Below are 57518 nucleotides of genomic sequence, written 5' to 3' on the forward strand. Positions count from 1 at the left end.
GAACATCTCACCGGAGAAAGCCAAAGCTCAAGCGCTACGCTACGGCAACGAAATCGCCTCGGACTACACCTACACTGCGATCCGTTTTATGGAAGTGGTGCTGAGCTGGTTCTGGAACAAGATCTACGACGGTATCAAGGTCAACCACATCGAAGGCGTGCAGAAGGTCGCCCAGGGTCACGAAGTGATCTACGTGCCGTGCCATCGCAGCCACATCGACTATCTTCTGCTGTCCTATCTATTGTTCCGCAACGGCCTGACCCCGCCGCACATTGCCGCGGGCATCAACCTGAACATGCCGGTGATCGGCGGCCTGCTGCGTCGCGGCGGTGCGTTCTTCATGCGCCGCACCTTCAAGGGCAACCCGCTGTACACCTCGGTGTTCAACGAATACCTGCATACCCTGTTCACCAAGGGTTTCCCGGTGGAGTATTTCGTCGAGGGTGGCCGTTCGCGCACCGGGCGCATGATGCAGCCGAAAACAGGGATGCTGGCGATCACCCTGCGCAGCTTCCTGCGCTCATCGCGCATGCCCATCGTCTTCGTGCCGGTGTACATCGGCTATGAGCGTGTGCTGGAAGGCCGGACCTACCTCGGCGAACTGCGCGGTGCGGCCAAGAAGAAAGAGTCGATCTTCGATATTTTCAAAGTGATTGGCGCACTCAAGCAGCGCTTCGGCCAGGTGGCGGTGAACTTCGGTGAGCCGATCAAACTGGCGGAATTCCTCGACAGCGAACAGCCGGACTGGCGCCAACAGGAACTCGGCCCGCAGTTCAGACCGGCCTGGCTCAACGAAACCACCAACCGCCTCGGCGAGAAAGTCGCACAACATCTCAACGAAGCGGCGGCGATCAACCCGGTCAACCTGGTGGCACTGGCGCTGCTGTCGACCACCCGACTGGCGCTGGATGACCGGGCCATGGCGCGTGTGCTGGATCTGTACCTGGCGCTGCTACGCAAGGTCCCCTATTCGCCACACACCACCTTGCCGGAAGGCGATGGCCGGGCGTTGATCGAGCATGTGAAGGACATGGACCTGCTGTCCGAGCAAAGCGATGCCCTGGGCAAGATTCTCTATCTGGACGAACAAAACGCCGTCCTGATGACCTACTACCGCAACAACGTACTGCACATCTTCGCACTGCCGGCGTTGCTGGCGAGCTTCTTCCAGAGCGCCTCGCGCATGAGTCGCGAACAGATCCTGCGCTACACCCGCGCGTTGTATCCCTACCTGCAAGCGGAGCTGTTCATTCGCTGGTCGCTGGACGAACTGGATGCGGTGATCGATCAATGGCTGGAGGCGTTCGTCGAGCAAGGCCTGCTGCGCTTCGAGAACGACGTGTACTTGCGCCCGGCGCCAAGCTCGCGGCATTTCGTGCTGCTGACCTTGCTGTCGAAAAGCATCGCCCAGACCTTGCAGCGCTTCTACATGACCGTGTCCTTGCTACTCAACAGTGGCCAGAACAGCATCAGCGCCGAAGAACTGGAAGACCTGTGCACGGTCATGGCCCAACGCCTGTCGATCCTGCATGGCCTGAACGCCCCGGAATTCTTCGACAAGAGCCTGTTCCGCCACTTCATCCAGACCATGCTCGACCTTGACGTGCTCAAGCGCGATGAAGCGGGCAAGCTGAGCTATCACGAACTGCTCGGTGAACTGGCCGAAGGCGCGGCCAAGCGCGTATTGCCGGCGGAGATCCGTTTGTCGATCCGTCAGGTGGCGTTGCATCGCAGTGAAGATGCCGCCGACGCCGCCACACCTTTGTAAACCGTCTAGATTGATCAGGGCGCCAGTCGGTTCTGGCGCCCTCGATACGGAGATTGACCGATGAAAAAACTCCCACTGATCGCAGCCGCCGTCCTGCTGACAGCCTGCCAGCACCCGACACCAGCGCCCAAGGCTTCCCTTGATGGAGAAGTCTTCTACCTGCAACGCATCGCCCTGCCACCGACGGCGGTCCTGAGCGTCAGCCTGCAGGACATTTCACTCGCCGATGCCCCGGCGAAGGTCATCGACGAACAGCGCGGCCAGATCAAAGGGCAGGTGCCGCTGGCCTTCCATCTCAGCTACGACCCGCTGAAGATAGAGCCCAACCACCGTTACTCGGTGAACGCGCGCATCGAAGTCGACGGCAAACTGATGTTCATCACCACCGAGAATCATGCCGTGCGCCTGGACGGCACCGATCCACAACCGCTGAAGGTCCGTGTCGACCCGGCCCGCTAAGTGTCTTTTTCGAAAAAGGAAGTTGCCATGTTCCGCCCTACCCTCCGCTTTGCCGGCCTGTGCGCAGGCTTGATGATCTGTGCCAACGCCCTGGCGCTATCCCTCACCGACCTGTCGCAGAAAGACGCCACCGGCGGCCTCAAGGACGCACTGACCCAAGGCGCGCAACTGGCCGTCAAACAACTCGGCACCCCGGGTGGTTTCAGCAACAATCCCGATGTGAAAATCGAACTGCCGGGCAAGCTGGGCAAAGTCGCGAGCAAGATGAAACAGTTCGGCATGGGTGACCAGGTCGATGAGCTGGAAGCCAGCATGAACAAAGCGGCAGAAACCGCCGTGACCCAGGCTCAGCCAATCCTCGTCGATGCCGTGAAGAAAATGACCGTGGAAGATGCCAAGGGCATCCTCAGCGGCGGCAACGACTCGGCCACCCAATACCTGAACAAGACCAGCCGCGAACAGATCCGCGCCAAATTCCTGCCCATCGTCAAGCAAGCCACCGACAAGGTTGGCCTGGCCCAGCAGTACAACTCGTTCGCCGGACAAGCGGCGACAATGGGCGTAGTGGATGCGAAAAACGCCAACGTCGAAAACTACGTCACCGAGCAGGCATTGAATGGCTTGTTCGAAATGATCGGCAAACAGGAAGAAACCATCCGCCAGAACCCGGCGGCGGCGGCGACCAGTTTGGCGAAGAAGGTGTTTGGTACGCTCTGAGCCGCGACACAAAACCTGTGGGAGCAGGCTTGCTCCCACAAAGGTTCAGGCCGCTGATACGGGTCTTAGAAAGAACACCCACTCGCGCCCCATCTTGCGTTTCTCGAACAACTTCAACGCGACCAGCCCATTTAACGTGGCTGATGCCGTGTTGTAAGAGCAACCCAGATTTTCCTTCACATTGACCGCCGTGAACTCCTTGGCCATTCCGCTCCTGGCTACCTGAAACAATGCCCGCTGTTTCTCGGTGAGCTGGTCGAGAAAACCACTTTCACGCAACCAGCAATCAAATTGCTCAGCATCGTCCAGACTTTTCCGATACGTCCCGGTAAAACTGCCCACAGCCCGCAACACCACCGAACACTGGAAATCGATGAAGTACGTCAGATCCAGCTCATCCGCTTCGGTATTCAAATACGACCGCCCGTACTTCAACGGCGCATTGCGCAACAAAACACTGATGGCGATGTAGCGAAACGTCGAGTAGTCATTTTTGAACATGAACCAGTAAAACAACGCACGCGCTACCCGGCCGTTGCCGTCGCGAAAAGGATGCTCGTAACCCAAGACAAAATGCAGCGCGATGGCTTTGATCAATGGATGAAGGTAGTTCGCTTGATGAGGGTTGTTGTGGGGTTGGTTGATCCAATTGGCCAGCAACTGCAAACGGGACACGAGCCCTGTTGCAGGCGGTGGCGAATGCACGGTGTTGCCCTCGCCATCCTGGACTACGACGTCATCGTTGATCCTGAAGACCCCAGGCGAATACTGCGAATCGTCGATACCCTCAACGCCAACTCGATGCATGGCTGCAATCAGCTCAACGCTCAGTGGCTCGTAACGCTGCTCCCAGGCGAAGTTCATCATCTTGAAGTTACCGATGACCATTCGCTCATCCGGCGTGCGCGGCGAGCGATGGCGCTTGAGCATGTCCTTGGCCACCCGCGTCGTGGTGGCCGCACCTTCAAGCTGGCTACTGCCGATGGCCTCGTCTTCGATCAGATCATTGAGCAAAAAGCTGAAATGAGCGCGCTCGCCAATCTGGCCGGTCATGTATTCCAGCACTGCGGTTGTCGTCTGACGATCCACTACGGAAATGGCTTTTTGCGCCTGCGGCGTCAGCATGAATTTCAGCCAGCACGCCGGCTCACCCAATGGTAAAAGGCTCGAATACTGTGCAGTCCGCGCTTTCTTGACCAAGGCCCAGCACAGGTTCGAATCCAGCCCGGGCGCCCAGCGGTAGCGCAATGAATCGAACGGCAGGTAACGCCCCTGATCGTCCAGGGGCTTGAGCAAGGCGAGGTACTCCGAAAGGCGTTCCTTGTGGGGCGATCGCAACAGCCGATCAAACACCGGATCGGACCGGCCTCTCAATGTGGGTGGATTTTTCATGGCGCTGTCTCAAACATGCGTGAAACGGGGTTCTGAGTACAACACCTGAGTTTTTCAGCCTCAATATCAGACGGGTCCGAGATAGATGTAGGAACAATGAGGGCCCGTTGGTTGGTACAGGTTCAGCGGGCTTCTTCCTTTGGCTATTGCTGCGGATCCAGCTGATCGAGGACCCGGTTCACTGATAGCTGCGCGAGGACGATCATCTGCTGAATGCCGAGCGCCAGATTGCAGGTTGGGCCGCTCAGGATGGACGACAGTTCGGTTGCCATTACATTCGCAGAGGCAAGAGTTTCGTAGGCATGGACTAGCAGAGTTTCGGAATCGACGCCTTGGCGGATGGTGAAAATTGGGCAAGGACGGTGTGACACTTGTTTTTCGGATTCAGAGGCAGAGGGATCTGGACTGTCTTTGATCATTGCGAAGCTCCCAAAGTAGGCGCCTAACATTTTGGCGGGCTTGCAGTCCCGATCACTGAATTGGCAGCGACAGGCAAAGGCTAGAGATCGTGCTTCCGACGGGCAAGCTGAAAGTCTTGTGGGAATGGTCTGAATGTTTGATTGGGCGATAAACACTTTTGACTGATAAGCCGTCATCGTGAGCAGGCTCGCTCCTACAATTGGATCGGGTACATCTGTGAGGGATTGGTTGGCTGGCAGGCCGTCTTCGCGGGCAAGCCCGCCCCCACAATTTGACCGAGTACATTCGGTAGAATCAGGTCGGCTGTCAGGCCGCTTTCGCGAGCAGGCTCGCTCCCACAATTGAGTCGGGTACATCTGTGAGGGATTGGTTGGCTGGCAGGCCGCCATCGCAGGCAAGCCAGCTCCCACAATTTGACCGAGTACATTCGGAAGAAACAGGTCGGCTGTCAGGCCGCCTTCGCGAGCAGGCTCGCTCCCACATTTTGAAATGAGCATGGCCGGGAAAATCAGGCCGGCCGGTAGGCCGTCTTCGCGGGCAAGCCCGCTCCCACAATTTGACCGAGTACATTCGGAAGAAACAGGTCGGCTGTCAGGCCGCCTTCGCGAGCAGGCAGCTCCCACAATGGGTCGGCGTACACCCACTGATTTTCACCACTCATCAGGTCGAGCGTTAGCTCGCCTGCAGCTTTTGATCTTGATCCACCCGCCCCCTCGGGAGGCTGAGTGGAGGTGTTCATCCGGGGATTGGCGCGCAGCGCCGTTCGACGCAGTCGAACTCATTGCATGTAGGTCGAAGCGAAGCCGACCGGAGGGCAATGCCCCCGGATGAATACCGCAGCGAAGGAACCCCGAGCCTAGGCGAGGGGCCGGACGTTCGGGGCGAGCGCTTTTGGTTACTTTTAAGGCGCTTGTTAAAAGTGACTCGCCGTAAGGGCGAAACCGCCAGCCGCCGTTACCGCAACAACGGATATGTACACAGTCAACAAAATACAGGTCGACTGTCAGGCCGCCATCGCGAGCAAGCTCGCTCCCACAGGGGATCGCATTCACCCGCAAAAGTCTGGTCGGCCCGAAGGCCGCCACGGTCAAACCATCAAACCGACTCTTTGCGAACCCGAAACCAGGCCGCATAAAGGGCAGGCAAAAACAAAAGCGTCAACGCCGTAGCAACAATCAACCCCCCCATGATCGCCACCGCCATCGGCCCAAAGAACACACTGCGCGACAACGGAATCATCGCCAACACCGCCGCCAGCGCCGTCAGCACAATCGGTCGGAACCGCCGCACCGTCGCCTCGATGATCGCCTGCCAAGGCTTGAGCCCCGCCGCAATATCCTGCTCGATCTGATCCACCAGAATCACCGAGTTACGCATGATCATCCCGGACAAGGCGATAGTCCCCAGCATGGCCACGAAACCAAAGGGCTGGCGGAACACCAACAGAAACAGCGTCACCCCGATCAACCCCAGCGGCGCCGTCAGGAACACCATCGCCGTGCGCGAAAAACTTCGCAGCTGCAGCATCAGCAAGGTCAACACCACCACGATGAACAACGGCACACCGGCCTTCACCGAGTTCTGTCCGCGCGCCGAGTCTTCCACCGTGCCGCCGACATCCAGCAAGTAACCATCCGGCAGTTCGGCGCGAATCGGATCGAGGGTCGGCATGATCTGCTGCACCAGCGTCGCCGGTTGCTCCTTGCCATAGATGTCGGCGCGAACCGTCACGTTAGGCAGGCGGTTGCGGTGCCAGATGATGCCCTCCTCGAAGCCGTATTCCAGGGTCGCGATCTGCGACAGCGCGACACTGCGACCGTTATCGGTCGGTACCGCCAGGCTCGGCAGCAACGACAACTCGGTGCGCTCATGCACGGTGCCGCGCAACAGGATCTCGATCAACTCGTTGTCTTCACGGTACTGGCTGACACTGGAACCGGTCAGGGAGCTTTGCAGGAACCTCGACAGGTTGGCCGTGCTCACGCCCAGCGCCCGCGCACGGTCCTGATCGATGTTCAGGTACACCACCTTGCTCGGCTCTTCCCAATCCAGGTGGACATTGACCACATGCGGATTCTCGCGAACCTTGGCCGCGACCTTGCGCGCCAGCGCCCGCACCTCCTCGATGTGCTCCCCGGTCACGCGGAACTGCACCGGATAGCCAACCGGCGGACCGTTTTCCAGGCGCGTGACCCGCGAGCGCAGAGCGGGAAATTGCTCGTTTAGGGTTGAGATCAACCAGGTGCGCAGGGCTTCCCGTTCTTCGATGGTTTTTGCCAGGACGACAAACTGGGCGAAGCTCGCCGCCGGCAGTTGCTGATCCAGCGGCAGGTAGAATCGTGGCGAACCGGTACCGACATAGGCCACGTAATTGTCGATCCCGGCCTTATCCTTGAGCAGTGCTTCGAGGCGTTTGACCTCGTCGGCGGTGTTGCTCAGCGAAGCGCCTTCGGCCAGTTTCAGATCGACCATCAGCTCCAGGCGACCCGATGCCGGGAAGAACTGCTGCGGCACAAACTTGAACAGTACGATGGAAGCGATGAACAACAGCACGGTCGCCAGGATCACCGTTTTGCGCCAGCGCACGCACCACTCCACCAGACGCCGGACGCGCTGATAAAATGGCGTGGCATAGGGATCGGGTTGGCCGGCACCGTGTTTGGCGGCATGAATCTTCGCCAGGTCCGGCAGGAGTTTTTCCCCGAGGTACGGCACGAAGACCACCGCGGCCACCCACGACGCCAACAGCGCGATGGTGACCACCTCGAAGATCGAGCGGGTGTATTCGCCAGTGCCCGATTGCGCCGTGGCAATCGGCAGGAAGCCGGCCGCGGTGATCAGCGTACCGGTGAGCATCGGGAACGCGGTACTGGTCCAGGCATAACTCGCCGCTTTGACCCGGTCGAAGCCCTGCTCCATTTTGATCGCCATCATTTCCACGGCGATGATCGCGTCGTCCACCAGCAAACCCAGGGCCAGTACCAGCGCGCCGAGGGAGATCTTGTGCAGGCCGATGCCCAGGTAATACATGCACGCGAACGTCATCGCCAGCACCAGCGGAATCGCCAGCGCCACCACCATGCCGGTGCGCACGCCAAGGGAGAAGAAGCTCACCAGCAACACAATGGCCAGCGCCTCGACCAACACTTGCACGAACTCACCAACACCGGTTTTCACCGCCGCCGGTTGGTCGGAGACTTTGCGCAACTCCATGCCGGCCGGGAGGTTTTTCTGTATGCGGGCGAACTCGATTTCCAGCGCCTTGCCCAGTACCAGGATGTCACCGCCGTTCTTCATTGCCACCGCCAGGCCGATGGCGTCTTGCGCCATGAAGCGCATGCGCGGTGCCGGTGGATCGTTGAAACCACGGCGCACGTCAGCCACGTCGGAGATGCGGAAGGTGCGATCACCGACCCGGATCGGGAAGTTCTTGATCTCGTCGACCGTTTGAAAATTCCCCGTCACCCGTAGCTGCAAGCGCTCGCTGCTGGTTTCGAAGAAACCTGCCGTCGACACCGCGTTCTGTTCTTCAAGGGCTTGCTGGACGACCGCCAACGGCAAGCCGAGGGTGGCGAGCTTGACGTTGGAGAGTTCGATCCAGATTTTCTCGTCCTGCAACCCCAGCAGCTCGACCTTGCCCACATCCTTGACCCGTTGCAGCTGGATCTGGATGCGGTCGGCGTAATCCTTGAGCACGGCGTAGTCGAAACCCTCGCCGCTCAGGGCGTAAATATTGCCGAAAGTGGTGCCGAATTCATCGTTGAAAAACGGTCCCTGAATCCCCGGCGGCAGGGTATGACGGATGTCGTTGATCTTCTTGCGCACCTGATACCAGAGCTCCGGGATCTCCACCGAGTGCATGGAGTCGCGCGCAATGAAGGTCACCTGGGATTCGCCGGGGCGGGAGAACGACACGATGCGTTCGTATTCGCCGGTTTCCATCAGTTTCTTTTCGATGCGTTCGGTGACCTGGCGCGAGACTTCCTCGGCGGTCGCCCCCGGCCAGTTGGTGCGAATCACCATGGCCTTGAAGGTGAACGGCGGGTCCTCACTCTGGCCGAGCTTGGTGTAGGAAAGTGCGCCGACGATGGCCAGCAACAGCATCAGGAACAGGACGATCTGGCGATTACGCAGCGCCCATTCGGAAACGTTGAAGCGCATCGGGGCTTACTCCTTGTCCGCCAGATTGACCACGCGATTGGAGCGATCCACCGGGCGCACCTGCTGCCCTTCGAGAAGCACATGAACACCGGCGGCCACCACCCAGTCGCTGGCGCTGAGCCCTTCAAGTACCGGTACGGTTTTCTCGCCGAAGGCACCGACCCGCACCGGGGTCCTTTGCAAGGTGTTGTTGGCGCGGACGACCCAGACATAAGTCACGCCGTTTTCCGCCGTCAGCGCAGACAGCGGAACGGACAGTGGAACCACGTCGGCGGCCTGCACGAACACTCGGGCGCTCTGGCCCAGTTCGACAGGCACAGTGCCGGTCTTGAAGGCGATACGCGCCGCGAAGGTACGCGACTTGGGGTCGGCTGAGGGCGACAATTCACGGATGCGCCCGGCGAGACGCTGGTCGGGCTGGGTCCAGAGTTCCACCGACACCGGTTCACCGACCTTGAAGCGGCCGAAATTCTGCTCCGGCAGGCTGATCAAGACCTCACGCTCGCCATCGGTGGCCAGTGTGAACACCGTTTGCCCGGCTGCCACGACTTGCCCGACTTCCACCAGGCGCTTGGCCACGACGCCGTCCTGCGGCGCACGCAACACGGCGTAGCTGGCCTGGTTATTGGAAACGTTGAATTCGGCTTTGATTTGCTTGAGGCGCGCTTCACCGGAACGATAGAGGTTTTCGGCGTTGTCGTATTGCGAACGACTGACCAGTTGACGCTCCATCAGGGTCTTGTAGCGATCACGCTCGGATCGCACCAGGTTCAGATTGGCTTCGGCGGCTGCGACCTGGGCGCGAGTGGCCTCCAGTTGCAGGCGCACGTCCTGGGGATCGAGCTCCGCCAAGGGTTGATCGGCCTTGACCCGCTGCCCCTCCTCGACCAGTCGTCGGCTGACTTTGCCGCCGATGCGGAACGCCAGATCCGGCTCATACCGCGCGCGAACTTCACCGGGATAGCTTTCCATGGCCTGTGCCGAAGGCTCTGGCTGGACCACCATGGCCGGGCGCACGCTGACTTGCGGCGCCTCTTCATGACCACACGCAGACAATAAAAAAGCCAGGGTGACTGGCAACGCGAGGGACAAGGCATAGCGGAACATGGTGAAGGACCTTTCGCTAATGGTGCTTTGAATAATTATACTGAGCAGTATGTTATTAATAGCAAACTCACCAGTCCAGTAATAAAAACGAATATGCCAAACAATCTTTCAGCACCCAATGGCCCAGGCAGACCCAAGGACCTGGTCAAGCGCCAGGCAATTCTCGATGCAGCGAAAGTGCTGTTTCTGAGTAAGGGTTATGCCAATACCAGCATGGATGCCGTCGCGGCCGAGGCCGGCGTGTCGAAGCTGACGGTCTATAGCCACTTCAACGACAAGGAGACGCTGTTCTCCTCCGCCGTGATGGCCAAGTGCGAGGAACAGTTGCCACCGCTGTTCTTCGAACTGCCGGAAGGCGTGGCCGTGGAAACCGTGCTGCTGAACATCGCGCGCGGTTTTCATCAACTGATCAACAGTGATGAATCAGTGAACCTGCACCGCTTGATGATGACCCTGGGCAGCCAGGATCCGAAACTCGCGCAAATCTTCTTCGAGGCCGGGCCGCAGCGCATGCTGCATGGCATGGAGCGCCTGCTGAGCAAGATCGACGAAAGTGGCGTGCTGCGTATCGACAAGCCGCACAACGCGGCCGAGCACTTCTTCTGCCTGCTCAAGGGCGCCGGAAATTTCCGTTTGCTGTATGGCTGCGGCGAGCCGCCGGTTGGCGAAGAGGCGGAGAGCCATGTGCGGGAGGTGGTGGGGTTGTTTATGCGGGCTTATCGGCCTGAGTGAGCCTGATGGATTGTTGGTGTCTGGACTGACGCCATCGCGAGCAAGCTCGCTCCCACAAGGTTTTCACCGTACCTGTGGGAGCGAGCTTGCTCGCGATTGGGGCGACTCGGTCCTACGGCTTGAGCGCCTTCTTCGGATAGATGTCATACCGACTGGACTTGCCATCCAGCGCATGACTCGGCTTCGGCCCTTCAATGCACGGTGCCTTGCGCGGACGCTTGACCACCACCCGGTGGCTGGCCAGGGCCAACGCGGCTTCGAGCAATGCCGGCGCATCCGGGTCATCGCCCACCAGCGGCCGGAACAGGCGCATTTCCTTCTTCACCAGCGCGGTTTTCTCGCGGTGCGGGAACATCGGGTCGAGGTAGATCACCTGGGGTGGTTCGCCCTCCCAGTTGCGCATGACCTCGATCGAATTGCCCTTGAGCAAGCGCATGCGCGCCACGATCGGCGCCACGTCGAAATCTTCCGCGCCACGGGCCAGGCCGTCTTCCAGCAAGGCACCGATCAGCGGCTGACGCTCGATCAGGCTCATCTCGCAACCGAGACTGGCCAGCACGAACGCATCCTTGCCCAGCCCCGCCGTGGCATCCAGCACCCGCGGGCGCACGCCTTGGGCGACGCCAACAGCCTTGGCGATCATCTGCCCGCTGCCGCCGCCGTACAGTCGGCGATGGGCCGCACCACCCTCGACGAAGTCCACCCGCACCGGCCCCGGCGCATCCGGCCCCAGCTGTTGCAGCTGCAAGCCCATGTCACCCACCTGCAAGGCAAATTCGCCGTCCGCTACTTGCATTGGCAGGCCCAGGCGCTCGGCCCATTGCTCGGCTTGTGGCTCGAAAGCCGCGTCGAGGGCCTGGACATGGATGCGGCAGGCCGCAGGTTGATCAATCATCGGAAAACACGCTCAAAAAATTAATGATCGGCAAAAACTGCCGATAACAAAACTATCGAGCATTTTGCCAGAGCTGAGCGTCTACCGAGAGAAATGTCAGACATTCAACCCACAATCACAGGTTTTATCTCGCCCTACGGCGACTACAACCTGCGAAACACCCAGGCACTGAGCGGCGTCAGCCACATCTGGCAGGATTTCTTTGCCCGAGCGCTGGCCGAACAGTCGGGTGAAGTGCTACCTGAGTCTCTGAATTTTCCACCGGTCGATCTCGAAAGTCCTGTTGAACCCACGGTCGGCAGCGACCTGCTGGCCCACATCGTGTCCCAGCGTGAATGCGACGTGAAGGACAACGTAATCCGCCCGCCCGAGCCGCTGTTCCTGCCGATTGCCGAATTCGAAATGGACCTGGCGGACAAGCCATTCCCACCGTTCCCGGCGGACGAAATCGTCGCCCAGCAAAAACAGCAGGACTTCGAAAGCGGCTGGGTTCGCCCGATCGTATTGAACGCCGGTCAACCGCTGCCAGAAACCGGCCCTGCCCCGCAACCGCGTCCGCTGCACCTGCCCATCGCCGAGTTCGAACTCGATCTGCTCGACAAGCCGTTCCCGCCGTTCTCGCCAGAAGAACGGGTGGAGCAGCAGAAACAACTCGATTTCGACAATGGTTGGGCGCGCCCGATCATCCTGCAGAACCTGCGCATCGCCGCCTGATCCTCAGCCGCGCCCTCTTCCCTCAACCTTTGAAAAACTGATTCGCCTTCTGATACGGCATCGACCGGGACGTGAAACCGAACGTGCCTGAGGACTGGATTTCTTCGGCGGCGCGGAAGAATTCGCCATAGGCCGCCAATGCCAGCGCCGAACCGACGCTGATACGTTTGACGCCCATTTCCCCCAACTGCGCGACCGTCAGCTTCAAGCCGCCCGACATCAACACATTCACCGGTTTTGGCGCCACGGCGCGCACCACCGCCAGCACATCCTCGGCACTGCGCAGGCCCGGTGCGTAGAGCACATCGGCACCGGCCTCGGCGAATGCCTGCAAACGGCGGATGGTGTCGGCCAGATCGGGATTGCCGTGCAGAAAGTTTTCCGCCCGGGCAGTCAATGTAAAGTCGAACGGCAGACTGCGAGCGGCAGCCACAGCGGCTTCGATGCGCGCCACGGCATGTTCGAAACAATAGATCGGGCCTTCTTCGCGGCCGGTGGCATCTTCGATCGAACCACCGACGGCGCCGGCCTCTGCCGCGCGCAAGATACTTTTGGCGCAATCAGCCGGGTTGTCGGCAAAGCCGTTTTCCAGGTCCACGGCAACCGGCAGGTCGGTGGCGGCGACAATCGCCTGAACGTTCATCAGGGTATCGTCGAGGGTCAATCCGCCATCGGCACGCCCCTGGGAAAAGGCATAACCGGCACTGGTAGTCGCCAGCGCCTCGAAGCCGAGGCTGGCAAGCATTTTTGCCGAACCGGCATCCCACGGATTGGGAATCACAAATGCCCCGGGGCGTTCGTGAAGGGCTTTGAACGCCTGGGCTCGAAGGGTTTGCGCATCCATTGGGCAGGCTCCTGAAGAGGGGAAAGAATCCGCCTCAGAGCAGGCCAAGTTGCTCGGCGACGGGTTCTCTGTATAGCTCAGGCAGCGCCGGCAAGCCAGGCAAACGCAGCATCAGCCGGGCGTGAAAACGCTGCGCCAGTTTCGCGGCCAGCAGGTTGTCGGCAGTGTGCAGGAAGATATACGGCGTGCGACCTTCTTCGATCCATAGCGCGATCTTCTCGACCCATGGTTCCAGGAACGTATCGTTGGCCTCGAGCGTCGGATGGCCGATAAAACGCACCTGCGGAAATTGCGTGAATGCCGCCGGCCGCGGTGGCACACGGGGTTTCTTCGACTGGGCGTGGAGCACCGAAGGCTCGGTCGAGGTGCAACTGAACAGCGCACGGGGATCGAGACAGATGCGTTCGACACCGCGATCCAGCAGCAGCCGGTTGAGCATTCGTTCGCTGTCACCCTTGGCGAAAAACTCGTCATGCCGCACTTCAACGGCCAGTGGTCGCTGCAGGGCATCGATAAATCCGGCCAGCTCAGGCAAACGTTGGGGCGTGAAGCTTTTCGACAACTGCAACCAAAGTGGCGACACCCGTTCACCCAGAGGGCTGAGCAATTGCAGGAAGGTTTCGGCGGCGGTCAGTTGCTCGCGCAGATCGCCACCGTGGCTGATCTCGCCGGGAAACTTGGCGGTGAAGCGAAAATGTTCGGGCATGGTTTCGGCCCAACGCTGCACGGTGCTGGCAGCCGGGCTCGCGTAGAAGGTCGTGTTGCCTTCCACTGCATTGAAAACCTGGCAATAGAGATCAAGAAAATCGGCGGGTTTAGCGTCGGGCGGATACAGGTAGTCGCGCCAGGCGTTCTCGCTCCAGGAGGGGCAACCGAGGTAATACGGCAGCACCATCAGATGTACAGGTCGAGACCCAGCACATCCGCTTCCCAATCGACGAAACCGGCGGTGCTCAGGTAGCTGGCCAGGGCTGTCGCTACGCTTTTGCTCATGGCACGGTGGTAAATCATGTCTTGCTGACGGGCGGGAAGATTGCTCAGTTTTTGCGCAGAGGCTTTGGCGGCGCGGGCAGCCAGTTGCTCTTCAGTCGGGAATTCCAGCTCGCCTTCGATATCAATGGCGTCGTCTTCCACCACGCGGCCTTTGCGGGGTTTGCGCTTGATGGGGTAGGACTGAGAGGAAACGCCGTCTATACGCATAAGTGCATACTCGGAATCAGTGATGGCAGTTTAGTGGCGCAAAATCCACTTCGCAAACCGCCGAGTGATAACTAGAACACATAAAAGGCAAAAGGTTTAAAAGCCGGATTAGAAAATGACGATTGGCTTGATTTGCTCTTGTGGCGAGGGGGCTTGCCCCCGTTGGGCTGCGAAGCGGCCCCTAAACCCGAGGCCCGAGTTTTATCCGACGTACCAATTTGAATGGATTTACGACTGCTGCGCAGCCGAACGGGGGCAAGCCCCCTCGCCACAGGAACAACGCTTACCGCGCCTTGGGCGTCGCCACTTTATCGCGCAGATACACCGGCTGCGCCTCATCGGCCACGATCGCCTCGCCGCGCGCCCAGGCAAATCGCGCCAGTGTCAGCAAGTCTTGCGCGTGGGGCAACATACCCGCGTCCTGCCCGCTCAGGCTGACGGCGATACGCTCGCCATAGCCCCAACCGGTGCCTGCGCCGAACCATTCGCCGCCGGCATCGGCCGGCAATGCAGCAGACTCCGGCGGCAGTACCGCTTCCGCCCCCACCAGGCGCATTTCCCCGGCCGTTTCGCGGTAGCAACCCCAATACACTTCATCCATGCGCGCATCGATGGCGGCGGCGACCTGCGTGGCGCCGTGTTCGCGCAGCGCACGTTGCGCCAGCACGGCCAGGTTCGACACCGGCAGCACCGGGCGATCCAGGGCAAACGCCAGGCCTTGCACCACGCCGATGGCGATACGCACACCGGTGAAGGCGCCCGGGCCACGGCCGAAGGCAATGGCATCGACCGCTTGCAGCGTGGTGCCTGCATCGGCCAGCAATTGCTTGATCATCGGCAACAGCTTCTGCGCGTGCAGGCGCGGGATCACCTCGTAATGGCTCGTGACCTTGCCGTCATGCAGCAAGGCAACGGAGCAAGCTTCAGTCGCGGTGTCCAGGGCCAGCAAGGTGCTCATCGATGTATCCACAAGAGAGATCGGAAAAAAGTGCGTCAGTATAAACAACTACGGCCCGCAAGCGGGCCGTGGATGATGCAGCGGGTCAGACTTTTCAGCTCAGGGCTGCAAGCACCTTGGCGGTGATCGCTTCAACCGAACCGACGCCTTCGATGTGGCTGTACTTCGGCTTGCCATTGGCAGCCGACAGCTTCTGGTAGAAGTCCACCAGCGGCTTGGTCTGGGAGTGGTAGACCGACAGGCGATGACGCACGGTTTCTTCGGTGTCGTCCTTGCGCTGCACCAGCTCTTCACCGGTGACGTCGTCAATGCCAGCCACTTTCGGCGGGTTGTAGACGATGTGGTACACGCGGCCGCTGGCCTCGTGAACACGGCGACCGGCGATACGCTGGACGATTTCTTCGTCTTCAACGGCGATTTCAACCACGGCATCGAGCTCGACGCCTGCAGTCACCAGGGCTTCAGCCTGGGGAATGGTGCGCGGGAAGCCATCGAACAGGAAACCGTTGGCGCAGTCGGACTGGGCGATGCGGTCCTTGACCAGTGCAATGATCAGGTCATCGGACACCAGGCCACCGGCATCCATGATGCTCTTGGCCTTGATGCCCAGCTCGGTGCCGGCCTTGACCGCTGCACGCAACATGTCGCCGGTGGAGATTTGCGGAATGCCGAATTTTTCGGTGATGAACTGTGCCTGAGTACCTTTACCGGCCCCGGGAGCTCCCAGCAGAATGACGCGCATCGATGTGCTCCTCAATTTTTTATATGGATAACGTCAGATTCGCCTCGTGGGGCCAATCTCAAAAATAGGGTCGTGACCGCCCAAACGGTCAAAGGCTGATCAAGATACACAGCAGGCTGCGCCCACACAAGACGCCAAAAGTCGGAGAAACCGCTGCCTCCTGCGACCATTGCGCACAGTTTCCCAAGTCGCAACCCCGTCATTAACTGTCGCCTGGCAGCACTTTTGCACCCGTCAAACGGCGGCATCCGGCTCACCTGCCGGATGCCTGACCCCATGGCAAAGACCTTAGCCGGTGTTGCGCAAACCGGCGGCAATCCCCGCCACAGACACCAGCAAGGCCTGTTCTACCGGGCTGCCCTGCGCCACGTCCTGCACTCTTGAACGGGCCAGCAACTCGGCCTGCAATAGATGAAGCGGGTCGAGGTAGGTGTTGCGCAAGCGGATGAACTCAAGGGTCGCTGGGCTATGTGCCAGCAGCTGCGACTGCCCGGTCAGGCCGAGAACGATGGTGCACGCCTGCGACAATAGGTCGCGTAAGTGCGCACCCAATGGCAACAGATTCGGCTCTACCAGACGCTCATCGTAGGACCGTGCAATGTCGGCATCGGCCTTGGCCAGGACCATTTCCAGCATGTCGATGCGGGTGCGGAAGAACGGCCACTGCTCGCGCATTTGCCCCAGCAGTTCGCCTTCGCCACGCTCCAGCGCCTTGCTCAGGGCCGCTTCCCAACCCAGCCAGGCCGGCAGCATCAGGCGCGTCTGGGTCCAGCCGAAAATCCATGGGATCGCCCGCAGGCTTTCGATCCCCCCAGCCCGGCGCTTGGCCGGACGACTGCCCAGCGGCAAACGGCCGAGCTCCTGCTCCGGCGTGGACTGGCGGAAGTACTCCACGAACTGCGGGTTTTCCCGCACCACGGCGCGGTAGGCGCTGACACCATCCGCAGCCAGTTCGTCCATCAAATGGCGCCACTCGGGCGTAGGTGGCGGCGGAGGCAGCAAGGTCGCCTCAAGCACGGCGGCCAGGTACAGATTGAGGTTTTGCTCGGCGATGTCCGGCAGGCCGAATTTGAATCGAATCATTTCTCCCTGTTCGGTGGTGCGGAAACGCCCCGCCACCGAACCCGGTGGCTGCGACAGGATCGCCGCGTGCGCCGGGCCGCCGCCACGCCCCACCGTGCCGCCGCGACCGTGGAACAACAGCAGCTCGACTTGTTGCTCGCGGCAGATATCCACCAGTCGCTCCTGCGCCCGGTACTGCGCCCAGGCCGCCGCGGTGGTGCCGGCGTCCTTGGCCGAATCCGAGTAGCCGATCATCACTTCCTGCGGCCCTTGCAGGCGCGCGCGATAGCCCGGCAACAGCAGCAGCTTCTCGATCACCGGCCCCGCGTTGTCGAGGTCGGCCAGGGTTTCGAACAGCGGCACCACACGCATCGGCCGCAACACGCCGGACTCTTTGAGCAGCAATTGCACGGCGAGTACATCGGAAGCCGCACCGGCCATGGAAATCACATAGGAACCGAGGGATGCCGGCGGCGCAGCGGCGATCTCCCGGCAGGTCGCCAGTACCTCGGCGGTGTCGGCGCAAGGCTTGAAGTAGTTTGGCAACAAGGGCCGACGATTGCTCAATTCGCGCATCAGGAAGGCGATGCGCTCCTCCTCGCTCCAGTCCTCGTAGCGTCCCAGGCCGAGATAGTCGGTGATTTCGGTCATTGCGGCAGTGTGTCGCGACGAGTCCTGGCGCACATCCAGACGAACCAGGAACAGACCGAATGTCACTGCCCGACGCAGGCAATCGAGCAACGGCCCATCGGCGATCACGCCCATGCCGCACTCGTGCAGGGAGTGGTAGCAAAGCTCCAGTGGATCGAGCAGTTCGCGGTTGTCCTGCAGCACATCGATCGGTGCCGGCGCGGACGTCGACAAGGCGGCATGTGCCCAGTTACGCGTTGCCCGCAGGCGTTCGCGCAGGTGTTTGAGCACTGCCCGGTACGGCTCGGCGCTGTCTCCCGCCCGGGCCTTCAATTCATCACTGGCCTGCTGCATCGACAGCTCAGCGGCCAGGCGATCGACATCGCGCAGGTACAAATCGGCCGCCATCCAGCGCGCCAACAGTAAAACCTCTCGGGTCACCGCCGCCGTCACGTTCGGGTTGCCGTCGCGGTCGCCGCCCATCCACGAGGCAAAGCGAATCGGTGCCGCCTCCAGTGGCAGGCGCAGGCCAGTGGCGGCATACAGGGCCTGATCGGCCTTGCGCAGATAATTGGGAATGGCCTGCCAAAGCGAATGCTCGATCACCGCGAAACCCCACTTGGCTTCGTCCACCGGCGTCGGGCGCGTGCGGCGGATCTCCTCGGTGTGCCAGGCTTCGGCGATCAGGCGTTGCAAGGTGGTCTTGATCTGCTCGCGCTCGGCACTGGTCAGGTCACGGTGATCCTGAGCCGCCAGTTGCGCGGCGATGGCGTCGTACTTCTGGATCAGTGTGCGGCGTGCAACTTCGGTAGGGTGCGCCGTGAGTACCAGCTCGATCTCCAGCCGGCCCAGTTGCCGGGCCAGCGCGTCGGCGCCATGCCCTTCGGCGCGCAGGCGCGCGAGCAACTCCGGCAGCACCCGGGCTTCGAACGGCGCCTCCCGGGATTCCTCGCGACGGTGAATCAACTGATATTGCTCGGCGATGTTGGCCAGGTTGAGGAACTGGTTGAACGCCCGCGCCACCGGCAGCAACTCGTCTTCGGTCAACTGGTTGAGACTGGCGCTGAGCTCGGCGTCCATGGAGCCGCGCCGGTCAGCCTTGGCGCCTTTGCGGATCTGCTCGATCTTGTCGAGAAAACCGTCGCCATATTGTTCACGAATGGTGTTGCCCAACAGCTCACCCAACAGGTGAACGTCCTCGCGCAAGCGTGCATCAATATCGGTCATCAGCAGGTCTCCAGCAAAAAATCCGGGCGGCTAAGAAACAAGAGAGTGCCGCCCCAGACAGGTTCTTACAAGCAAGACGACGAAGGGACTGTAAACCTTGCCTGTTGAAGCTAGTCTGAACGGTAAGCCGTACAACGGTTGTCGCCGGCCAATGCCGGACACTCACTCTGCCTGCCACGAGCGGGAGCGCAATGAGGTCAATATGAAAATCCGCGAGCTTGCCCACCACTGGGAAGAAAACGCCAAGGGTCGCCTGACCGACACCGGCTACTCGATTCATCTGGACGTGGAGTCTGCCGCACGCCTGGCCGCGCTCGTCGAGATGTATCCCAAACGGCATCCTGAAGAACTGCTCGGCGATCTGATCGGCGCCGCACTGGAAGAGCTGGAAAGAAGCTTCCCGTACGTCAAGGGCACAACCGTGGTCGCCACCGATGAAGAAGGCGATCCGCTGTACGAAGACATTGGGCCGACCCCGCGCTTTCTGGCGCTGTCCCGTCGGCATTTGCACGATTTGTCGGTGCCCGACGACAAACAGAAACACTGATTTACTCCCCGCACTCCTCCCTATGTGGGAGCGAGCCTGCTCGCGATGGGCGTTAACGAAACCGCGTGATGACTGATTAAACGCGGCGTAGTGAAGTCCATCGCGAGCAAGCTCGCTCCCACAAGTATGCGATTTAGAGCCCTGTCGATTCGTTCAGGCTTTTTCAATGGCTGACTAATTTCTCTGAACTTTCAAAAAAAGCCTCGGGTCAACCCAAGTAACCACGCCTGGGACGAGCGTTTCAAAATACCCCGCAATTGATGGTTTCAGCGCCCTGCCCAGGGTGGACTTCGACGTTTTTCAGGAACTGGCCCAATGGAGTTGAAGACCATGAAAACCCGAATCGGAAGCCCCTCATTCACCTGTTCGCGTAGCCTCAAACTGGCGGCGTTGGCCCTGGGCAGCAGCCTGGTCCTGGCCGGCTGCGCCGGTAACCCGCCGACCGAGCAGTACGCGGTCACCCAATCGGCCGTCAACGACGCCGTGAGCGCCGGCGGCACCGAGTTCGCCGCCGTGGAAATGAAGTCGGCCCAGGACAAGCTCAAGCAAGCCGAAATCGCCATGCACGACAAAAAATACGACCAGGCCCGGATGCTCGCCGAACAGGCCGAGTGGGACGCTCGCGTGGCCGAGCGCAAGGCCCAGGCGATGAAGGCCGAACAATCAGTGAAGGACGCGCAGAAAGGCGTTCAGGAATTGCGTCAGGAAAGCCAGCGCACCGTTCAGTAAGCGGCGCGGCACCACGCATTCCCACTCGACTAAAAGGACGAAATCATGAAATCCAGTCAATTGATGATCCCTGCCCTGCTGGCTGTCACCGTAACCCTGGCAGCCTGCTCCACACCACCGAACGCCAACCTCGAACAGGCCCGCACCAACTACACCGGCCTGCAAACCGATCCGCAAGCGGCCAAGGTTGCGGCCCTGGAAACCAAGGAAGCCAGCGACTATCTGGACAAGGCCGATAAGGCCTACAGGGACAAGGAGGACGTGGCCACGGTCGACCAGCTTGCCTATTTGACCAACCAGCGCGTCGAAGTGGCCAAGCAGACCATCGCCCTGCGCACCGCCGAGGCCAGCCTGAAAGATGCCTCGGCGCAACGGGCTCAGGCGCGCCTCGACGCCCGTGATCAGCAGATCAAACAGTTGAAGGACAGCCTCAACGCCAGGCAGACCGATCGCGGGACACTGGTGACCTTCGGTGATGTGCTGTTCGCCACCGACAAGGCCGAGCTGAAATCCAACGGTCTGGCGAACATCAACAAACTGGCGCAGTACCTACAGGAAAACCCCGAGCGCAAAGTGATTGTCGAGGGCTATACCGACAGCACCGGTACGGCGTCGCACAACCAGTCGCTGTCGGAACGTCGCGCGGGTTCCGTGCGTGCGGCACTGGTGAAGATGGGCGTTGATCCTGCGCGTATCGTCGCCCAGGGTTACGGCAAGGAATATCCGGTGGCGGATAACAGCAGCACATCGGGCCGGGCGATGAACCGTCGGGTGGAGGTGACGATTTCCAACGATAACCAACCGGTGATTCCGCGTTCGGCGGTTAGCTCTTACACCCAGTAATTTGCCTCAATGCAAAACCTGTGGGAGCGAGCTTGCTCGCGATGAGGCCATAACATTCAACATCCATGTTGACTGCTACACCGCCATCGCGAGCAAGCTCACTCCCACATTGGTTCTTTATTGCCAGCCAGAATCGCGTTACTGCTCCAGCTTCTGCGGCGTCTCCTGCCCCATGCAGCGCACGGCTTTTTTCTTGCTGTCGACCAGCACGCCGGTCAGGCCTTTCTGTTCGGTGTCGAACAGCACCAGCACGCCATCGATGCACTGGGCCACTTGGGCCGCCGGCGCCAGGGAAACTTTGTAGTCCTCGCCCGGCACGGTCTTGAGCATGGTGAAGTCGCTGAGCAGCAACGCATCCTCGGGCTTGGCGAAGTGCAGATAGCCGTACCACCACAGGGCACCGACGGTGCCGAGGATGCTGCAGATACCGGTGATGATCAGCGGGATGGCGTTGCGTTCTTCACTCATTGCGGACTCTCTGGTGGTTCATCTTCTGAATTCGGGGGCGCCGGGTAGTTGGGGATTTCACCCAGGCGGCGCAGGCCGTTGAAATGTTGCGGGTCATCGAGATAACGCAGCATGACCTTGCGCCAGACCGGGTCGGCGAACGTCTGCACATGACCGCCACGGGTCAGTTGCAGCACCCGCGGCGGCGGCGCAGCTTGATACAGTCGGATGCCGTTGGAAAGAGGCACGATCGGATCGTCGATGCTGTGGTAGATCAGTTTCGGCACGTCCTTGAGTTGCGTCATGGAGTTGATCGCGCTGTCGCCGTCCGGCACCAGCCACGACAGCGGCACCTGGAACGTCCAGAACACCCATGAATTACTCAGCGCATACCGGCCGACACTGCGATAACTGGCGGGCACGCCGTCGAGGACAAAAGCCTTGAGTTGTTTCTGCCGCTCGGGGTGTTGAACGAGGTAGTGGACAGCCATCGAACCGCCAAGGCTTTGGCCGAGCAGGATCAGCGGCTTGCCCTTGACCTCGGTGGCCTGGTCGAGCCATTTGAACGCCGCATCGATGTCCTGATAGATCGCCGGCAGACTCGGTTTGCCTTCGGACAAGCCATAACCGCGATAGTCCACCAGCAGCACTTGATAGCCCTGTTCCGGCAACCACCAACTCCCGCCCAGATGCATTGGCAGATTGCCGCCGTTACCGTGCAGGTGCAGCACCGTGCCTTTGACCTCGACACCCTGCTTCACCGGCAGCCACCACGCGTTCAGCTTGAGGCCATCGGCGGTGTTCAAGGTGACGGTGCGGTATTCGAGCCCGGCCTTTTCCGGCGTGAACAACTGGCCGGGTTCGGGGTAGAACAGCAGCGAGCTGCAGCCGTTCAGGGCCAGGAGAAGGCAGACGATGCCGAGGATTCTCATCCGGTGAAACCTCGCGAAATAATGGATTGGAACACAATCCCCTGTGGGAGCGAGCTTGCTCGCGATTGCGATCTGTCAGCTTGCACCCATGTTGAATGTAAAGCCGCCATCGCGAGCAGGCTCGCTCCCACAGGGGAATTCTTTGTTCACAAGATGTTCGAGTAATCCGCCTCGATCCGGTCCAGGCTCAGGTGGTTGAGGAAGTTGGAGAAGCACATCCACGCCGACAGCGCGTTCATGTCGCGGAACTGTTCCGGCAGGTACTTGGGCGGAACCACCAGACCTTCATCCACCAACTGGCGCAAGGTACGCATGTCTTCCAGGGTGGTCTTGCCGCAGAACAACAGCGGTATCTGCTCCAGCTTGCCTTTACGCACGGCCAGTTGAATGTAGTTGTAAATCATGATGAAGCCCTTGAGGTAGGACAAGTCTTTGGTAAATGGCAGACCTGTCGGCACCGAGCCGCGGAAAACGCGACTGGCGTTGCTGTAGCTCTCGGGCATTTCGAAGCCTTGCTCGCGGAAGAACTCGAACACCTGCAGGAAGTCGGCACCCTCCTCCACCATATGAATGGCCCGCGTGCGGTTGGTCAGTTTGCGCAGGCGACTGGGGTACGAGGCGAAGGTGATGATTTCCATCAGTATCGCCAGGCCTTCCTGGGTCACCGTCGACGAGGGCGGCCCCTTGGAGAGGAAGGTGCAAATCGGCTGGTTCAGGCCGTTGAGGGTGGTGCCGACATGCACCAGCCCTTCGTGGACCTCCAGGGCGCGCACATCGCGCTGATTGAACATCGCATCGGAGCGGATCTTGATGTAGTCGGCGCCGGCCGCCGCATCGGCGACGATCCCGTCGGACTCGAACACCCGGATGGTTTCCTCGGCTTCGCCAAATACCTTGTTCAAGCGATGCTGCAACAGGTCGACCGCATCCTTGGCCGTCAGCGTCTTCGGCTCATCCTTGAGATCGCCACGGCCGTCGATGTTGTTCAGGTATTCGGACAACATCATGCCCAGGTCGGACAGCGTCGGGTCGCCGGCGTGGAACGCGTCGGACGCGGCACCGTACAATTCCTGCGAGATCAGGCCGAAATCCTCGGTGCCGCGCGCTTCGAGCATGCGCACCACCATGCGGTATTCCTTGCACATGCGACGCATGATCTGGCCGACCGGGTTGAACTGGCCGAGCTGGCGGGTGATGTCGCGCTCGATGTTCTGGAACTCCAGCTTCACTTTGCTGGAATCGAACGCCAGCGGCCGGTTGAGGTAGTAGTCGCGGTCCACCGCCGGCATTTCCTTGCCTTTGGCCTTGAGGAAGCCCTTACGAATGTTGTCGTCCCACTTGACCGCATCGAGGACGCGGATCGGCGTCTGCGCGAGCACGATGCGATCGGACAAAATGCGTATCGACTGTTGGTAATCGTCCACCCGAAACTCCTGTAGAAACCTGATTGTGCTGCTTACTTGGCTTTGGCCTGACGCTGGTAGCGTACGGCTTCGACGAACACATCGGAATTGGCCGGGTCGTCGAGGTAGGCGGCGACTTGATCCATGGAGCTGTTGATCAGCACGCCTGCGCCGTCGTCAGTCCGAAACGCCTCTCCGCTCAGGGCGTTTTGCTTCAGCGCCTGGTTGATCTGTTCGAGGTCGAGGTTGTACAGCACCAGTTCACGCTGGTCGGTCAGCTCGAAGCCGCCGATGATGAAATACCCGCCGAACTGCGCCGGCACCTTCGCCGACAAGTACCAACGGTTGCCATGGCGCGACACGGTGAAGGGGTAGGCTTCACGCTCCTTGGGTTTGGCCTTGAAGTAGCTGACGGCCTGGTAGCGATTGTCGGCGATGCGGGTCAACTCCAGATTGACGGGCTCGCCCCAGGCGCTGGTGCTGGTCCACTTGCCGAGCAACCCTTTGGGCGCGGCCTCGCTCGTGGGCAGCGGTTCCTTGAAGGTCACCAGACAGCCACTGAGCAGCAGGAACGACAAGGCGATCACAACGACACGCCAGGCTTTCATTCAATACTCCCTATGAACATACGCCGCTCTGAAGTGGACACCTCCCCCTGTGGGAGCAAGCTTGTGTGGCGAGGGGGCTTGCCCCCGTTCGGCTGCGAAGCAGTCGTAAAACCTGCGCACCTGGACTGACTGTCTCACCGCGGTCGCTGGTTTTGGGGCGGCTTTGCCACCCAACGGGGGCAAGCCCCCTCGCCACAAAAGCTCGCTCCCACAGGGTGAAGAGCCAACCGGACTACACCGACGCCAGCACCAGGTGCATGTAGCGCGTCAGGATGCCGAGCATTTCCTCTTCGGCGGCAGGCTCGTCTACGTTGAGCAGGCCCTGATATTCCATCCGGCCGATAATCGCCGTCAACACCTTGGCATCTTGATGCGGCTCGCGCGAGCCCAATACCTGGAACAGCTGGCAAGAGCCCTGCAGCAGGATTTGCTGATGCGAGCGCACCAGTTCGGCCAGGCGCGGGTTGAGCAACGCCTCCTGACGGAACGCCTGCTCGGCCATCAAATGTTCGCGACGATTGACCAATTGCCGGTGAACGTAATCGGTCATCAGCCGTGCAATATCGTCCGCCAGTTTCGAGCGCGCCTGCGGGCTGCCGTCGCCACTGTCGATCATCTCGCGCAGCAGGCCCTCGTTGTTCACCCACAGCTTGCCCATGTACGCCGCACTGCGTTCCACATATTGGGCGAAGGTATCGGTGAGCAGGTCATCGATATCCTTGAAATAGTAAGTGGTCGCCGACAACGGCACTTGCGCCTCGGCGGCCACCGCACGGTGCCGGACGGCACGCACGCCATCGCGCACGACAATGCGCATCGCGGCGTCGAGAATGTCCTGTCGTCGCTGTTCACTGCCCTGTCGGCTGGCCTTGCGACCCTGGTACTGAACGCTTTCAGCGACCGCAGTGGCGATACCCGCTGCACCTTCTTGAGCCATTGCACGAATCACGACAGGTATTTCCTCTCAGATGAAACTAACAAGTTGATACGTTTGTACCAGACAGGCAATAAAAAGCCGCCTCAAAGGCGGCTTTTTATTTGAAACACTTACGCTTGCGGCCGCATGTGCGGGAACAGGATCACGTCGCGGATCGACGGGGAGTTGGTCAGCAGCATCACCAGACGGTCGATACCGATGCCTTCACCCGCCGTTGGCGGCATGCCGTACTCCAGCGCACGAACGAAGTCGGCGTCGTAGTGCATGGCTTCGTCGTCGCCGGCGTCCTTGTCGGCCACCTGGGCCATGAAGCGCTCGGCCTGGTCTTCCGCGTCGTTCAACTCGGAGTAGGCGTTGGCAATTTCACGACCACCGATGAACAGTTCGAAACGGTCGGTGACGTTCGGGTTGTCGTCGTTACGACGGGCCAGCGGCGACACTTCGAACGGGTACTGGGTAATGAAGTGCGGCTGCTCCAGCTTGTGCTCGACCAGCTCTTCGAAAATCATCACCTGCAGCTTGCCCAGGCCTTCGAAGCCCAGCACCTTGGCGCCGGCCTTCTTGGCGATGGCGCGAGCCTTGTCGATGTCGTTCAGATCATCGGCGGTCAGCTCAGGGTTGTACTTGAGGATCGAGTCGAACACTGACAGACGCACGAACGGCTCGCCGAAGTGGAACACCTTGTCGCCGTACGGCACGTCGGTGCTGCCCAGAACCAGCTGCGCCAGTTCTCGGAACAGTTCTTCGGTCAGGTCCATGTTGTCTTCGTAGTCGGCGTAGGCCTGGTAGAACTCCAACATGGTGAATTCAGGGTTGTGACGAGTCGAAACGCCTTCGTTACGGAAGTTGCGGTTGATCTCGAACACTTTCTCGAACCCGCCAACAACCAGGCGCTTGAGGTACAGCTCCGGCGCGATACGCAGGAACATGCCCATGTCCAGCGCATTGTGGTGGGTTTCGAACGGCTTGGCTGCCGCGCCGCCTGGAATGGTCTGCAGCATCGGCGTTTCCACTTCCAGGAAGTCACGCTTCATCAGGAAGCTGCGGATGTGGGCGATGACTTGCGAACGCACGCGGAACGTCTGGCGCACGTCTTCGTTGACGATCAGGTCGACGTAACGCTGGCGGTAGCGCTGTTCGGTGTCGGTCAGGCCGTGGTGCTTGTCCGGCAGCGGGCGCAGGGACTTGGTCAGCAGGCGCACGCTGGTCATTTCGACGTACAGGTCGCCCTTGCCGGAACGGGCCAGGGTGCCTTCGGCGGCAATGATGTCGCCCATGTCCCAGGTTTTCACCGCGGCCAGGGTTTCTTCGGACAGGGTTTTGCGGTTGACGTAGACCTGGATACGACCGGTCATGTCCTGGATCACCATGAACGAGCCACGGTTGAGCATGATACGACCGGCAACCTTGACCGGGATCGCAGCCTCTGCCAGCTCTTCCTTGGTCTTGTCCGCGTACTGTTTCTGCAGTTGTTCGCAGTAGTTTTCGCGGCGGAAGTCGTTCGGGAAGGCATTGCCCTTGGCGCGCTCGGCAGCAAGCTTTTCCTTGCGCAGGGCGATCAGGGAGTTTTCTTCCTGTTGCAGGGCTTGCGGGTCGAGTTCTAGGTCGCTCATGTCTTTAAATATTCCATCACAGGTTCGTTGCCCCCAGGCCTGCGGCCTGGGGATCGCCAGCAAGCTGGCTCCTACAAGGATCGCACCGGGTCAGCCGATCCTGTATTGCATTGCTTACAGCCCGGACTTCAGGCTCGCTTCCAGGTATTCGTCGATGTCGCCGTCGAGCACCTTGTCGCAGTCGCTGCGCTCGATGTTGGTGCGCAGATCCTTGATCCGCGAGGCATCGAGCACGTACGAACGGATCTGATGACCCCAGCCGATATCGGACTTGGTGTCTTCCAGCGCCTGGGACGCCGCGTTGCGCTTCTGCATTTCCTGCTCGTACAACTTGGCCCGCAGCATTTTCATGGCGGTGTCCTTGTTGGCGTGCTGGGAACGTTCGTTCTGGCAGCTGACCACGGTGTTGGTCGGTACGTGGGTGATACGTACGGCCGAGTCGGTGGTGTTTACGTGCTGACCACCGGCACCGGAGGAACGATAGGTGTCGATTCGCAGGTCTGCCGGGTTGATTTCGATTTCCACCTTGTCATCGATCTCTGGCGAGACGAACACCGCCGAGAAAGAGGTGTGGCGACGGTTGCCGGAGTCGAACGGGCTCTTGCGCACCAGACGGTGCACGCCGATTTCGGTCCGCAACCAGCCAAACGCGTATTCGCCCTTGATGTGCACGGTCGCGCCCTTGATCCCGGCGACTTCACCGGCGGACAGTTCCATGATGGTCGCGTCGAAGCCGCGCTTGTCGGCCCAGCGCAGGTACATGCGCAGCAGAATGTTGGCCCAGTCCTGGGCCTCGGTGCCGCCGGAACCGGCCTGGATGTCCAGGTAGGCGTTGTTCGGGTCCATTTCGTGGCTGAACATGCGGCGGAATTCCAGCTTGGCCAGACTTTCCTCGAGACGGGCCAGCTCGGCGACGACATCGCCCACTGCGCCTTCGTCGTTCTCTTCGACGGCCATGTCCAGCAGGTCGCGGCAATCGGCCAGACCGGTGTTCAATTCGTCCAGGGTATCGACGATCTGCGCCAGCGCAGCGCGCTCGCGGCCCAGTTCCTGGGCGTATTCAGGTTTGTTCCAGACACTCGGATCTTCAAGCTCGCGATTGACTTCGGTCAGACGCTCATGCTTTTGATCGTAGTCAAAGATACCCCCGAATAGTTTCGGAGCGCTCGGACAGGTCCTTGATGGTGTTCAGGATCGGGTTGATTTCCATGACGGGCAGCACTCGTTGGCGAACTTTTGAAAGCCGGCGAGTATACCGGGAAACAGCCGAAAACGGCAGTCCGCCTGGCCGAAAAGCCAACCCCTTGTAGGAGCGAGCTCGCTCGCGAAAAACGCTCAGGCACCGCGTTTATTCAGATAGCCATCGTCATCGTTGACGACCATCGCGAGCAGGCTCGCGCCTACAGGGGGAGGCTGTTCAGCCGATGCCCACCTGATTGCGCCCATTGTTCTTCGCCGAATACAGCCCCTTGTCCGCCGCCAGGATCAGGTCGCGGCAGTTGCTGCCCGCTTTCGGGGTAATAGTCGACAGGCCGATGCTGATGGTCAGGCTCGAACCTTCGGCCGGCGAGTTATGCGGGATCTTCAGGGCTGCCACGGTCTGGCGCAGCTTCTCGGCCACCAACCGTGCACCGCCCTGGGAGGTGTTGGGCAGCACCAGGGCGAACTCTTCGCCGCCGTAGCGGGCCGGGAGGTCCGAAGGCCGGGCACTGGCGTCCTTGATCGCCGCGGCGACCTTGCGCAGGGCTTCATCGCCTTCCAGGTGGCCGAAGCTGTCGTTGTAGGCCTTGAAGTAGTCGACATCGATCATCAGCAACGACAACTGGCTCTGCTCACGCAGCGAACGGCGCCACTCCAGTTCCAGGTATTCATCGAAGTGCCGACGGTTCGACAACCCTGTCAGGCCATCGGAGTTCATCAGGCGTTGCAGCACCAGGTTGGTGTCGAGCAGTTGCTGCTGGCTGACCCGCAACGCGCGGTACGCCGCATCCCGTTGCAGCAGGGTCATGTAGGAGCGCGAGTGATAGCGGATGCGCGCGACCAGTTCGATATTGTCCGGCAGCTTGACCAGATAATCGTTGGCCCCGGCCGCAAAGGCCGCGCTCTTGATCAGCGGGTCTTCCTTGGTCGACAGAACGATGATCGGAATGTCCTTGGTCGCCGGGTGATTGCGGTATTCGCGCACCAGGCTCAGACCGTCAAGACCGGGCATGACCAGATCCTGCAGGATCACTGTCGGCTTGATGCGCACAGCGTGGGCGATGGCCTGGTGCGGGTCGGAGCAGAAGTGGAAATCAATGTTCTCTTCGTTCGACAGGCCGCGACGCACGGCTTCGCCGATCATGGCCTGATCGTCCACCAGCAACACCATGGCGGCGTTTTCGTCGGTCTTGAAGTCGTCGAGCTGTAATTCAGTCATGTGCGGTCACCTGAGTACTACCTGAGCCAGGAATGAGGGAAAAGGTGCTCATTTGGCGAAAATCTCCAGCAATCGTGGCGCTATCTTGTCCAGCGGGCGAATCTCCACGGCAGCGTCGATGGCTGCGGCCGCCTTCGGCATGCCGTACACCGCACTGCTGTTTTGGTCTTGTGCGATGGTCAGGTAGCCCTGTTGGCGCATGAGTTTAAGCCCTTGGGCGCCATCACGCCCCATGCCGGTGAGCAAAACCCCCACGGCATCACCGCTCCAGTTATTGGCCACGCTCTCGAAGAACACATCGATGGAGGGCCGGTAGATCTCGTTGACCGGTTCGGCGGTGTAGGCCAGCGTGCCGTTTTTCAACAAGCGAATATGGTGATTGGTGCCGGCCAGCAATACCGTGCCGCTTTGCGGCGGCTCGCCCTCCTGGGCCAGGCGCACATCAAGGCCGCTGGCAGTGCCGAGCCATTCAGCCATGCCGGCGGCAAACACCTGGTCAACGTGTTGCACCAGCACGATGGCCGGAGAGAAATCACGCGGCAGCCCCTTGAGCAAGGCTTCCAGCGCTGCCGGCCCACCGGCGGATGAGCCAATGGCGATCAGGCCCTGGCGTGAGCCCGAACAGCGCAAGGGTGCCGACGCCGAGCGCGGGCGGTTACCCTTGTCGCCGATCAGCCAGACGATGTTCAAGATCTTGCGCAACAACGGCGCCGCCGCTTCCTGGGCATTGCCGGCGCCGAGGGCCGGGGTGTCGACCACGTCCAGCGCACCGTAGCCCATGGCCTCGAACACCCGGTGCACGTTCTGCTGGCGATCCACGGTGACGATGACGATGGCACACGGGGTCTCGGCCATGATCCGCCGCGTGGCCTCGACGCCATCCATCACCGGCATGATCAGGTCCATCAGAATCAGGTCCGGCGTGTCCAGCGCGCACTGGCGCACCGCCTCGGCACCATTGCCGGCGACCCAGACCACCTCGTGGGCCGGCTCGAATGCCAGGGCGCGGCGCAGGGCCTCCACCGCCATGGGCATGTCATTGACGATTGCGATCCTCATGCCCGTGCTCCTCCGATGAGCTCGACCACTGCATCGAGCAAGGCGTCGTCATGAAAACTGGCCTTGGCTAGATAATAGTCGGCCCCGGCATCCAGTCCACGGCGCCGGTCCTCTTCACGATCCTTGTAGGACACCACCATCACCGGCAGCGATTGCAGGCGATTGTCCCGACGCAGCAGCGTGACCAGTTCGATGCCGTCCATGCGCGGCATATCAATGTCGGTGATCAGCAGATCGAAATCCTCCGAACGCAGCGCGTTCCAGCCATCCATGCCGTCCACCGCAACCGCCACGTCATAGCCGCGATTGAGCAACAGCTTGCGCTGCAACTCTCGCACGGTCAGGGAATCATCCACCACCAGAATTCGTTTGCGGGCCGCCTCGACCACCTGATTGCTGTGACGGGCAATGCGCTCCAGACGCCCGGTGTTGAGCAGTTTTTCCACCGAACGCAGCATGTCTTCGACATCGACTATCAGCACCACCGAACCGTCGTCGAGCAGGGCCCCGGCGGAGATGTCCTGCACCTTGCCCAGACGCTCATCCAGCGGCAGCACCACCAAGGTCCGCTCACCGATGAACCGCTCCACGGCCACGCCGTAGATGGCATCGCGCTCGCGAATCACCACGACCCTCAGGGTTTGCCCGCTGTTCTGGCTGGCCGGACGTTGCAATAGCTGACTGGCCGCCACCAGACCGACATGCCGGCCTTCGTGCCAGAAATGCTGGCGCCCTTCGACCTGCACGATATCCGCCGGCTCCAGGTCGCACATGCGCTCAATGTGCGCCAGCGGGAAGGCATAGGCTTCGTCGCCGACTTCCACCACCAGACTGCGCACCACCGACAGGGTCAGCGGCACCTCAAGGTGGAAACGACTGCCCTCGCCCGCCGTCTGCTCCAACACCACCGCGCCGCGCAGCTGCCGGACCATGTGCTGCACCGCATCCAGGCCGACGCCGCGACCGGACACCTCGGTGACCTTGTCGCGCAGACTGAAACCGGGCAGGAACAGGAACGTCAGCAACTCCTCTTCGCTTAACTGAGCGGCGGTTTCCGCGAGGGACAAATTTCGTTCAACGATGCTGCGACGGAGCTTTTCCAGGTCCACGCCGTTACCGTCGTCGCTCAGTTCAAGCACCAGCAGACCGGCCTGATGGGACGCGCGCAGGCGAATCAAACCTTCCGCCGTCTTGCCGGCCAGCAGGCGCTGCTCCGGGGTTTCGATGCCGTGGTCGACCGCGTTGCGCAACAGGTGAGTCAGCGGCGCTTCGAGCTTTTCCAGTACGTCGCGATCGACCTGGGTTTTTTCGCCTTCAATCTCCAGGCGCACTTGTTTGCCCAGATCGCGCCCCAGATCCCGGACCATCCGCACTTGCCCGGTCAGCACATCGGCAAAGGGCCGCATGCGACAGGCCAGCGCCGTGTCGTACAACACCTGCGCCCGTTGGCTGGCATGCCAGGCGAACTCGTCGAGTTCGGCGTTCTTTTCCATGAGCAGTTGCTGGGATTGCGCGAGCAAGCGCCGCGCATCCTCAAGGGCTTCCTGGGCCTCCAGGCTCAAGGCGTGATCCTTGAGATGCACATTGAGGTTCTCCAGTGCGCGCAGGCTGTTGCTCTGCATGCGCTTGAGTCGCTGCATGGTCGCCAGGTGCGGTTTGAGCCGCAGGGTTTCCACCAGGGATTTGCTCGACAGATCGAGCAGGCTGTTCAGGCGCTCGGCGGTGACACGCAGCACACGTTCGCCGTTTTCAGTGGTGCGTTTGGTCTTGCGTGGAGCTGGCGCCGATGGCGGTTCGACGACAGGCGCCGGCGACTCGACCTTCGGCGCGGGTGCTTCGAGCTGAAGTTCGGCCATCACCGGTGCGGCAGGCGCAACCAGCGGGGCCGCCGGGTCCAGCAACCGCGCCATCAACGCCACATAGGCCTCGATGTCCGCGACTTCCGGGTTGTTGCTCGGTGTGGCTATGCGCATCAGCAGATCGGTGCCTTGCAGCAACGCATCGATATGCTCGGGGCGCAGCAACAGGCGGCCTTCCTGGGCGCTGACCAGACAATCTTCCATCACATGGGAGACGCTCACTCCGGCGTCGACACCGACGATCCGCGCCGCGCCCTTGAGCGAGTGCGCGGCACGCATGCACGATTCAAGTTGATCGGCCTGGGTCGGGTCGCGCTCAAGCGCCAGCAGGCCGGCACTCAAGACTTGGGTCTGGGCTTCGGCCTCCAGGCTGAACAGCTCAAGCAACGAAGCGTCGCGCATTTGCTCGGGGGTCATGTGAGGCTCCGGGTCACGGCGCACAACAGCTGCTCTTCATCCAGCCAACGCAGGCTGCGACCTTTGAATTGCAACACGCCACGGGTGTATTTGGCGCTGGCCTGAGCACCTGAGCGCGATGCGGTATCGAGGATGTGCTCGTCGATGGCGTGAATCCCGTCGACTTCGTCCACGGGCACCACCACCGGCCCGCCGTCGGCGGCGATGATCAGCATGCGTGGCATGACCCGTGCACCGGTGGCCACGCTGCTGGCGCCGTCGAGCCCGAGCAGTTCCACCAGCGACAGGCAGGCAACCAGCGCTCCGCGTACATTCGCCACGCCGAGCAAGGCCCGGGAACGTTGATGCGGCAACGAGTGAATCGCTTGCAACGGCGCCACCTCGACCAGGCTGCGGGTCGCAAGCCCCAGCCACTCTTCACCCAGACGGAACATCAACAGCGAGCGGGTTTTCACCTCGCTCTCGACCGCGACGGACACAGTCCCGTGATCTTCCTGCTGCAATGCATAACGATCGAGCAAGCGTGTGGCAGCCGCCGAATACACCGCACAATTGCGGCAATGAATATGGTCGCTGAGCAGCGGGCAGGACTTGTCACCGTGGATACCAATGCGGTTCCAGCAATCGTCGATGGCCTGGGCATCCCGGGTGACGCTGAAGGTATCGGAGGCGATCATCGTTTACGCTCACTGTCGACGGAACGTGCGCTGCGGGCGGCACGCTCCTGCAATCGTCTGGCTCCCATCGCGTCGCCCTGGGCCTGCAGCAAGCCGGCCAGGTGCATCAACGCTTCAGGATGTTGCGGTTCCAGGTACAACGCCTTGCGGTAAAAACCCTGTGCTTCAAGGGTATTGCCAGCCACATCGCTGAGCAGCCCCAACCAATAAAAGACCTGAGCCACCGGCTCATGGCTGCGCAAGTAGCTTTCACACGCTGCTCGCGCCTCGGCGCTTTTGCCTTCATCGGCCAGCACGGCGATATTGGCCAGCAGCGCGGCAGTGTCGGAGCCGGAGGTTGCAGGCGCTGGCGCAGGCCGCAGCGGCGCAACCCGGGCAAACGGACGGCTGCGCACTGGCGCAGGCGGTGGATTGCGCAACGGTTGCGGCACTGGCAATGGCGCAGGAACGAACGTCGGCAAGGGATCAGGGTCCGCAGTTCCCTGTCGACTGAACGCGAAGGACTGCGCGATACCAATCGAGCGCATCCCCAAACGCCCCAGCAGACCGCCTTCGGCCGGGCCGATAAACAGCACGCCGTCAACGTGGGTCAGGCACTTGAGCACTTCGAAGACTAGCTTCTGGGTCGGCTGGTCGAAGTAGATCAGCAGGTTGCGACAAAACACGAAATCGAATGGCGGTTCACCGGCCAGCAAGGCGGGATCCAGCAGATTGCCTACCTGCAGGCGCACTTGCTCGAGCACCCGCTGATCGAGGCGATAGCTCTCGCCTTCGGCGATGAAATGACGGTCGCGAAACGCAATGTCGTCACCCCGAAAGGAATTCTTGCCGTACAACGCCCGACGGGCTTTTTCCACTGACAACGGGCTGACGTCCAGGCCGTCGACCTTGAACTGGTGCGGTTTGAGCCCGGCATCGAGCAACGCCATGGCGATCGAGTACGGTTCTTCGCCCGTGGAGCATGGCAGGCTGAGAATTCGCAGTGCGCGCAGGCTGTTGATCTCGGCCAGACGCTTGCTCGCCAGTTTCGCCAGGGTGACGAAGGACTCCGGATAGCGGAAGAACCAGGTTTCCGGAACGATCACCGCCTCGATCAAGGCCTGCTGCTCGTCCCGCGAGCCCTGCAAGGTGTGCCAATACTCATCGGCCGACACTGCTTGCGAAACGATGCTGCGCTGGCGCACCGCTCGCTCGATGATCGCAGGCCCTACCGAGGTCACGTCGAGTCCGATGGTTTCCTTGAGAAAGTCGAAAAAACGCTGGTCGCTGTTCATGGCCGCTCCTGCAGCAGTGCCGGATCCATTGGCGGCGAGGGAAACAACAATGCGCGCACCTGATCGTCCAGCAGATCGCCGACCCGCACCCATTGCAGCAACCCCCGCTCGTCCTTGCGCACCGGCCCGAGGTAAGGCGTCTGGCGATTGTCCAGGCCATAGGGCTGAAAATCCGCCGGATCGCAGCGCAAGGTGTCAGTCGCCTGTTCCAGAATCAGCCCGAGCAGTTGTGCCTCGGCGGTTTCATCCGGGCGATAGTTGACCAGCACCAGTCGCGTGCTGGTACGGGCCTGTGCGGGCATGCCAAAGGTCAGTGCGCTCAAGTCGATCACCGGCACCACGGTGCCCCGATAGGCGAACACCCCGGCGACCCAGGCGGGGGCATGGGGAATGGGCTTCAACGGCAGGCGCGGCAGCACTTCGGCCACTTCGATAGCCTTCAAGGCATAGCGCTCGTTGCCGACGCGAAACACCAGAAACAAGGCATGCAGCGCCTGCTTCACGGCGGAGCGTTTGGCCGTGATTTCGCTCATCAGACTTTGAATCGCGAAACGCCGCTGCGCAGCCCGACGGCCACCTGGCTCAGTTCATCGATGGCGAAACTGGCCTGGCGCAGAGACTCGACCGTCTGGCTGCTGGCATCACCCAACTGCACCAGCGCATGGTTGATCTGCTCGGCACCGGTGGCCTGGGCCTGCATACCCTCGTTGACCATCAGCACCCGCGGCGCCAGCGCCTGGACCTGATGGATGATCTGCGACAACTGCTCGCCGACCTGCTGCACCTCGGACATGCCGCGACGCACCTCTTCGGAAAACTTGTCCATGCCCATGACCCCGGCCGACACCGCCGACTGGATCTCGCGCACCATTTGCTCGATGTCGTAGGTGGCGACAGCGGTCTGGTCCGCCAGGCGCCGCACTTCGGTGGCGACCACGGCAAAGCCGCGCCCGTATTCCCCGGCCTTCTCGGCCTCGATGGCGGCGTTGAGCGACAACAGGTTGGTCTGGTCAGCGACCTTGACGATGGTCACCACCACCTGATTGATGTTGCCGGCCTTCTCGTTGAGGATCGCCAGCTTGGCGTTGACCAGATCGGCCGCGCCCATCACCGAGTGCATGGTTTCTTCCATGCGTGCCAGGCCTTGCTGACCGGAACCGGCCGCCACGGAAGCCTGATCGGCGGCGGTGGAGACCTCGGTCATGGTGCGCACCAGATCCCGGGAAGTGGCGGCGATCTCACGGGAGGTCGCGCCGATTTCCGTGGTGGTGGCGGCGGTTTCGGTGGCGGTGGCTTGTTGCTGCTTGGACGTTGCGGCGATCTCGGTCACCGACGTGGTCACCTGCACCGACGAGCGCTGGGCCTGGGACACCAGAGAAGTGAGCTCGGTCATCATGTCGTTGAACCCGGTCTCTACCGCGCCGAATTCGTCCTTGCGCTCCAGGTTCAGGCGGCTGCTGAGGTCGCCGGTGCGCATGATTTCGAGGATTCTCACGATGCGGTTCATCGGCGCCATGATGGCGCGCATCAGCAAAAGACCACAGAGAGCGGCCGCCAGCACCGCGATCACCAGGGAAATACCCATGATGACTTTGGCGGTGAGCACTGCATCGTCAATGGCCGCAATGTCTGCGTCCGCCACAGACTTGTTGTGACGTAGGATTTCATTGACCTTCATTCGACCCGCTGTCCAGGTCGGGGTCAGTTCACCCTTGAACATGTTGACGGCCTCGGCGTTCTGGTTGCGTTTATACAACTCGATCACCGCGGCCAGAATCCGGTGGTAGTCCTCATGAAGCTTTTCGAACGCGGCGAACTCGACTCTGTCTTCTTCGTCGGCAATCGTTCCACGGTAGAGCTCCATCTGCTCTTTCAACCGCTCGGCGTAGCCCTTGAAGCTCGCGGCATCCTCGGCAGTGAAGCTCTGCCCTTCCTCCAGGCCGAGCATGGCCTGAATGCGTACATAACTGTCGGACCACGCGCCACGAACCATCGAGCTGTAATACAACCCTGGCAGAGCGTCCTCACGCACGCTGGCCTCGCTTTTTTCGATCTTCAACAGCCGCGAATACGAGACAACCACCATCAGCAACATGATGGCGATAATTACCGCAAAGCTCGCCAAAATGCGTTGGCGTAACGTCCAGTTCTTCACAGTCATTCCTCGGAGCCGATTCGAAATGCGGGGAGTATAGCCGAGGGCGGTGTTTCATTTATAAGACGGTTGCGCGCTACTTCTCATCCCGCCAAAAAAGGCGGGATGGGTGCCTGGGGTGATTAGGCAGAAAGGGACCGTAGAATGGTCATTGGGGATGTGGGGCGGACTGAAGGTTTACAAGGAAGCCTGGCGAACCTGCTTCTCAAGCTCGGCCTTCAACCCCGGCTCCAGCTTGAGCTGCCGCGCCAGCTCATCGAGATAGGCCTTCTCCATGAAGTTTTCCTCGTCCACCATCATCACGCTGGCGATGTACATCTCGGCGGCGATTTCCGGGGAGCGGGCGGCGCGGGCGACATCGCTCGGGTCCAGTGGCTTGTTGAGCTCGGCGTGCAGCCAGTGTTGCAGCTCCTGATCGCTGTCGAGCCGGGTGAATTCGCCTTCGATCAAGGCACGCTCACGCTCATCGACATGACCGTCAGCCTTGGCCGCGGCCACCAGCGCCTTGAGAATCGCCTGACTGTGCAGCTCGACTTGCGCGTCCGGTACGCGGTCCAGGGTTTGCGGTTGCGCACCGGCCGCACCGCCCTGCTGCGCCTGCCAGTTACCGTAGGCTTTATAGGCCAGCACGCCCAACGCGGCGAGACCGCCGTAGACCGCGACCTTGCCCCCGACTTTACGGGCCTTTTTGCTGCCGAGCAGCAAGCCCATGGCGCCTGCCGCCAATGCCCCGCCACTCGCACCGGAGAGCAAGCTGCCGAGGCCTCCGTTGCCACCGCTCGCCCCCTTTTGCTGCGGGCTGCCGGCCTTGTTCTGCAACAGGTCCTGGCCGGACTTGAGTAGTTGATCGAGCAATCCACGGGTATTCATTTACCGCCTCCACAAGACGTTTAACCTGAAACCAAGACCACCAGCCTAAAACGAAAGTGCCCACGCCCCGTGGGCGAGAGTGCTTCCAGATGTTGCACCCCCCCTCAATGCACCCATTGCCGCTTGCACCGGCCCATCAGAAAAAACGATATACACTCTCGCCAATCGATAAAAACAGCCCACCGGGTACTTCCCCATGATGACCTTGCGTCAGATCCGCCACTTCATCGCCGTGGCCGAGACCGGCTCGATCTCGGCTGCCGCGCAAACCGCGTTCATTTCCCAGTCGACCCTGACCCTGGCAATCCAGCAACTGGAGGAGGAAATCGGCGTCAGCCTGTTCAGCCGCCATGCCAAGGGTATGACCCTGACCCACCAGGGGCATCAATTCCTGCGTCAGGCGCACTTGATCCTGGCCACGGTGGATAACGCCAAGCGCAGCCTGCAACAGAGCACCGACCAGGTCGCCGGGCAACTGATCGTCGGCGTGACCAGCCTGGTGGCCGGTTATTACCTGGCGGATTTGCTCACCCGTTTCCAGCGCGCCTACCCCAACGTGGAAATCCGCGTGATGGAGGATGAGCGCCCGTACATCGAGCATTTGCTGGTCAGCGGCGAGATCGATGTCGGCGTGTTGATCCTGTCCAACCTCGAAGACCGCCACGCATTGCAGACCGAAGTGTTGACCCGCTCACCGCACCGGCTATGGCTGCCGGCCCAGCACCCGCTGCTGGAACACGACAGCATCAACCTCGCCGACGTGGCCCGCGAGCCATTGATTCAACTGAACGTCGATGAAATGGACCGCAACGCCCAACGCATGTGGTCGGCAGCCTCCCTGCAACCACGCATCACCCTGCGCACGGCCTCGACCGAAGCGGTGCGAAGCCTTGTGGCCGCTGGCCTGGGCGTATCGATCCAGCCCGACATGACCTATCGCCCGTGGTCACTGGAGGGCGACATCATCGAAGCGCGGCCGATCGCCGACCTCAGCCAGACCCTGGATGTCGGCCTGGCCTGGCGTCGCGGCACCGCGCGGCCGGCATTGGTGGACCCCTTCCTCACGGTCGCGCGCGAACAACCCCATGGCGGGCGCAAGCCATCTATTTAATCGAACGCTACCTTCAGTATTTAGTATTTGTTGTCCTCGGGTCCGCGAACTAGTCTTGTTGCATCTAATAAAGACGGCCGGGCCCCAGTCACAGGGAGCGCTGCCATGTCTACACAACAAGCCACACAAAAAACGAGAACCCGAAAAATGGCTGGTGCGCAGACCCCGTTGTTCACCGCCTTGTTGATCGATGGTGAAATAGTCGCAGGGCAAGGCTTTGCCGAACCCATCATCAATCCGGCCACCGGCGAAATCCTGACGCAAATCGCCGAAGCCAGCACCGAACAAGTCGAAGCAGCCATCCTCGCCGCCCACCGCGCCTTTGCCGGTTGGTCGCGCACCACGCCACAACAGCGCTCAAACCTGCTGTTGGACATCGCCAACGCCATCGAAAAAAACGCCGACCATCTCGCCCGTCTCGAAGCCCTGAATTGCGGCAAGCCGCTGCACCTGGCCCGTCAGGATGACCTCAATGCCACGGTCGACGTGTTCCGCTTCTTCGCCGGTGCCGTGCGTTGCCAGACCGGCCAGCTCAGCGGCGAATACCTGCCGGGCTACACCAGCATGGTCCGGCGCGATCCTATCGGGGTCGTGGCGTCGATTGCACCGTGGAACTACCCGATCATGATGGCCGCGTGGAAAATCGCCCCGGCCCTCGCCGCTGGCAACACCCTGGTGTTCAAGCCGTCGGAACACACGCCGCTGTCGATCCTGGCCCTGGCGCCAGCGCTGGCCGAGATCCTGCCGCGCGGTGTAATCAACATTATTTGCGGTGGCGGCGAAGGCGTCGGCAGCCACCTGGTGAGCCACCCTAAAGTGCGCATGGTGTCGCTGACCGGCGATATCGTCACCGGCCAAAAGATTCTCCAGGCCGCGTCGAAGACACTCAAACGCACCCACCTCGAACTCGGTGGCAAGGCCCCGGTGATCGTCTGCAACGATGCCGACATTCAGGCCGTGGTCGAAGGCGTACGCACCTACGGCTACTACAACGCCGGCCAGGATTGCACCGCCGCTTGCCGCATTTATGCCCAGGCCGGGATTCATGACCGCCTGGTGGCCGAGCTCGGCGCGGCCGTCGGCAGCCTGCGTTTCGCCGGCAAGCGCGATGCCGACAACGAAATCGGCCCGCTGATCAGTACCCGCCAACGCGACCGCGTAGCCAGTTTCGTCGAACGCGCCTTGGGCCAGCCGCACATCGAGCGGGTGACCGGTGCCGCGGTGCACTCCGGCGCCGGCTTCTATTACCAGCCGACCCTGCTCGCCGGTTGCAAGCAAAGTGACGAGATCGTCCAGCGCGAAGTGTTCGGGCCGGTGGTTACCGTGACCCGCTTCGATGAGCTGGGACAAGCGGTGGACTGGGCCAACGATTCGGAATACGGCCTGGCCTCGTCGGTCTGGACCCAGAACCTCGACAAGGCCATGCAGGTCGCGGCGCGCTTGCAGTACGGCTGCACCTGGATCAACAGCCACTTCATGCTGGTCAGCGAAATGCCCCATGGTGGCCTGAAACGTTCGGGCTACGGCAAGGACCTGTCCAGCGATTCGCTTCAGGACTACAGCGTGGTGCGGCACATCATGGCCCGCCATGGCGAGCATCTCTGACTAAGCTAATAACAAGCCGCCAACGGCATGCTTCACCACGTTCACAACTGCCCCGACCATAATTTAAAGAAGAGGGAATTCCCATGTTCGTGCACAAGACCGCACTGCTCAGTGCAATCACCACCGCGCTGCTGGCCAGCGCCAGTGTCCAGGCCGCCGAGCCGCTCAAAGCTGTCGGGGCGGGCGAAGGCCAACTGGATATTGTGGCCTGGCCCGGCTACATCGAACGTGGCGAGAGCGACAAGGCCTACGACTGGGTGACCGGTTTCGAGAAGGAAACCGGCTGCAAGGTCAACGTCAAGACCGCCGCCACCTCCGATGAAATGGTCAGCCTGATGGCCAAGGGCGGTTACGACCTGGTCACGGCGTCCGGCGACGCCTCCCTGCGCCTGATCGTTGGCAAGCGTGTGCAACCGATCAACACCGCGTTGATCCCGAACTGGAAGAACCTCGACCCGCGCCTCAAGGATGCACCCTGGTACGTGGTCAACAAGCAGACCTACGGCACCCCGTACCAATGGGGCCCGAACGTGCTGATGTACAACACCAACGTGTTCAAGACTGCGCCCACCAGCTGGGGCGTGTTGTTCAACGCGGAAAACCTGCCGGACGGCAAGCCGAACAAGGGTCGCGTGCAGGCCTATGACGGCCCGATCTACATCGCCGACGCGGCGCTGTACCTGAAGTCCGCCAAGCCGGAACTGGGCATCCAGAGCCCGTACGAACTGACCGAAGCCCAGTACAAGGCCGTGCTCGATCTGCTGCGCGCCCAGCAGCCGTTGATCCACCGCTACTGGCACGACACCACTGTGCAAATGAGCGATTTCAAGAACGAAGGCGTGGTCGCCTCCGGTGCCTGGCCATATCAGGTCAACGGCCTGATGAACGAGAAGCAGCCAATTGCCTCGACCATCCCGAAAGAAGGCGCCACCGGGTGGGCCGACACCACCATGCTGCATGCCGAAGCCAAGCACCCCAATTGCGCCTACAAGTGGATGGACTGGTCGCTGCAACCGAAAGTCCAGGGTGATGTTGCGGCGTGGTTCGGCTCGTTGCCGGCGGTGCCGGCAGCGTGCAAGGGCAGTGAATTGCTCGGCGCCGAAGGCTGCAAGACCAACGGTTTCGACAATTTCGACAAGATCGCCTTCTGGAAAACCCCGCAGGCTGAAGGCGGCAAGTTCGTGCCGTACAGCCGCTGGACCCAGGACTACATCGCGATCATGGGCGGCAGGTAACACACCGCTTCTGTGGCAAAAACGCTTTTGTGGCGAGGGGGCTTGCCCCCGTTGGAGGGCGAAGCCCTCCCCTAGTCCGTCACTGCGGTCTGGCAGACCGCGCCCACCGTTTTCAGGGCTGCTGCGCAGCCCAACGGGGGCAAGCCCCCTCGCCACAGTCAGTATTCCAGCCACACATGCGCGAACACGATTCAGTTTTTTCAGAAGTCCAGGCAGGGCCGCTGCGACGGCCTTCGCCTTTTTGGAGCACCGCACCATGACGCTTGCAGTCCAGTTCACCAACGTTTCCCGTCAATTCGGCGAAGTGAAAGCCGTAGACCGGGTTTCCATCGACATCCAGGACGGCGAGTTTTTCTCCATGCTGGGGCCGTCCGGCTCGGGCAAGACCACCTGTTTGCGCCTGATTGCCGGTTTTGAACAACCGAGCGCGGGCTCCATCCGTATTCATGGCGAGGAGGCCGCCGGTCTGCCGCCGTACCAGCGCGACGTGAACACCGTGTTCCAGGATTACGCGTTGTTCCCGCACATGAACGTTCGCGACAACGTCGCCTACGGCTTGAAAGTCAAAGGCGTCGGCAAGGCCGAACGCCTCAAGCGCGCCGAAGAAGCCCTCGACATGGTCGCCCTCGGTGGCTACGGCGAGCGCAAGCCGGTGCAACTCTCCGGCGGTCAGCGCCAGCGTGTGGCCCTGGCCCGGGCCCTGGTCAACCGTCCACGGGTGCTGCTGCTCGACGAACCCCTCGGCGCCCTCGACCTTAAGTTGCGCGAACAAATGCAGGGCGAGCTGAAGAAGCTGCAACGCCAGCTCGGCATCACCTTCATTTTCGTCACCCACGACCAGACCGAAGCCTTGTCGATGTCCGACCGCGTGGCGGTGTTCAACAAGGGGCGCATCGAACAAGTCGATAGCCCGCGCAACCTGTACATGAAACCGGCCACCACCTTCGTGGCGGAATTCGTTGGCACCTCCAACGTGATTCGCGGTGACCTGGCCTGGCAGCTCAGTGGCAATCCACAGCCGTTTTCGATTCGCCCGGAACACGTGCGATTCGCCGAAGGTCCGCTGGCCAGCCACGAGATTGAAGTCAGCGGTTTGCTGCATGATATCCAGTACCAGGGCAGTGCGACTCGCTATGAGCTGAAACTGGAAAACGGCCAGACCCTGAACATCAGCAAGGCCAACAACCAGTGGCTGGACACCAGTGCACAGCACCAGACCGGGCAGCGCATCAGCGCACGCTGGGCGCGCGAGGCAATGATTCCGTTGCACGACACCGTTGCAGGCGGGGTGTGAGATGAGCACCTTGGCTATTTCTCAAACCTCGTCAGGCGGCTCGCCGTTGCGCAGGTTTTCCAACCTGCTGTATCGCCGGCCGAACCTGTACCTGTCGATGCTGCTGGTGCCGCCGCTGCTGTGGTTCGGCGCGATCTACCTGGGTTCATTGCTGGTCCTGCTGTGGCAAGGTTTCTACACCTTCGATGACTTCACCATGGCGGTCACCCCTGACCTGACCCTGGCGAACTTTACCGCGCTGTTCCAGCCGTCGAACTTCGACATCATCCTGCGCACCCTGGGCATGGCGATTGCCGTATCGATTGCCAGCGCCATCGTTGCGTTCCCGATTGCCTACTACATGGCGCGCTACACCACCGGCAAGACCAAGGCGTTTTTCTACATCGCGGTGATGATGCCGATGTGGGCCAGTTACATCGTCAAGGCCTACGCCTGGACACTGCTGCTGGCCAAGGGCGGCGTGGCGCAGTGGTTCGTGCAGCACTTGGGGCTGGAGCCGGTCCTGCAGTTCGTACTGGGCATTCCGGGAGTTGGCGGCAGCACTTTGTCGACCTCACACATGGGGCGCTTCATGGTGTTCGTCTACATCTGGCTGCCGTTCATGATCCTGCCGATCCAGGCCTCGCTGGAACGCCTGCCGCCTTCGCTGCTGCAAGCCTCCGCCGACCTCGGCGCCAAGCCGCGCCAGACCTTCATGCAAGTGATTCTGCCGCTGTCGATCCCGGGCATTGCCGCCGGTTCCATCTTCACCTTCTCGTTGACCCTGGGCGACTTCATCGTGCCGCAACTGGTCGGCCCGCCCGGCTACTTCGTCGGCAGCATGGTGTATGCCCAGCAAGGCGCGATCGGCAACATGCCGATGGCCGCTGCTTTCACCCTGGTGCCTATCGTGCTGATCGCCATTTACCTGTCCATCGTCAAACGACTGGGGGCCTTCGATGCACTCTGACAAAGCTTCCCTGGGCCTGCGCCTCGCCGCCTGGGGCGGGTTGGTGTTCCTGCACTTCCCGATCCTGATCATCTTCCTGTACGCCTTCAACACCGAAGACGCAGCGTTCAGCTTTCCACCCAAGGGTTTCACCTGGAAGTGGATCGGCGTGGCGTTCTCGCGGCCGGACGTGCTCGAGGCCATCAAGCTGTCGTTGCAGATCGCCTCGATTGCCACCCTGATCGCCATGGTCCTTGGCACATTGGCTTCGGCCGCGTTGTACCGCCGGGACTTCTTCGGCAAACAAGGCATCTCGCTGATGCTGATCCTGCCGATTGCCCTGCCGGGGATCATCACCGGGATCGCGTTGCTGGCGACCTTCAAGACACTGGGAATCGAGCCGGGGATGTTCACCATCATCGTCGGCCACGCGACCTTCTGTGTGGTGATCGTCTACAACAACGTCATCGCCCGCTTGCGCCGCACCTCACACAGTTTGATCGAGGCCTCGATGGACCTCGGCGCCGACGGCTGGCAGACCTTCCGCTACATCATCCTGCCGAACCTCGGCTCGGCATTGCTGGCCGGCGGCATGCTGGCGTTTGCCCTGTCGTTTGACGAAATCATCGTCACCACCTTCACCGCCGGCCATGAACGCACCCTGCCGCTGTGGCTGCTCAACCAGCTCAGCCGCCCACGGGACGTGCCGGTGACCAACGTCGTGGCGATGCTGGTGATGCTGGTGACCATGCTGCCGATCCTCGGCGCTTATTACCTGACCCGTGGTGGTGAAAGCGTGGCGGGGAGTGGTGGTAAGTAACTGACAACTCAATTCCCAATATGGAAACCGGAACCTGTGGGAGCGAGCTTGCTCGCGATGGCTGACTGACATTCAACATTGATATTGCCTGACACACCGCTATCGCGAGCAAGCTCGCTCCCACAGGGGGTCGGTTTCCACCGAGAAAAAACAACAGTTCCGAAGAGGACATGAACATGCAAACCAAACTCCTGATCAACGGCCAACTGCAAAGCGGCGAAGGCCCCGCCCAACCTGTGTTCAACCCGGCGCTGGGTAGTGTGCTGGTGGAAATCAACGAAGCCAGCGAAGCCCAGGTCGATGCCGCCGTGCGCGCCGCCGACGCTGCGTTCGACAGCTGGTCGCATACCCCGCCGAAAGACCGCTCGCTGCTGCTGCTCAAACTCGCCGATGCCATCGAAGCCCGCGGCGAAGAACTGGCCAAACTGGAATCGGACAACTGCGGCAAGCCTTACAGCGCTGCGCTGAACGACGAGATCCCGGCAATTGCCGACGTGTTCCGGTTCTTCGCCGGCGCCAGCCGCTGCATGAGTGGTTCAACCGGTGGCGAGTACTTGCCGGGTCACACCTCGATGATCCGCCGAGATCCGGTGGGCGTGATCGCCTCCATAGCGCCGTGGAACTACCCATTGATGATGGTCGCCTGGAAAATCGCCCCGGCCCTCGCCGCCGGTAATACCGTGGTGCTCAAACCGTCGGAACAGACTCCGCTGACAGCCCTGCGCCTGGCTGAACTGGCGTCGGATATCTTCCCGGCCGGCGTACTCAACCTGGTGTTCGGCCGTGGTCCTACCGTCGGCAGCCCATTGGTCACTCACCCGAAAGTGCGCATGGTGTCGCTGACCGGTTCGATTGCCACCGGCTCGAACATCATTTCCAGCACCGCCGACACCGTCAAACGCATGCACATGGAACTGGGCGGCAAAGCCCCGGTGATCATCTTCGACGACGCCGACATCGATGCCGCCGTCGAAGGTATTCGCACCTTCGGTTTCTACAACGCAGGCCAGGACTGCACCGCCGCCTGCCGCATCTATGCCCAGGAAGGCATTTACGACAAGTTCGTGGAGAAGCTCGGCGCCGCCGTCAGCAGCATCAAGTACGGCTTGCAGGATGATCCGTCGACCGAACTCGGCCCGCTGATCACCGCACAACACCGCGACCGCGTTGCCGGCTTCGTCGAGCGCGCCATCGCCCAGCCACACATTCGTTTGATCACTGGCGGCAAGGCGGTTGAGGGCGATGGTTTCTTCTTCGAACCGACCGTGTTGGCCGACGCACAACAGGACGACGAAATCGTACGCCGCGAAGTGTTCGGGCCAGTGGTGTCGGTAACCAAATTCACCGATGAAGCCCAAGTGCTGGGCTGGGCCAACGATTCGGACTACGGCCTGGCCTCCTCCGTGTGGACCGCCGACGTCGGCCGCGCCCATCGCCTGTCGGCCCGTTTGCAGTACGGCTGCACCTGGGTGAATACGCACTTCATGCTGGTTAGCGAAATGCCCCACGGCGGTCAGAAACTGTCCGGCTATGGCAAGGACATGTCCATGTATGGGCTGGAGGACTACACCGTTGTGCGGCATGTGATGTTCAAGCACTAAAGCATCGCGAGCAGGCTCGCTCCCACATTTGGAACGCATTCCCCTGTAGGAGCGAGCCTGCTCGCGATGGCGCCACCGCAACACTGCAAACAGTAAATTCCTACAGATTCAGCCTGCCTGAAAAACCCTCGATTCCTACAACACGCGTCGCCAGAGTAGACTTGGCGCCGCGAGCGCCTGACCGATAGGCTTTGTTCCGTCGCTGCCAAATCAGCGGCCCGGAGTCGAAGCCGGAACAAGTCAAAACGGTGCTCGTGTGCCCCCATAGAACTGTGGCTGTTTTATGCCTTCAGTTCTGCATTATGGCGGGCCGTGTGGCGCGGGCCTTTCGGCTTCCGTTTTGACTTGGAAGTGTCCCGACTTCGAACGCCACTCGGTCCGCCACCCAACCTGTCGAAGGGTTGGTGGCGACTTTCCAAGCCAAAACGGAAATCACGCCATGCCAATGCATCCTCAAGGCTCGCCTCTTCCCTATTTCGATCCCACTGTCTTCACCCGCCACAACCGCTTCCTCCACGCCTTCATGCAAGACAACCAGGCCTGGTTCTGTGTTCAGGACCTTGGGCGCCTGATGGGCAAACCCCTGAATGAACGGCTCACCCTGAAACTCGACCCCGACCAACGTCGCACCGTCTGGCTGCGCAAAGACGGCAAAACGGTCGAAACCCTGATGGTCAGCGAATCAGGCATGTACGCCTTGCTGGTTCACCACTTCGTCCCGGAAAACCGCAATCTGCGCCAGTGGTTGAGCAACGAGGTCATACCCTCGCTGCGTGATGCGAAATCAGAGCCTGTGGAAAACCTGCCAAGTCTGAGTTCCTTGAATTGGGCCGGAGTTTCGGTGCCCTTGCTGCATTACCAGCACCACGCCTGGATCAAGTGGCGAGACATGCCTGAGTTGATGCAGGTGCAGCGCCCCTTCCCAATCGCTGGCACTTGCCGTTGAAGGGATAAATCGAGCCGATCAAAAAGGGAAACTGTAGGAGCGAGCCTGCTCGCGATGGACTCAAAGACACCGCGTACATCCAGAACGGACGCGTCATCGTTAACGACCATCGCGAGCAGGCTCGCTCCTACATTACTGCTCCAGGTCCACTCAAAACCGCGAAACACTCCTCATCGCGTCCACCAGATACCTCATCGCAATCCTGTCGCTCTCCGACAGCTCCCGATAGCGTTCCACCAGTTTCATTTCCTCGCTGTTGAGCCGGCGTCTTCGTCGCCCCAGGGTCAGACACGGAAAGATTCCCAACATTTCGGTGATGCCTTGTACTTTCGACATGGACGATGTCCTTCTAAACGTCAAAGAAAACTGCAAAAAACCGCATCGCCCTACCCCTTTTCGGCAGCCGCATCGTGCCGACTGAACCGCACCGGTCTTTCGGGCTTAAACCGGTCATGTGCACAGAATAGAAATAATCCGGGCGCTGAAAAGCGGTTTTTAGAGTAATTAGTCGAAAAAAGCAGAAATGCCCTCTAAATCAGAAACCCCTGTCGGAATTGTTTCCCGACATGTCTTGTTTCATTGCAGAGCCAGCGCAGTGCCATCAATCAATTTTGCTCCGCATTCGAACGGTTTAAGCTGTCGGGCATCTGTTTATAAGTCCGTTGCGTTTGGCCGAAGGCATGTCCGAACCGATATTTCTGATCCAGCACGTGCCAGGAACGGCGCGGGATTGCTCACGACAGGTTGTATTTATGCACCGCAGGAACTTGCTCAAAGCCTCCATGGCCATCGCGGCCTACACCGGTTTGTCCGCCACGGGCCTGTTGGCCGCCAAGGCCTGGGCCGCCAGCGGTGGCACCGCTGATGGCGAGGCCACCGCGTTCGATTTCGAGGCGCTGAAGCTCCAGGCCAAACAGCTCGCCAGCAATCGCTACCAGGACACCAAGCAACAGTTGCCGCCGACCCTGGCGACCATGACCCCGCAGAATTTCAATGCGATTCGCTACGACGGCAATCATTCGTTGTGGAAAGAAAACAAGGGTCAGCTGGACGTGCAGTTCTTCCACGTCGGCATGGGGTTCAAGCAGCCGGTGCGCATGTACAGCGTCGATCCGAAAACCCGGATGGCCCGCGAGGTGCATTTCCGCCCGTCGCTGTTCAACTATGAAAACACCACGGTCGACACCGCACAGCTCAAGGGCGACCTGGGTTTTTCCGGCTTCAAGTTGTTCAAGGCCCCGGAACTGGACAAGCACGACGTCGTGTCCTTCCTCGGTGCCAGTTACTTCCGTGCGGTAGACGCCACCGGCCAGTACGGTTTGTCGGCCCGCGGTCTGGCGATCGACACCTACGCCAAGAAACGCGAAGAATTTCCCGACTTCACCAAGTTCTGGTTCGAGACACCGAACAAGGACAGCACCCGCTTCGTGGTCTACGCCCTGCTCGACTCGCCGAGCGCCACCGGTGCCTACCGCTTCGATATCGACTGCCAGGCCGAGCGCGTGGTGATGGAGGTCGATGCCCACGTCAACGCACGCACCGCCATCGACCAGTTGGGCATCGCGCCGATGACCAGCATGTTCAGTTGCGGCACCCACGAGCGCCGAATGTGCGACACCATTCACCCGCAAATCCACGACTCCGACCGCCTGGCCATGTGGCGCGGTAACGGCGAGTGGATCTGCCGCCCGCTGAACAACCCGGCCACCCTGCAATTCAATGCCTTCGCCGATACCGACCCGAAGGGCTTCGGCCTGGTGCAGACCGACCACGAGTTCGCCAGCTATCAGGACACCGTCGACTGGTACAGCCGTCGCCCGAGCCTGTGGGTAGAACCGACCACGGCGTGGGGCGAAGGCTCGGTCGACCTGCTGGAGATCCCGACAACCGGCGAGACCATGGACAACATCGTCGCCTTCTGGACGCCGAAGAAACCGGTGGCGGCCGGCGACTCGCTGAATTACGGCTACAAGCTGTACTGGAGCGCATTGCCGCCGGTCGGAACGCCGCTGGCACGGGTCAATGCGACCCGCTCCGGGATGGGCGGCTTCACCGAAGGCTGGGCGCCGGGCGAACACTATCCGCCAGTCTGGGCCCGTCGTTTTGCCGTGGACTTCACCGGCGGCGGCCTGGACCGCTTGCCTGAAGGCACGGGCATCGAGCCTGTAGTCACTTGCTCGAACGGCGAGGTCAAGGATTTCAGCGTTCTCAAGCTCGATGACATCAAGGGCTACCGCATCCTGTTTGACTGGTACCCGACCAATGACAGCGTCGAGCCTGTCGAGCTGCGCCTGTTCATCCGCACCAACGACCGCACGCTGAGTGAAACCTGGTTGTACCAGTACTTCCCGCCAGCACCGGACAAGCGCAAATACATTTGATGATCGGGTAGCACCCTGCCACCATTCGGTTTTCCGAACGCGACCTGCGGGTCGGTTCGGTTAACCGGATCATCTCAGTGAAATCCCAACGCAAAAAATATTTAATTTCCTTATAAATCAAAGCTTTGATCAATTCACACTGGTCTGGCACGAGTCATGCTCTACACTTCTTCGACGAATGTCCTTTGCGCCGACTCATCGTAGCGCTCAGGTGTTTTGCAGCACAAAAGGGCCGGTGAACTGGCTCCATAAAAAAAACAAAGTCGAGGAAAATTTGATGCGCATCGTTCCCCATATCCTGGGCGCAGCCATTGCTGCCGCTCTGATCAGCACGCCAGTTTTCGCCGCCGAACTCACCGGCACCCTGAAGAAGATCAAAGAGTCCGGCACCATCACCCTGGGCCATCGCGACGCTTCCATTCCGTTTTCCTACATTGCCGACGCTTCCGGCAAACCGGTCGGCTACTCCCACGACATCCAGCTGAAAGTCGTCGAAGCGCTGAAAAAAGACCTCGACATGCCGAACCTCCAGGTCAAGTACAACCTGGTGACTTCGCAAACCCGTATCCCGCTGGTGCAAAACGGCACCGTGGACCTCGAGTGCGGCTCCACCACCAACAACGTCGAGCGTCAGCAGCAAGTTGACTTCTCCGTTGGCATCTTCGAAATCGGTACTCGCCTGCTGTCCAAGGCAGACTCCAAGTACAAGGATTTCCCTGATCTGGCCGGCAAGAACGTCGTGACCACCGCCGGCACCACGTCCGAGCGCATCCTCAAGGCGATGAACGCCGACAAGCAGATGGGCATGAACGTCATCTCCGCCAAAGACCACGGCGAGTCGTTCCAGATGCTGGAAACCGGCCGCGCAGTGGCCTTCATGATGGACGACGCCCTGCTGGCCGGTGAAGCAGCCAAGGCCAAGAAGGCAAGTGACTGGGCCGTTACCGGCACTCCACAGTCCTACGAAATCTACGGCTGCATGGTGCGCAAAGGCGACGAGCCGTTCAAAAAGGCTGTGGATGACGCCATCAAGGCCACCTACGCATCGGGCGAGATCAACAAGATCTACGAAAAATGGTTCATGCAACCGATCCCGCCAAAAGGCCTGAACCTGAACTTCCCGATGAGCGACGAACTCAAGGCCCTGATCGCCAAGCCGACTGATAAAGCGGCTGACGACAAGAAGTCCTGATTTCTGACTAACCTTATCTCCTGAGAGGGCCCTGGCCCTTTCAGGAGGTGGTCAATTCCTGCTGGCATTTTTGGAAACACTCGAACCGGTGGCTGTCGAGCCGAGCGCGTGTGCCTGTCCCTCAAGGACAGGAGGGAACGGAGCTTCCCCCAAGCGGGCACTTGTACATCGATTGAACTGAGGGGAGACCCTAATGAATTACAACTGGGACTGGGGCGTGTTCTTCAAGTCCACCGGCGTGGGCAGCGAGACCTATTTCGACTGGTACGTGACCGGTCTGGCCTGGACCATCGGCATCGCCATCGCGGCCTGGATCATCGCCCTGACACTGGGCTCGATCCTGGGCGTCATGCGTACCGTGCCGAACCGCATCGTATCGGGCATCGCCACCTGCTACGTCGAACTCTTCCGTAACGTGCCGCTGCTGGTTCAGCTGTTCATCTGGTACTTCCTGGTACCCGACCTGCTGCCGGCCGACCTGCAAGAGTGGTACAAGCAGGATCTGAACCCGACCACCTCGGCCTTCCTCAGCGTCGTCGTGTGCCTGGGCCTGTTCACTACCGCCCGGGTTTGCGAACAGGTGCGCACCGGTATCCAGGCCCTGCCAAAAGGCCAGGAGTCCGCCGCCCGCGCCATGGGTTTCAAGCTGCCGCAGATCTACTGGAACGTGCTGCTGCCCCAGGCCTACCGGATCATCATTCCGCCGCTTACCTCGGAATTCCTGAACGTCTTCAAGAACACCTCCGTGGCCTCGCTGATCGGTTTGATGGAGCTGCTCGCGCAGACCAAGCAGACCGCCGAGTTCTCCGCCAACCTGTTCGAAGCCTTCACCCTGGCAACGCTGATCTACTTCACCCTGAACATGAGCCTGATGTTGCTGATGCGCGTGGTCGAGAAGAAAGTCGCCGTACCGGGCCTGATTTCCGTAGGGGGTAAATGATGGAATTCGACTTCTCGGGCATCATCCCGTCCCTGCCGGGCCTGTGGAACGGCATGATCATGACCCTCAAGCTGATGGCCATGGGCGTGATCGGCGGCATCATCCTCGGCACCATCCTTGCCCTGATGCGCCTGTCCCACAACAAAGTGCTGTCGAACATCGCCGGCGCGTACGTTAACTATTTCCGCTCGATCCCCTTGCTGCTGGTGATCACCTGGTTCTACCTGGCCGTACCGTTCGTGCTGCGCTGGATCACCGGCGAAGACACGCCGATCGGCGCGTTCGCCTCGTGCATCGTGGCGTTCATGATGTTCGAAGCGGCGTACTTCTGCGAAATCGTCCGCGCCGGTGTGCAGTCGATTCCCAAGGGCCAGATGGGCGCGGCCCAGGCGCTGGGCATGAGTTACGGGCAGATGATGCGCCTGATCATTCTGCCGCAAGCGTTCCGCAAGATGACGCCGCTGTTGCTGCAACAGAGCATCATCCTGTTTCAGGACACCTCGCTGGTCTACGCCGTCGGCCTGGTGGACTTCCTCAATGCTTCGCGCGCCAGTGGCGACATCATTGGCCGCTCCAATGAGTTCCTGATTTTCGCGGGTCTCGTGTACTTCATCATCAGCTTTGCCGCCTCGCAGCTGGTCAAGCGTCTGCAAAAAAGGTTCGCCGTATGATCTCTATCAAAAGCATTAACAAGTGGTATGGGGACTTCCAGGTACTGACTGATTGCAGCACCGAGGTCAAGAAAGGCGAAGTGATCGTGGTGTGCGGGCCATCCGGTTCCGGCAAGTCGACCCTGATCAAGTGCGTCAACGCCCTGGAACCGTTCCAGAAAGGCGACATCGTGGTCGACGGCACCTCCATCGCCGACCCGAAGACCAACCTGCCGAAACTGCGTTCGCGCGTGGGCATGGTGTTCCAGCATTTCGAGCTGTTCCCGCACCTGACCATCACCGAAAACCTGACCATCGCGCAGATCAAGGTGTTGGGCCGCAGCAAGGAAGAGGCTACCAAGAAAGGCCTGCAACTGCTCGAGCGCGTCGGTCTCTCGGCCCACGCCCACAAGCATCCTGGCCAACTGTCCGGCGGTCAGCAGCAGCGTGTGGCGATTGCCCGTGCGCTGGCGATGGACCCGATCGTCATGCTGTTCGACGAACCGACCTCGGCGCTCGACCCGGAAATGGTCAACGAAGTGCTCGACGTGATGGTGCAACTGGCCCACGAAGGCATGACCATGATGTGCGTGACCCACGAAATGGGCTTCGCCCGTAAAGTGGCCGACCGCGTGATTTTCATGGACCAGGGCAAGATCATCGAAGACTGCAAGAAAGAAGAGTTCTTCGGTGACATCAATGCCCGCGCGGAGCGTACGCAGCACTTCCTCAACAAGATTCTGCAGCACTAAGAGCTGTACGCCCCTCCCCTGTAGGAGCGAGCTTGCTCGCGATGTACTCAAAGGCACCGCGTACATCCAGGATGAACGCGTCATCGTTGACGACCATCGCGAGCAAGCTCGCTCCTACAGATAGGCGGGCAAGCGCTGGTTGACCCAAGGCATCTGTGATGAAATGCGACCCCACTCTTTATCGCGCCACGTCGCCATCACTCGCCGTGAAACCCCGTCTGGTTCGTCATTTGTTCCTGCCGCCACTGATCATCGCCATGATGATCGGCCTGGGCTATATCGGCTTCTGGATCAGTGAGCACTACGGCATCCGCAGCCTCAGCGAAAACGGCCAGCGCCAGCTGGAACTGCACGCGCGCGCCGTCGAAAGCGAAATCAGCAAATACACCTACCTGCCCAGCCTGCTGGAACTCGAAACCAGCGTTTCGCAGTTGCTGGCCGACCCGACTCCGGAATACCGGCAGACGGTCAACGATTACCTCGAAGGCCTGAACCGACGCAGCCGCAGTCGGGCCATCTACGTGATGGACACCACCGGTCGCGTCATGGCCACCAGCAACTGGCGCGATGTCGACAGTTACCTGGGTGAAGACCTGTCCTTTCGCGCCTACTTCCAGAACGCCGTGCGCGGTCAGCCGGGGCGTTTCTATGGCATCGGCAGCACCAACGGCGAACCCGGTTACTACTTGGCCCATGGCCTGGAAGAACACGGCAAGATCATCGGCGTCGCCGTGGTCAAGGTCCGCCTGGAAGCCATGGAAGAACGCTGGCAACGGGCTCGCCTGGAAGCCTTCGTCAGCGACGAAAACGGCATCATCATTCTTTCCAGCGATCCGGCTCGGCGCTTGAAATCGGTGGTGCCGCTGAGCGAAGAAACCAAGGAAAAACTCGCCCGCAGCCTGCAGTACTACTGGTTCCCGCTCAACGAACTGCAGCCGCTGGCCCGGGAAACCCTGTCCGAAGGCGTGGAAAAACTCACGTTCCCGGCCAACAGCGAGCTGGTGTCCGACGATGAAAACATCAGCTATCTGGCGCAAACCCGGCCGTTGAGCGATACACCGTGGAATTTCACCCTGCTCACGCCACTCCAGGACTTGCGCCGCGAAGCGATCAACCAGGGGATCCTGGTGGCCGTGGCGTTTGCCCTCCTGGCGTTCCTTTTGATCGCCTGGAACGAGCGGCGCAAGGTGATCGCCACCCGCCTCGCAGCCCGGGAAGCCTTGCAGGAAGCCAACAATCAGCTGGAGCGTCGGATTACCGAACGCACCACCGACCTGCGCGCCAGCAACGAACGGCTCAAGGGCCAGATCCGCGAACGCCGGCTCGCCGAAGAGACTTTGCGCCGTGCCCAGGATGAACTGGTGCAGGCCGGAAAACTCGCGGCCATCGGCCAGATGTCCACCAGCATCGCCCACGAACTGAACCAGCCGCTGGCGGCGCTGCGCACCTTGTCCGGCAATACCGTGCGCTTCCTCGAACGCGGCCAGCTCGACGTGGCCAGCACCAACCTCAAGACCATCAACGAACTGATCGACCGCATGGGCCGGATCACCGCCAGCCTGCGCTCGTTCGCCCGGCGCGGAGACGACAAAGGCCAGGCCTGCCTCGGCAAAGCGGTGGACGCGGCCCTGCAATTGCTAGGCGCCCGGGTGGAAAATATTCAGCTGCAATTACACCGCGACTTCACCGATGTGCAGGTGCAGATCGACCAGACCCGCCTGGAGCAGATTCTGGTCAACCTGATCGGCAACGCCCTCGACGCCATGCAAGCGCAGCCGCAACCCGAGCTGTGGCTCGAAGGCGAAGCGTTCGATGGCAAATACCGCCTGCGGGTGCGTGACAACGGCCACGGCATCGACGCCGAAGCGCGCAAGCACCTGTTCGAACCGTTTTTCACCACCAAACCCGGCGAACAGGGCCTGGGCCTGGGCCTGACCCTTTCCGCCAGCCTCGCCGCCGCCACCGGCGGCCACCTGGGTGTCGAGCACCCGGCCAGCGGTGGTACTGCATTCGTCCTCAGTTTACCGTTGGTAAGCCCCACTCCCGCCGAGCCAATATGAACAACGACCTTAGTGTATTGATCGTCGAAGACGACCCCCATGTGCTGCTCGGCTGCCAACAGGCGCTGACCCTGGAAGACATTCCCTGCATTGGCGTGGGCAGCGCCGAAGAAGCCCTGGAACGGGTCGGCGACAACTTCGCCGGCATCGTCGTCAGCGACATTCGCCTGCCGGGCATCGATGGCCTGGAACTGCTGACACGACTCAAGGAGCGCGACCGCAGCCTGCCGGTGGTGCTGATCACCGGGCACGGCGACATCTCCATGGCCGTCGGCGCGATGCAGAAAGGCGCCTACGACTTCATGGAAAAGCCGTTTTCCCCGGAGCGCCTGGTGGACGTGGCCCGCCGCGCACTGGAGCAACGCAGCCTGGCGCGAGAAGTCTCCTCGTTACGTCGGCAACTGGCCGAGCGTGACTCCCTCGAAGGACGGATCATCGGCCGTTCGCCAGCCATGCAGAACTTGCGCGAACTGATCGCCAACGTCGCCGACACCTCGGCCAACGTGCTGATCGAGGGCGAAACCGGCACTGGCAAAGAACTGGTCGCTCGTTGCCTGCATGATTTCAGTCGGCGCCACACCAAACAGTTCGTCGCACTGAACTGCGGCGGCCTGCCGGAAAACCTGTTCGAAAGCGAAATTTTCGGCCACGAAGCCAACGCCTTTACCGGCGCGGGCAAACGGCGGATCGGCAAGATCGAACACGCCGACGGCGGCACGCTGTTCCTCGACGAAGTGGAAAGCATGCCCCTGCCCTTGCAGATCAAACTGCTGCGGGTACTACAGGAGCGCACCCTCGAACGCCTCGGCTCGAACCAGAGCGTGGCGGTGGATTGCCGTGTCATCGCAGCGACCAAATCCGACCTCGTCGAGTCGAGCAAGGCCGGCGAGTTCCGCAGCGACCTGTATTACCGCCTCAACGTGGTGACCCTGGAACTGCCGCCGCTGCGCGAGCGCCGCGAAGACATCCTGCAACTGTTCGAACACTTTTTGCAGCAGTCGTCCCTACGCTTCGACCGCACGGTGCCGGAGCTGGACAACCAGACCGTTTCGAACCTGATGAGCCACGACTGGCCGGGTAACGTGCGTGAACTGCGCAACGTTGCCGAGCGCTTTGCCCTGGGCCTGCCGGCGTTCAAGAAAACCGGTGCCAGTGGCGGCAATCAGGGCCTGGCCTTTGCCGAAGCGGTAGAAGCGTTCGAGCGCAATCTGCTCAGCGACGCCTTGCAACGCAGCGGCGGCAACCTGACCCAGGCCAGCCAGGAACTGGGCATGGCCAAGACCACTCTGTTCGACAAAGTGAAAAAGTACGGCCTGAGTCATTAGGGGGCTTGCTCAAAGCGACCCAGAACCTGTGGGAGCGAGCTTGCTCGCGATGGCGCCGGGCCAGTCGACATCATCGTTGGCTGAAACACCGCAATCGCGAGCAAGCTCGCTCCCACAGGTGATCGGGGGATTACAGGAGGTTGTGATCGGCCACAGGCTCGATCTGCGCCCAATGTGACGTGTCTTCTCGGTGCTCGCGCAAGTACGGCAAAACCGCCGCCAGCAATGGCGCCTTGAACGCCTCCTGGAAACGATGGGCCAGGCCCGGAATCAAGATCAACTGACTGCCGCGCAGATGCGCCGCCAGATGCACCCCGTGCATCACCGGCAGCAGCGGGTCGGCGGTGCCATGCACCACCAGCGACGGCACCCGCAACTGATTGAGCAGGGTTACCCGGCTCGGCTCGGCGAGAATCGCCATGATCTGGCGTTTCACGCCCTCGGGATTGAACGCCCGGTCATAGGACTGCGCCGCCTGATGCAGCAACGCCTGGCGATCGTCGGTCACTATCGGGCTGCCCAGCGCCGCCAGCAAATCGGCCTGTTGCTCCAGGGCCACTTCGCGGTTCGGTGCGCCGCGCCGCGCCAACAACTGCACCAGCGCCGCACTCGGGGCCGGCAAGCCTTCGGCGCCGGAGGTGGTCATGATCAGGGTCAGACTCTCGACCCGTTGCGGTGCCATGGCAGCCATGTGCTGGGCAATCATGCCGCCCATGCTGGCGCCCAACACGTGGAATTGATCGATGTGCAAGGCGTCCATCAAGCCCAGGCCATCGTCGGCCATGTCGGTCAGCGAGTACGGTGACGACACCGGCAATCCGAGTTTGTAGCGCAGCACTTCGAAGGTCAGGTTGGCATCGG

50 protein-coding genes and 1 pseudogene (2 of these 51 running past the window's edge) are annotated in these 57518 nt (G+C 60.9%); 23 read left to right on the forward strand and 28 right to left on the reverse strand.

The features are described from left to right. The 3 genes in view from plsB to J4D25_RS09325 are tightly spaced (at most 60 nt apart) and all read left to right on the forward strand, a layout consistent with a single transcriptional unit that may run on beyond the window. Positions 1-1768, forward strand: the 3' portion of a protein-coding gene (gene plsB / locus J4D25_RS09315) for a glycerol-3-phosphate 1-O-acyltransferase PlsB (protein ID WP_057716184.1). The gene continues 725 nt to the left of window position 1, outside the view; 1768 of the gene's 2493 nt are visible here — the last part of the coding sequence; its start codon lies beyond the left edge, outside the window; its stop codon occupies positions 1766-1768. A gap of 60 nt (positions 1769-1828) precedes the next feature. Further along, positions 1829-2227, forward strand: a complete 399-nt coding sequence (locus J4D25_RS09320) for a YbaY family lipoprotein (RefSeq protein WP_057716185.1) — start codon at positions 1829-1831, stop codon at positions 2225-2227. Positions 2228-2254: 27 nt separating this feature from the next. Beyond that, on the forward strand, positions 2255-2944 hold the full coding sequence (locus tag J4D25_RS09325; protein ID WP_057716186.1) for a DUF4197 domain-containing protein: 690 nt from the start codon (positions 2255-2257) through the stop codon (positions 2942-2944). Between the two features lie 45 nt (positions 2945-2989). On the opposite strand, the gene J4D25_RS09330 is transcribed toward J4D25_RS09325, so the two are convergent. The 4 genes from J4D25_RS09330 to J4D25_RS09345 form a co-directional block, all read right to left on the reverse strand. Beyond that, the gene (locus J4D25_RS09330; RefSeq protein WP_057716187.1) at positions 2990-4336 is read right to left on the reverse strand and encodes a Fic family protein; all 1347 of its coding nucleotides are present in this window, start codon (positions 4334-4336) and stop codon (positions 2990-2992) included. A 143-nt stretch (positions 4337-4479) separates the two neighbouring features. Continuing rightward, positions 4480-4755 carry a DUF6124 family protein gene (locus tag J4D25_RS09335; protein WP_057716188.1) on the reverse strand — a complete coding sequence of 92 codons (276 nt, stop codon included), beginning with the start codon at positions 4753-4755 and terminating at the stop codon, positions 4480-4482. A gap of 1096 nt (positions 4756-5851) precedes the next feature. Then, complete coding sequence (locus tag J4D25_RS09340; RefSeq protein ID WP_057716189.1) at positions 5852-8917, reverse strand: efflux RND transporter permease subunit; 3066 nt, start codon at positions 8915-8917, stop codon at positions 5852-5854. Between the two features lie 6 nt (positions 8918-8923). Next, positions 8924-10024 (reverse strand): efflux RND transporter periplasmic adaptor subunit, encoded by a 1101-nt coding sequence (locus J4D25_RS09345; protein WP_057716190.1) that lies wholly within the window; start codon positions 10022-10024, stop codon positions 8924-8926. Positions 10025-10117: 93 nt separating this feature from the next. Between J4D25_RS09345 and J4D25_RS09350 the strand changes: the two genes are divergently transcribed. Beyond that, entirely contained in the window at positions 10118-10756 is a 639-nt protein-coding gene (locus J4D25_RS09350; protein WP_057716191.1) for a TetR/AcrR family transcriptional regulator, read from the forward strand. Positions 10757-10868: 112 nt separating this feature from the next. On the opposite strand, the gene J4D25_RS09355 is transcribed toward J4D25_RS09350, so the two are convergent. After that, positions 10869-11651: a class I SAM-dependent methyltransferase gene (locus tag J4D25_RS09355; protein WP_057716192.1), complete on the reverse strand. Its 783-nt coding sequence runs from the start codon at positions 11649-11651 to the stop codon at positions 10869-10871. A 93-nt stretch (positions 11652-11744) separates the two neighbouring features. On the opposite strand from J4D25_RS09355, the gene J4D25_RS09360 reads away from it, so the two are divergent. Further along, the gene (locus tag J4D25_RS09360) at positions 11745-12365 is read left to right on the forward strand and encodes a hypothetical protein (protein WP_057716193.1); all 621 of its coding nucleotides are present in this window, start codon (positions 11745-11747) and stop codon (positions 12363-12365) included. Between the two features lie 22 nt (positions 12366-12387). On the opposite strand, the gene J4D25_RS09365 is transcribed toward J4D25_RS09360, so the two are convergent. The 6 genes from J4D25_RS09365 to ppc all read right to left on the reverse strand — a co-directional run bounded on the left by J4D25_RS09365 (position 12388) and on the right by ppc (position 19028). Continuing rightward, positions 12388-13209: an isocitrate lyase/phosphoenolpyruvate mutase family protein gene (locus J4D25_RS09365; protein WP_057716194.1), complete on the reverse strand. Its 822-nt coding sequence runs from the start codon at positions 13207-13209 to the stop codon at positions 12388-12390. Between the two features lie 34 nt (positions 13210-13243). Beyond that, the gene (locus J4D25_RS09370) at positions 13244-14104 is read right to left on the reverse strand and encodes a DUF72 domain-containing protein (protein WP_057716195.1); all 861 of its coding nucleotides are present in this window, start codon (positions 14102-14104) and stop codon (positions 13244-13246) included. Further along, positions 14104-14409, reverse strand: coding sequence for a hypothetical protein (locus J4D25_RS09375; RefSeq protein WP_057716196.1), 306 nt, complete (start codon positions 14407-14409; stop codon positions 14104-14106). Before J4D25_RS09375 ends, J4D25_RS09370 begins: the two co-directional genes overlap by 1 nt. A gap of 283 nt (positions 14410-14692) precedes the next feature. Continuing rightward, entirely contained in the window at positions 14693-15367 is a 675-nt protein-coding gene (gene tsaB, locus J4D25_RS09380) for a tRNA (adenosine(37)-N6)-threonylcarbamoyltransferase complex dimerization subunit type 1 TsaB (RefSeq protein ID WP_057716197.1), read from the reverse strand. Positions 15368-15461: 94 nt separating this feature from the next. Beyond that, positions 15462-16109, reverse strand: a complete 648-nt coding sequence (adk, locus tag J4D25_RS09385; protein ID WP_057716198.1) for an adenylate kinase — start codon at positions 16107-16109, stop codon at positions 15462-15464. A 288-nt stretch (positions 16110-16397) separates the two neighbouring features. Then, on the reverse strand, positions 16398-19028 hold the full coding sequence (gene ppc, locus J4D25_RS09390; protein WP_057716199.1) for a phosphoenolpyruvate carboxylase: 2631 nt from the start codon (positions 19026-19028) through the stop codon (positions 16398-16400). 202 nt (positions 19029-19230) lie between these two features. On the opposite strand from ppc, the gene J4D25_RS09395 reads away from it, so the two are divergent. From J4D25_RS09395 to J4D25_RS09405, 3 genes are all read left to right on the forward strand, one after another. Beyond that, entirely contained in the window at positions 19231-19575 is a 345-nt protein-coding gene (locus tag J4D25_RS09395; RefSeq protein ID WP_008051389.1) for a hypothetical protein, read from the forward strand. A gap of 315 nt (positions 19576-19890) precedes the next feature. Continuing rightward, positions 19891-20304, forward strand: coding sequence for a DUF4398 domain-containing protein (locus tag J4D25_RS09400; protein WP_057716200.1), 414 nt, complete (start codon positions 19891-19893; stop codon positions 20302-20304). A gap of 45 nt (positions 20305-20349) precedes the next feature. Then, positions 20350-21147 carry an OmpA family protein gene (locus J4D25_RS09405; protein WP_057716201.1) on the forward strand — a complete coding sequence of 266 codons (798 nt, stop codon included), beginning with the start codon at positions 20350-20352 and terminating at the stop codon, positions 21145-21147. Between the two features lie 138 nt (positions 21148-21285). Here J4D25_RS09405 and J4D25_RS09410 read toward each other — a convergent pair whose 3' ends face one another. The 15 genes and pseudogenes from J4D25_RS09410 to J4D25_RS09480 all read right to left on the reverse strand — a co-directional run bounded on the left by J4D25_RS09410 (position 21286) and on the right by J4D25_RS09480 (position 37817). Then, positions 21286-21615, reverse strand: coding sequence for a hypothetical protein (locus J4D25_RS09410; RefSeq protein ID WP_057716202.1), 330 nt, complete (start codon positions 21613-21615; stop codon positions 21286-21288). Then, a complete protein-coding gene (locus J4D25_RS09415; protein ID WP_057716203.1) occupies positions 21612-22526 on the reverse strand; it encodes an alpha/beta hydrolase in 915 nt (304 codons plus the stop codon). The genes J4D25_RS09410 and J4D25_RS09415 overlap by 4 nt, the downstream gene beginning before the upstream one ends. 146 nt (positions 22527-22672) lie before the next feature. Continuing rightward, the gene (locus tag J4D25_RS09420; RefSeq protein WP_057716204.1) at positions 22673-23950 is read right to left on the reverse strand and encodes a flavohemoglobin expression-modulating QEGLA motif protein; all 1278 of its coding nucleotides are present in this window, start codon (positions 23948-23950) and stop codon (positions 22673-22675) included. Between the two features lie 32 nt (positions 23951-23982). Further along, on the reverse strand, positions 23983-24537 hold the full coding sequence (locus J4D25_RS09425) for a hypothetical protein (RefSeq protein ID WP_057716205.1): 555 nt from the start codon (positions 24535-24537) through the stop codon (positions 23983-23985). Positions 24538-24769: 232 nt separating this feature from the next. Further along, on the reverse strand, positions 24770-25486 hold the full coding sequence (locus tag J4D25_RS09430; RefSeq protein WP_057716206.1) for a TetR/AcrR family transcriptional regulator: 717 nt from the start codon (positions 25484-25486) through the stop codon (positions 24770-24772). A gap of 98 nt (positions 25487-25584) precedes the next feature. Beyond that, the gene (lysS, locus tag J4D25_RS09435) at positions 25585-27087 is read right to left on the reverse strand and encodes a lysine--tRNA ligase (RefSeq protein ID WP_057716207.1); all 1503 of its coding nucleotides are present in this window, start codon (positions 27085-27087) and stop codon (positions 25585-25587) included. A gap of 114 nt (positions 27088-27201) precedes the next feature. Beyond that, a protein-coding gene (gene prfB / locus J4D25_RS09440; protein ID WP_109790603.1) for a peptide chain release factor 2 occupies positions 27202-28297 on the reverse strand; the annotation gives its coding sequence in 2 pieces (ribosomal slippage) (positions 27202-28224 and positions 28226-28297; 1095 coding nt in all). A 125-nt stretch (positions 28298-28422) separates the two neighbouring features. After that, a pseudogene (locus J4D25_RS09445) lies at positions 28423-29506 on the reverse strand (diguanylate cyclase domain-containing protein). 48 nt (positions 29507-29554) lie between these two features. Then, complete coding sequence (locus J4D25_RS09450) at positions 29555-30565, reverse strand: chemotaxis response regulator protein-glutamate methylesterase (RefSeq protein ID WP_057716209.1); 1011 nt, start codon at positions 30563-30565, stop codon at positions 29555-29557. Then, positions 30562-32841: a hybrid sensor histidine kinase/response regulator gene (locus J4D25_RS09455; RefSeq protein WP_057716210.1), complete on the reverse strand. Its 2280-nt coding sequence runs from the start codon at positions 32839-32841 to the stop codon at positions 30562-30564. Before J4D25_RS09455 ends, J4D25_RS09450 begins: the two co-directional genes overlap by 4 nt. Then, the gene (locus tag J4D25_RS09460; RefSeq protein ID WP_057716211.1) at positions 32838-33518 is read right to left on the reverse strand and encodes a chemotaxis protein CheW; all 681 of its coding nucleotides are present in this window, start codon (positions 33516-33518) and stop codon (positions 32838-32840) included. The genes J4D25_RS09455 and J4D25_RS09460 overlap by 4 nt, the downstream gene beginning before the upstream one ends. After that, the gene (locus tag J4D25_RS09465) at positions 33515-34792 is read right to left on the reverse strand and encodes a protein-glutamate O-methyltransferase CheR (RefSeq protein WP_057716212.1); all 1278 of its coding nucleotides are present in this window, start codon (positions 34790-34792) and stop codon (positions 33515-33517) included. Before J4D25_RS09465 ends, J4D25_RS09460 begins: the two co-directional genes overlap by 4 nt. Then, entirely contained in the window at positions 34789-35325 is a 537-nt protein-coding gene (locus J4D25_RS09470) for a chemotaxis protein CheW (protein ID WP_057716213.1), read from the reverse strand. The genes J4D25_RS09465 and J4D25_RS09470 overlap by 4 nt, the downstream gene beginning before the upstream one ends. After that, complete coding sequence (locus J4D25_RS09475; protein WP_057716214.1) at positions 35325-36947, reverse strand: methyl-accepting chemotaxis protein; 1623 nt, start codon at positions 36945-36947, stop codon at positions 35325-35327. The genes J4D25_RS09470 and J4D25_RS09475 overlap by 1 nt, the downstream gene beginning before the upstream one ends. A gap of 177 nt (positions 36948-37124) precedes the next feature. Next, positions 37125-37817, reverse strand: a complete 693-nt coding sequence (locus J4D25_RS09480) for a tellurite resistance TerB family protein (RefSeq protein ID WP_057716215.1) — start codon at positions 37815-37817, stop codon at positions 37125-37127. Positions 37818-38013: 196 nt separating this feature from the next. On the opposite strand from J4D25_RS09480, the gene J4D25_RS09485 reads away from it, so the two are divergent. From J4D25_RS09485 to J4D25_RS09520, 8 genes are all read left to right on the forward strand, one after another. Beyond that, the gene (locus J4D25_RS09485; protein WP_057716216.1) at positions 38014-38928 is read left to right on the forward strand and encodes a LysR family transcriptional regulator; all 915 of its coding nucleotides are present in this window, start codon (positions 38014-38016) and stop codon (positions 38926-38928) included. A gap of 147 nt (positions 38929-39075) precedes the next feature. After that, complete coding sequence (locus J4D25_RS09490; protein WP_057716217.1) at positions 39076-40533, forward strand: gamma-aminobutyraldehyde dehydrogenase; 1458 nt, start codon at positions 39076-39078, stop codon at positions 40531-40533. A gap of 83 nt (positions 40534-40616) precedes the next feature. Next, the gene (gene ydcS, locus J4D25_RS09495) at positions 40617-41768 is read left to right on the forward strand and encodes a putative ABC transporter substrate-binding protein YdcS (RefSeq protein ID WP_057716218.1); all 1152 of its coding nucleotides are present in this window, start codon (positions 40617-40619) and stop codon (positions 41766-41768) included. Between the two features lie 256 nt (positions 41769-42024). After that, complete coding sequence (locus tag J4D25_RS09500; protein WP_057716219.1) at positions 42025-43062, forward strand: ABC transporter ATP-binding protein; 1038 nt, start codon at positions 42025-42027, stop codon at positions 43060-43062. Between the two features lies 1 nt (position 43063). Continuing rightward, the gene (locus J4D25_RS09505) at positions 43064-44011 is read left to right on the forward strand and encodes an ABC transporter permease (protein WP_057716220.1); all 948 of its coding nucleotides are present in this window, start codon (positions 43064-43066) and stop codon (positions 44009-44011) included. Then, on the forward strand, positions 44001-44810 hold the full coding sequence (locus tag J4D25_RS09510) for an ABC transporter permease (RefSeq protein ID WP_057716221.1): 810 nt from the start codon (positions 44001-44003) through the stop codon (positions 44808-44810). The genes J4D25_RS09505 and J4D25_RS09510 overlap by 11 nt, the downstream gene beginning before the upstream one ends. 176 nt (positions 44811-44986) lie before the next feature. Beyond that, positions 44987-46411 carry a gamma-aminobutyraldehyde dehydrogenase gene (locus J4D25_RS09515; RefSeq protein WP_057716663.1) on the forward strand — a complete coding sequence of 475 codons (1425 nt, stop codon included), beginning with the start codon at positions 44987-44989 and terminating at the stop codon, positions 46409-46411. 439 nt (positions 46412-46850) lie between these two features. Continuing rightward, positions 46851-47357 carry a Bro-N domain-containing protein gene (locus J4D25_RS09520; protein WP_057716222.1) on the forward strand — a complete coding sequence of 169 codons (507 nt, stop codon included), beginning with the start codon at positions 46851-46853 and terminating at the stop codon, positions 47355-47357. A gap of 150 nt (positions 47358-47507) precedes the next feature. On the opposite strand, the gene J4D25_RS09525 is transcribed toward J4D25_RS09520, so the two are convergent. Continuing rightward, positions 47508-47693 (reverse strand): hypothetical protein, encoded by a 186-nt coding sequence (locus tag J4D25_RS09525; RefSeq protein WP_057716223.1) that lies wholly within the window; start codon positions 47691-47693, stop codon positions 47508-47510. A 416-nt stretch (positions 47694-48109) separates the two neighbouring features. On the opposite strand from J4D25_RS09525, the gene J4D25_RS09530 reads away from it, so the two are divergent. The 7 genes from J4D25_RS09530 to J4D25_RS09560 all read left to right on the forward strand — a co-directional run bounded on the left by J4D25_RS09530 (position 48110) and on the right by J4D25_RS09560 (position 56657). Further along, entirely contained in the window at positions 48110-49738 is a 1629-nt protein-coding gene (locus J4D25_RS09530; RefSeq protein WP_057716224.1) for a glucan biosynthesis protein D, read from the forward strand. 277 nt (positions 49739-50015) lie between these two features. After that, on the forward strand, positions 50016-50930 hold the full coding sequence (locus tag J4D25_RS09535) for a glutamate/aspartate ABC transporter substrate-binding protein (protein WP_046041277.1): 915 nt from the start codon (positions 50016-50018) through the stop codon (positions 50928-50930). Between the two features lie 193 nt (positions 50931-51123). Then, a complete protein-coding gene (locus tag J4D25_RS09540; RefSeq protein WP_057716225.1) occupies positions 51124-51870 on the forward strand; it encodes an amino acid ABC transporter permease in 747 nt (248 codons plus the stop codon). Beyond that, positions 51870-52541, forward strand: coding sequence for an amino acid ABC transporter permease (locus tag J4D25_RS09545; protein WP_057716226.1), 672 nt, complete (start codon positions 51870-51872; stop codon positions 52539-52541). Before J4D25_RS09540 ends, J4D25_RS09545 begins: the two co-directional genes overlap by 1 nt. Then, positions 52538-53272 (forward strand): amino acid ABC transporter ATP-binding protein, encoded by a 735-nt coding sequence (locus J4D25_RS09550; RefSeq protein ID WP_057716227.1) that lies wholly within the window; start codon positions 52538-52540, stop codon positions 53270-53272. Before J4D25_RS09545 ends, J4D25_RS09550 begins: the two co-directional genes overlap by 4 nt. Before the next feature lie 158 nt (positions 53273-53430). Beyond that, entirely contained in the window at positions 53431-55332 is a 1902-nt protein-coding gene (locus J4D25_RS09555) for a sensor histidine kinase (RefSeq protein WP_057716228.1), read from the forward strand. Next, positions 55329-56657 carry a sigma-54 dependent transcriptional regulator gene (locus J4D25_RS09560; protein ID WP_057716229.1) on the forward strand — a complete coding sequence of 443 codons (1329 nt, stop codon included), beginning with the start codon at positions 55329-55331 and terminating at the stop codon, positions 56655-56657. Before J4D25_RS09555 ends, J4D25_RS09560 begins: the two co-directional genes overlap by 4 nt. Positions 56658-56787: 130 nt before the next feature. Here J4D25_RS09560 and J4D25_RS09565 read toward each other — a convergent pair whose 3' ends face one another. Beyond that, on the reverse strand, positions 56788-57518 hold the 3' portion of the coding sequence (locus J4D25_RS09565) for an alpha/beta fold hydrolase (RefSeq protein WP_057716230.1). Its footprint extends 301 nt past the window's final position; only the last 731 of its 1032 coding nucleotides appear in the window; the start codon falls outside the window, past its right edge; it ends in the stop codon at positions 56788-56790.

It is taken from the genome of Pseudomonas sp. GW456-L13, from assembly GCF_017350115.1.
Lineage (GTDB): Bacteria > Pseudomonadota > Gammaproteobacteria > Pseudomonadales > Pseudomonadaceae > Aquipseudomonas > Aquipseudomonas jessenii.

Excerpts from the sequence above, each read along its gene's own strand:
- J4D25_RS09320 (WP_057716185.1), top strand. The coding sequence starts at position 1,829 with ATGAAAAAACTCCCACTGATCGCAGCCGCCGTCCTGCTGACAGCCTGC.
- J4D25_RS09480 (WP_057716215.1), bottom strand. The coding sequence starts at position 37,817 with ATGAATACCCGTGGATTGCTCGATCAACTACTCAAGTCCGGCCAGGAC.
- J4D25_RS09505 (WP_057716220.1), top strand. The coding sequence starts at position 43,064 with ATGAGCACCTTGGCTATTTCTCAAACCTCGTCAGGCGGCTCGCCGTTG.
- adk (WP_057716198.1), bottom strand. The coding sequence starts at position 16,109 with ATGCGCGTCATTCTGCTGGGAGCTCCCGGGGCCGGTAAAGGTACTCAG.
- J4D25_RS09405 (WP_057716201.1), top strand. The coding sequence starts at position 20,350 with ATGAAATCCAGTCAATTGATGATCCCTGCCCTGCTGGCTGTCACCGTA.
- J4D25_RS09465 (WP_057716212.1), bottom strand. The coding sequence starts at position 34,792 with ATGAACAGCGACCAGCGTTTTTTCGACTTTCTCAAGGAAACCATCGGA.
- J4D25_RS09425 (WP_057716205.1), bottom strand. The coding sequence starts at position 24,537 with ATGAAAGCCTGGCGTGTCGTTGTGATCGCCTTGTCGTTCCTGCTGCTC.
- J4D25_RS09345 (WP_057716190.1), bottom strand. The coding sequence starts at position 10,024 with ATGTTCCGCTATGCCTTGTCCCTCGCGTTGCCAGTCACCCTGGCTTTT.
- J4D25_RS09395 (WP_008051389.1), top strand. The coding sequence starts at position 19,231 with ATGAAAATCCGCGAGCTTGCCCACCACTGGGAAGAAAACGCCAAGGGT.
- J4D25_RS09550 (WP_057716227.1), top strand. The coding sequence starts at position 52,538 with ATGATCTCTATCAAAAGCATTAACAAGTGGTATGGGGACTTCCAGGTA.
- J4D25_RS09355 (WP_057716192.1), bottom strand. The coding sequence starts at position 11,651 with ATGATTGATCAACCTGCGGCCTGCCGCATCCATGTCCAGGCCCTCGAC.
- J4D25_RS09410 (WP_057716202.1), bottom strand. The coding sequence starts at position 21,615 with ATGAGTGAAGAACGCAACGCCATCCCGCTGATCATCACCGGTATCTGC.
- J4D25_RS09450 (WP_057716209.1), bottom strand. The coding sequence starts at position 30,565 with ATGAGGATCGCAATCGTCAATGACATGCCCATGGCGGTGGAGGCCCTG.
- J4D25_RS09325 (WP_057716186.1), top strand. The coding sequence starts at position 2,255 with ATGTTCCGCCCTACCCTCCGCTTTGCCGGCCTGTGCGCAGGCTTGATG.
- J4D25_RS09530 (WP_057716224.1), top strand. The coding sequence starts at position 48,110 with ATGCACCGCAGGAACTTGCTCAAAGCCTCCATGGCCATCGCGGCCTAC.
- J4D25_RS09340 (WP_057716189.1), bottom strand. The coding sequence starts at position 8,917 with ATGCGCTTCAACGTTTCCGAATGGGCGCTGCGTAATCGCCAGATCGTC.
- lysS (WP_057716207.1), bottom strand. The coding sequence starts at position 27,087 with ATGAGCGACCTAGAACTCGACCCGCAAGCCCTGCAACAGGAAGAAAAC.
- J4D25_RS09365 (WP_057716194.1), bottom strand. The coding sequence starts at position 13,209 with ATGGATGCGCAAACCCTTCGAGCCCAGGCGTTCAAAGCCCTTCACGAA.
- J4D25_RS09350 (WP_057716191.1), top strand. The coding sequence starts at position 10,118 with ATGCCAAACAATCTTTCAGCACCCAATGGCCCAGGCAGACCCAAGGAC.
- tsaB (WP_057716197.1), bottom strand. The coding sequence starts at position 15,367 with ATGAGCACCTTGCTGGCCCTGGACACCGCGACTGAAGCTTGCTCCGTT.
- J4D25_RS09360 (WP_057716193.1), top strand. The coding sequence starts at position 11,745 with ATGTCAGACATTCAACCCACAATCACAGGTTTTATCTCGCCCTACGGC.
- J4D25_RS09455 (WP_057716210.1), bottom strand. The coding sequence starts at position 32,841 with ATGACCCCCGAGCAAATGCGCGACGCTTCGTTGCTTGAGCTGTTCAGC.
- J4D25_RS09330 (WP_057716187.1), bottom strand. The coding sequence starts at position 4,336 with ATGAAAAATCCACCCACATTGAGAGGCCGGTCCGATCCGGTGTTTGAT.
- J4D25_RS09415 (WP_057716203.1), bottom strand. The coding sequence starts at position 22,526 with ATGAGAATCCTCGGCATCGTCTGCCTTCTCCTGGCCCTGAACGGCTGC.
- J4D25_RS09560 (WP_057716229.1), top strand. The coding sequence starts at position 55,329 with ATGAACAACGACCTTAGTGTATTGATCGTCGAAGACGACCCCCATGTG.
- ydcS (WP_057716218.1), top strand. The coding sequence starts at position 40,617 with ATGTTCGTGCACAAGACCGCACTGCTCAGTGCAATCACCACCGCGCTG.
- J4D25_RS09540 (WP_057716225.1), top strand. The coding sequence starts at position 51,124 with ATGAATTACAACTGGGACTGGGGCGTGTTCTTCAAGTCCACCGGCGTG.
- J4D25_RS09500 (WP_057716219.1), top strand. The coding sequence starts at position 42,025 with ATGACGCTTGCAGTCCAGTTCACCAACGTTTCCCGTCAATTCGGCGAA.
- J4D25_RS09470 (WP_057716213.1), bottom strand. The coding sequence starts at position 35,325 with ATGAGCGAAATCACGGCCAAACGCTCCGCCGTGAAGCAGGCGCTGCAT.
- J4D25_RS09460 (WP_057716211.1), bottom strand. The coding sequence starts at position 33,518 with ATGATCGCCTCCGATACCTTCAGCGTCACCCGGGATGCCCAGGCCATC.
- J4D25_RS09515 (WP_057716663.1), top strand. The coding sequence starts at position 44,987 with ATGCAAACCAAACTCCTGATCAACGGCCAACTGCAAAGCGGCGAAGGC.
- J4D25_RS09510 (WP_057716221.1), top strand. The coding sequence starts at position 44,001 with ATGCACTCTGACAAAGCTTCCCTGGGCCTGCGCCTCGCCGCCTGGGGC.
- J4D25_RS09375 (WP_057716196.1), bottom strand. The coding sequence starts at position 14,409 with ATGCGTATAGACGGCGTTTCCTCTCAGTCCTACCCCATCAAGCGCAAA.
- J4D25_RS09520 (WP_057716222.1), top strand. The coding sequence starts at position 46,851 with ATGCCAATGCATCCTCAAGGCTCGCCTCTTCCCTATTTCGATCCCACT.
- J4D25_RS09525 (WP_057716223.1), bottom strand. The coding sequence starts at position 47,693 with ATGTCGAAAGTACAAGGCATCACCGAAATGTTGGGAATCTTTCCGTGT.
- J4D25_RS09370 (WP_057716195.1), bottom strand. The coding sequence starts at position 14,104 with ATGGTGCTGCCGTATTACCTCGGTTGCCCCTCCTGGAGCGAGAACGCC.
- J4D25_RS09400 (WP_057716200.1), top strand. The coding sequence starts at position 19,891 with ATGGAGTTGAAGACCATGAAAACCCGAATCGGAAGCCCCTCATTCACC.
- J4D25_RS09545 (WP_057716226.1), top strand. The coding sequence starts at position 51,870 with ATGGAATTCGACTTCTCGGGCATCATCCCGTCCCTGCCGGGCCTGTGG.
- ppc (WP_057716199.1), bottom strand. The coding sequence starts at position 19,028 with ATGACCGATATTGATGCACGCTTGCGCGAGGACGTTCACCTGTTGGGT.
- J4D25_RS09555 (WP_057716228.1), top strand. The coding sequence starts at position 53,431 with ATGAAATGCGACCCCACTCTTTATCGCGCCACGTCGCCATCACTCGCC.
- J4D25_RS09485 (WP_057716216.1), top strand. The coding sequence starts at position 38,014 with ATGATGACCTTGCGTCAGATCCGCCACTTCATCGCCGTGGCCGAGACC.
- J4D25_RS09535 (WP_046041277.1), top strand. The coding sequence starts at position 50,016 with ATGCGCATCGTTCCCCATATCCTGGGCGCAGCCATTGCTGCCGCTCTG.
- J4D25_RS09335 (WP_057716188.1), bottom strand. The coding sequence starts at position 4,755 with ATGATCAAAGACAGTCCAGATCCCTCTGCCTCTGAATCCGAAAAACAA.
- J4D25_RS09490 (WP_057716217.1), top strand. The coding sequence starts at position 39,076 with ATGGCTGGTGCGCAGACCCCGTTGTTCACCGCCTTGTTGATCGATGGT.